Below are 56632 nucleotides of genomic sequence, written 5' to 3'. Positions count from 1 at the left end.
GTTCCGGCGCATCTACCTGATCCTGAAGGAGCTGGAGATGCCGCGCTGGACCGAGCGCGAGCGCCAGGCCCTGATGGACGACCTGCGCGACGAGGTCGAGCTGGTCTGGATGACCGGCGAACTGCACCTGGAGAAGCCGACCGTCGACCGCGAGGTGGCCTGGGGCCTGCACTTCTTCGACGAAACGTTGTTCGAGATGCTGCCGGAGACCCTCGGCTCGCTGGAGGAAGCGCTGGCGAGCGCCTATCCGGGCACCCGGTTCGAGGTGCCGGCCTTCTTCCAGTTCGGCTCGTGGATCGGCGGCGACCGCGACGGCAATCCCTTCGTCACCGCCGAGGTGACGCGGCGCACCCTGCGGCACAACGCGCGCGCGAGCCTGCGGCGCTACCGCGACGGCGTGGCCGGGCTCGCCCGCACCCTCTCGATCAGCGCCCGTGCCCTGCCGGTGCCGGAGACCTTCGCGGCCGCGCTGGCCGACCAGCTCGCGCTTCAGCCGGACGGGGAGGAGATCGCGCGGCGCAACCCGGGCGAGCCCTACCGCCAGTTCCTGACCTGCGTGAGCCGGCGCCTCGACGCGACGGTCGCCGGGCTGGAGGAGGAACCGGGATCCGAGCCGGTCGGCCCCGGCTACGGCGATGCCGACCTGCTGATCGCCGACCTGCGCGCCCTCGAACAGGGCCTGTCCGAGGCCGGGTGCCCGTCGCTCGCCGCCAACCGGGTGCGGCCGGTGCGCCGGATGGTCGAGATCTTCCGCTTCTCGACCGTGCGACTCGACATCCGTGAGAACACCACCCGCACCACCCGGGCGCTCCAGGCCCTGTGGCACCGCGCCCATGACGGCGAGCCGCCGGACGTCGATTCCCCGGCCTGGACCGCCTGGCTCGAAGCCGAGCTGGCGCGCCCGCTCGACGGCCCGACCGATGTCGCCGGCCTGCCGGAGGAGGTGCAGGAGACGCTGTCGACCTTCCGGCTGGTGGCGGAGATGCGCGGCAGCCTCGACCGCGAGGCCTTCGGGTCCTTCGTGTTGTCGATGACCCATTCGGTCCCCGACATCCTGGGCGTCTACCTGCTGGCCAAGACCGCCGGCGTCTTCCTCGACGCGTCCGGCATCGAGATCTGCCCACTGCCGATCGTGCCCCTGTTCGAGACGATCGACGACCTGCGCGCCGCCCCCGCGATCATGCGGGCGCTGCTCAAGGTCCCGGTGGTGCGCCGCTCCGCCCGCCAGCAGGGCGGGGTGCAGGAGGTGATGATCGGCTACTCGGATTCGAACAAGGACGGCGGCTTCGTCGCCTCGAACTGGGAACTGGCGAAGGCGCAGCGGCTGCTGACCCAGGTCGGCGAGCAGGCGGGCATCGGCATCGCGTTCTTCCACGGCCGCGGCGGCTCGGTCAGCCGCGGCGGCGCGCCGACGGCCCGGGCCATCGCCGCCCAGCCGCCGGGCTCGATCCGGGGCCGGTTCCGCACCACCGAGCAGGGCGAGGTCGTCTCGTTCAAATACGCCAATCGCGGCACCGCCGCCTACCAGATGGAGCTGCTCGCCTCCGCGGTGCTGGCCCACGCCATCGACGGGGCGGCCGGCGGGGCCCCGGCGGCGAACCCGGAATTCGACGACGTGATGGAGGCCCTGTCCGGCGCCTCGCGGGCGGCCTACGTGCAGCTCCTGACGCATCCGGACCTCGTGACCTATTTCGGTGCGGCGAGCCCGCTCGACGAGATCGCGCTCCTCAACATCGGCTCGCGCCCGGCCCGCCGCTTCGGCGCCCGGAGCCTCGCCGACCTGCGGGCGATCCCCTGGGTCTTCGCCTGGAGCCAGAACCGGCACGGCATCACCGGCTGGTACGGGGTCGGCAGCGGGTTGAAGAGCCTCCTCGACGTGCGCGGGGAGGGCGGCCGGGCGCTGCTGCGGCGGATGTTCGAGCAGTCGCCGCTCTTCCGCCTAGTCATCGACGAGGTCGAGAAGACCCTGCTGACGGTCGATCTCGACATCGCCCGGGACTTCGCCGGCTTGTGCCCGCACGAGGGTGCGCGCGAGGCGGTTTTCGCGATGATCGAGGCCGAGTACCGGCTGACCTGCGCCATGGTGCTGGAGGTGAGCGGCGCGCGCAATCTGGCCGAGCGGTTCCCGCTCTATCGCGGCCGGCTCGCCGAGCGGTTGCCGGTGCTCAACCAGGTCAGCCGCGAGCAGGTGAACCTCCTGCGCCGCTTCCGCGCCGAGACCGACGAGGCGCAGCGCGAGACGCTGAAATCGGCCCTGCTCCTGTCGATCAACTGCGTCGCGACGGGGTTCGGGGCGACGGGCTGAGCGACGCACGTCCAGTTGCCGGATGAGGCGCCGGTTTCCCCTCTCCCCGCCCGCGGGGAGAGGAGATGGCCCGTGCCTCTCTTCTTCCCCGCATAGCCCCGCGCCCCGCCGGGCCCGTGCCCCCCACCTTCCGCCACGTTGCGTCCGTCCCGGACGCAATGCCAGACAATCACCACGGAGGAATTCCCGAATGAGCTTCACCCTCGTCCAGCAAGCCACGCCCCGCCTGCACCGGTCCGAGCTGGCGGTGCCGGGCTCGAACCCGACCTTCATGGAGAAGTCGGCCAAGTCGACCGCCGACGTGATCTTCCTCGATCTCGAGGACGCGGTCGCGCCCGACGACAAGGAGCAGGCGCGCAAGAACATCGTCCAGGCCCTCAACGAGATCGATTGGGGTACGAAGACGATGATGATCCGCATCAACGGCCTCGACACCCACTACATGTACCGGGACGTGGTCGATATCGTCGAGGCCTGCCCGCGCCTCGACATGATCCTGATCCCGAAGGTCGGCGTGCCGCAGGACGTCTACGCGATCGACGTGCTGGTGACGCAGATCGAGCAGGCCAAGCGGCGCGAGAAGAAGATCGGCTTCGAGGTGCTGATCGAGACGGCGCTGGGCATGGCCAATGTCGAGGCGATCGCCCAGTCCTCGAAGCGCCTGGAGGCGATGTCGTTCGGCGTCGCCGACTACGCCGCGTCGCTGCGCGCCCGCTCGACCGTGATCGGCGGCGTGAACCCGGATTACTCGGTGCTCACCGACAAGGACGAGGCGGGTGCACGCCAGACCCACTGGCAGGATCCGTGGCTGTTCGCCCAGAACCGCATGCTGGTCGCCTGCCGCGCCTACGGCCTGCGCCCGATCGACGGCCCGTTCGGCGACTTCTCCGATCCGGACGGCTACACCTCGGCGGCCCGGCGCTGCGCGGCGCTCGGCTTCGAGGGCAAATGGGCGATCCACCCGTCGCAGATCGACCTCGCCAACGAGGTCTTCACCCCGAGCGAGGCCGAGGTGACCAAGGCCCGCCGCATCCTGGCGGCGATGGAAGAGGCGGCCAAGGCCGGCCGCGGCGCCGTCTCGCTGGACGGGCGGCTCATCGACATCGCGTCGATCCGCATGGCCGAGGCGCTGATCGGCAAGGCCGACGCCATGGCGAAGGCGTAAGGGAGACCACGAGAGCCGGCCCGCAGGCCGGCTCTTCCATGAGGAGGGCCCACCGCCCTGCATGGGCGATGGATCAGGTTTGTTCACCGCGCGGACGCGCCGCACGGATCTCGCACACGCTAGAAACAGTCGACTGGCATACGTTCGACAGATACCGGTTCGCGCGGCCGCTGAGCGGCCGTTCACGTGTGTCTCGTACAATTCCCGCTGCGCCGATACTGCCGGAATGAACGGCCTGGGCGATCGGGAGTTGTGTGGGAGACACGGAGACGCCTCGCGACCCGGCCCCGGACTGGATCGGCTGCGGTCGCCCGACCACCCTTCGCCGCTCCCGGTCTTCGACGTTGCCGCATCGTCCGACGGTGCTACTTTCGCAGCGTCGGACGATGCCCCAGTGGAAGCGTGCAACCGATGAGATCAGAACAGGGCGCTGACGCAACGAGACGCCGGCGCGGCGGGTGGCTCCTGGCCCTCGCGATCCTGGCGGGCGCCGGGGGCGCCTATGCGTGGTACGGCCGCGAGCATGCGGCCCCGAAGCCCGCCGCCCGCGCCCCGGCTCCCGTGCCGGTGACCCTGGCACGTGTCGAGCAGGGTCCGCTCCCGGTGGTGCTCGGCGGCCTCGGCACGGTGCAGGCCTACAATACCGTGCAGGTGCGCACCCGGGTCGACGGCGAGATCCTGAAGATCGGCTTTCGCGAAGGCCAGGTCGTCAAGAAGGGCGATCTCCTCGCCCAGGTCGATCCGCGTCCCTATCAGGCCGCCCTCGACCAGGCCAAGGCGAAGAAGGCCCAGGACGAGGCCAACGTGAAGAACGCCAGGGCCGACCTGGAGCGCTACACCAAGCTCGGCGACTACGCCTCGCGCCAGCAGACCGACACCCAGAGCGCCACGGTCAACCAGCTCACCGCCCAGATCGCCGGTGACCAGGCGGCGATCGACAACGCGGCGACGCAGCTCTCCTACGCGACGATCCAGGCGCCGATCGACGGCGTCACCGGCTTCCGGCTGATCGATGTCGGCAACATCGTCAACGCCGCGCAACAGACCGCGATCGTCACCATCACCCAGGTCGAGCCGATCTTCGTGGTCTACACCGCACCCGAGGATCAGCTCGGCGAGGTGATGCGGGCGCTCGCCGCCGGCCCGGTGCCGGTCGAGGCCTGGAGCAGCGACGGGATGGCCAAGCTCTCCGAGGGACGCCTCGACCTCATCAACAACCAGGTCGACGTCGCCACCGGGACGATCCGGCTGAAAGCCTCCTTCACCAACAAGGACCACGCCCTGTGGCCGGGCGTGTCGGTCTCTACGAAGACGCGCACCGGCACGATCCCCGGCGCGGTCACGATCCCGGACGACGCGGTGCAGCACGGGCCGAACGGCCTCTACGCCTTCGTGGTCGACGACAAGAGCCGCGCCCACATGCAACCGATCACCGTCGGCCGCGCCACCGACGGCCGCACCCAGGTGACCAAGGGACTGTCGCCCGGCCAGACCGTGGTCTGGCGCGGCCAGTCCAGGGTGCAGGAGGGAGCGCTGGTCGCCGAGGCGAAGCCCGCGGCCACGGCCCATCAGGCGGACAACGCCGCCCTGGCCTCGAGCGAGGCGCGCTGACATGCAGACCGGTACCGGGCAGGAGGAGGCCGTGCGCGGCGGCATCTCCGGCTATTTCATCCGCTTCCCCGTCGCGACCTCGCTGATCATGGCCGGGATCCTGTTCATCGGGATCGTGGCCTACCCCCTGCTCGGCGTGGCCCCCCTGCCGCAGGTCGACTTCCCGACGATCCAGGTCACCGCGCAGCTGCCCGGCGGCAGCCCGGAGACGATGGCCTCGACGGTGGCCCAGCCGCTGGAGCGCCAGTTCGCCCAGATCCCGGGCGTCAGCCAGATGACCTCGACGAGTGCGCTGGGCATCTCGTCGATCACCGTGCAGTTCGACCTCGGCCGCAACATCGACGGGGCGGCGAACGACCTCCAGGCGGCGATCAACGCCGCCGGCGGCCAGCTTCCCAAGAACCTGCCGAGCCCGCCGACCTATCGCAAGGTCAACCCGGCGGATTCACCGATCCTGCTGCTCTCGGCCACCTCCGACACCCTGCCGCTGACCGAGGTCGACGACGCCGCCGACGTGCAGCTCGCGCAGCGCATCAGCCAGATTTCCGGCGTCGGCCAGGTGCTGATCGGCGGCCAGCAGAAGCCGGCGGTGCGGGTGCAGATCGATCCGGCCAAGCTCGTCGCCAAGGACCTGTCGCTGGAGGACGTCCGCACCCAGCTCTCGATCACCACGGTCAACAGCCCGAAGGGCAGCTTCGACGGCAAGACCCGCAGTTACACGGTCTATGCGAACGACCAGCTCACCCGCGCCAAGGACTGGAACGACGTCATCATCGCCTACCGCAACGGCGCGCCGTTGCGGGTGCGCGACATCGGCGAGGCGGTGGCGGGACCGGAGGACACCAAGCAGGCGGCGTGGGCCGACGGTCAGCGCGGCGTGTTCCTGGTCATCTTCAAGCAGCCCGGCGCCAACGTCATCGACACCGTCGACCGGATCAAGGCCGAGCTGCCGCGCATCACCGCCTCGCTGCCGGCGGGCGTGAAGGTCCAGACGCTGAGCGACCGCACCCAGACCATCCGCGCCTCGGTCGAGGACGTCCAGTTCACGCTGCTCATCACCATCGCGCTCGTGGTGGCGGTGATCTTCGTCTTCCTGCGCTCGGTCTGGGCCACCATCATCCCGAGCGTGACGGTGCCGCTGGCGCTGCTCGGCGCCTGCGCGCTGATGTGGATGGCGGGCTACACCCTCGACAACCTGTCGCTGATGGCGCTCACCATCGCGGTCGGCTTCGTGGTCGACGACGCGATCGTGGTGCTGGAGAACATCGCCCGCTACGTCGAGGAGGGGATGAAGCCGATGCAGGCCGCGCTCAAGGGCGCCGGCGAGATCGGCTTCACCATCGTGTCGATCTCGGTCTCGCTGATCGCGGTGCTGATTCCGCTCCTGCTGATGGGCGGTATCATCGGCCGGCTGTTTCGCGAATTCGCCGTCGTGCTCTCGATGACGATCGGCGTCTCGGCCTTCGTCTCGCTGTCGCTGACCCCGATGATGGCCTCGCGCTTCCTCAAGGAGCACAAGGCCGAGTCGCATGGAAAACTCTACCGCTGGAGCGAGCGCGTCTTCGACCGCATGCTCCACGCCTACGAAGCCGCCCTCGACGTGGCGCTCCGCCACCACGTCGTCACGTTCCTCACCTTCCTGGGCACGGTGGCGCTCACCGGCTACCTGTTCGTGGTGATCCCGAAGGGCTTCTTCCCGCAGCAGGATACGGGCCTGATCGTCGGCATCACCGAGGGCGGGCAGGACATCTCGTTTTCCGCCATGGAGGACCGGCAGCGCGCCGTCGGGGCGGTGATCCAGGCCGATCCGGACGTGGCGAGCATCGCGATGTCGATCGGCGGAAGCGGCCAGGCGCTCAATTCCGGCCGGATGTTCATCACCCTCAAGCCCCGGGACGATCGCGAGGCGAACGCCTTCCAGATCATCGACCGCCTGCGGCCGAAGCTCGCCAAGCTCGAGGGCGTGAAGGTCTTCCTCCAGGCCTCGCAGGACGTGCGCACCGGCGGGCGGGCCTCGCGCACCCAGTTCGAGTACACGTTGCAGGACCCGAACCTCGACGAGCTCAATACCTGGTCGCCGCGCCTCTTGGAGAAGCTGAAGACCCTGCCGGAGCTGCGCGACGTCGCCACCGACCAGCAGACCGACGGCACCACCCTGACCCTGACGATCAACCGCGACGCGGCCTCGCGCTACGGGATCACCCCGCAAGCCATCGACGACACGCTCTACGACGCGATCGGCCAACGGCAGGTGGCGCAGTACTTCACCCAGCTGAACAGCTACCACGTCATCATGGAGATCCTGCCGGCACTCCAGGGCAACCCGGATTCGTTGCGCAACATCTACGTGAAGTCGCCGTCGACCGGCGGGCAGGTGCCGCTCGCCGCCTTCGCGACCTGGACGACCGTGCCGGTACGCCCGCTCTCGATCAGCCACCAGGGCCAGTTCCCCGCAGTGACGATCAGCTTCAACCTCGCGCCCAACGTCGCGCTGGGCCAGGCGACGGCGGCGATCGACAAGGCCGCCCGGGAACTCGGCATTCCCGCGACCCTGGCGACCGGCTTCCAGGGCACCGCGCAAGCCTTCCAGCAATCGCTCTCGACCGTGCCGCTCCTGATCGTCGCCGCCCTGGTGGTGGTCTACCTGATCCTCGGTATCCTCTACGAGAGCTACATCCACCCGCTGACCATCCTGTCGACCCTGCCCTCGGCCGGCGTCGGGGCGTTGGCGATGCTGCTGTGGTTCGGCTACGATTTCAGCCTGATCGCGCTGATCGGCATCATCCTGCTGATCGGCATCGTGAAGAAGAACGGCATCATGCTGGTCGACTTCGCGATCGTCGCCGAGCGCCAGGAGGGGATCGGCCCCGAGGAGGCGATCCGCAAGGCGGCGCTCCTGCGCTTCCGCCCGATCCTGATGACCACGATGGCGGCCTTGCTCGGCGGCATCCCGCTGATGTTCGGCACCGGCACCGGCTCGGAGATCCGCCAGCCGCTCGGCTACGCCATGGTCGGCGGCCTCGCGGTGAGCCAGGTGCTGACGCTGTTCACCACGCCGGTGATCTACATCTACCTCGACAAGCTCGCGACCTTCCTGTCCGGCCGCTCGCACGGGCCGGAGGACGAGGGCGAGACGCCGGCAGAGGCCAAGGAGGCGACGCCGCGGCTGCGGGAGGCGGCGGAGTAGGGGGCAGTCTCTCGCCTGCGCCGGTCACGGGGCGCAGGCCCGCCTGAGGGCGGCCTGGGCGAGGAGCCGGGTCGAGTCCAGGGTGGGCAGGGGCGAGTTACGGTCGTCGAGGAGCAGCGGCAATTCGGTGCAGCCCAGGATCACGGCGTCACAGCCCGCTTCGGCCAAGCGGGTGATGACGCCACGGCAAGAGGCCAGCGCCTCCGGCGTGACGAGGCCGCGAACCAGTTCGTCCATGATGAGGCGGCCGATCTCGGCCTGCTCCGCCTCGCTCGGCCGGCGATGATCGAGCCCGCGCGCCGCCAGAGCCTGCGGGTAGATCTCGCTGGCGGTCAGCCAGCGCGTGCCGGTGATGCCCAGGCATCGATAGCCGCGCCGCTCGGCTTCCGCGGCCACGACCTCGGCGATGGAGAGCCAGGGCAGCGGCGAGCGCGGCTGAACCCACGGCATCGCCTGGTGGATCGTGTTGTCCGGGCAGATCAGGAACGCCGCGCCGGCCGCGGCTAGCTTCTCGGCCGACGACAGCATCAGGGCGCCGATTCCTGCCCAATCCCCTGCATTCAGGCACGCGACGTAATCCGCCGGGGAATGCCCGTGCAGCATCACCTCGGGGTGCCCGTGCGGACCGAACGCGGCCTCTCCCTCGGCGCAGATGGTGCGATAGCAGAGGGCCGCTCCCTCCGCCGAGCAGCCGACGATGCCGATGGACTGCGACGCGACCCTGCGGGACATGCCTGAGACTCCGTGACGGTGAACGGCCGGGCCGCGCGGATATCGACCACCGGCGAGTGCAGGTCATCGGTATCCGGATACGGTCGGCTTACACGGCCTGGATGAAGTCGCGCAGGACGGCGAAGGCCTGATCGGGCGCGTCGCCGAAGACGCCGTGGCCGCACTCCGCGAAACGCTCGAAGCGCACGCGATCGGGCGGCAAGGATGCCGCGAGCGTCTCGCTGAAGGCGACCGGCGAGACCGGGTCCTGATCGCCCGCCATGACGAGGACGGGGCAAGGCAGGCCGGCGAGGGCGTTCCGGAAGTCCATGCCCCCTGTTCGTTGTCCGGTCCGTAGAAGTGCAGTGCGGTATCGTGGCGTATCAATGCGCGCTGTATCGCCTCCGGGTCCGGAGGGGTCCGGCGATAAAGCGGCCCGCAGATGCGGATGACGTCCGCCCGCCTCTCGGCGGTGGGCGCCATCCAGTAGGCCTCGGCCACCCTGGCGGCCTCAGGCCCGCCCAGCCGAGCGAAGCTGTCGAGGATCGCTGGAAACTCGAACTTGGCGGCGGTGCTGACCAGGAAGAGCTTGCCCGGATGGTCCGGGTACCGCGTCGCGTAGGACTGCGCGACGTATCCGCCCCACGACATCCCGAGCGCGATCGGCCGGACGAGGCCGAGCGCGTCGCACAGGCCCTTCACGTCGTCGCCCCATTGCGCCAGCGTCCAGGCGGAGCGGTCGCCGTCCTCGCTGCGCCCGTTGCCGCGATGGTCGTAGTACACGACCTGCGCTACGTCGCTCAGCCCGGAGAACCAGGGCTTGAAGCCGCTATGGTCGAAGCCCGGTCCGCCATGCAGGAGCAGCAGGGTCGCCTTCTCGCGCATGGCGCCGCCGGCCGGCACCAGCCCCGCATTCTCGACATCGACGAACAGGCGGACGCCGTTGACGCTGACGAACATGGTGCGGCCCGCCCTCGATCCCGGTTGCGACGCGGTGAGGCCGGGCGGCGTCGACGTTCAGGCGACGGCCGCCTGCTTCTGCACGCTCAGCAGCATGTTGGCGATCTGGCGCACCTGAAGCTCGCTGTCCTGCAGCTCCTTCTTGCGGGCGCCGCCATAGGCGAACTCGTCGTGGTCGATCCCGGGGACCATCAGGCCCTCTTCCTCGAAGTGGCGCTCCAGACGGGCGTGGAGCTGTTCCCAGACGCCGAGGCGCGACCAGCGGATGAAGGTCTGGGCCGCCATCCACCACGGGCCGTATTGCGCCGGGACGGCACGCCAATTGGTATCGTGCCAGTGCCGCCAGAGGATTGCGTCGAGGGTTCGCTTAAGGTCGTGAGGCTGCGTCTTGCCACGAGGCCGGCAGCCTTCGAGCAACGGTGCGAGCACAGCCCACTGCGCCTCCGTCAACATAAACATCCCCTCGATCTCGTTTCCGCCGAGAATCATATTACCAAGGGTAATCTGCTTCTTCAATCGGGCCAACGACCATCGGTTGAAGTTTGTTGGATCTCGGCAACATCGTGGAAGGCGTGGGTCATTTGTGTTCGAACATGGATGAAGCAAAGAGATACCGGATATTACTTATAAGATTAGATGTTTCGGTTTGTAAATACTTTTATATATTCGTTTATCGATATCAAGTAAAATATGACGCATTCGGTGTCATTAGAGCAGATGCCGCGCCGCAGCGTCAGCGATGAGCTCGCAAAATTTCGACATCGCCCCGGACCCAAGGGAATCGTTTATTGTTCCAGACCGCGGAGACGACGAAAGATGCCGCGAAGGGCGGCGCTGCACTTGATCCCGATTGTCGTTGTGTCGCAGCAACGCGCAGGCGCTGCGTGGCCCCGAGACATTTAGGGCACCCCCGACACGGCCGACGCGTCGAGCCCGCGACGAACCACTCCAGCGGCGGGCCATCGCTTCGTCGTCACCAGGGGGCGAGATGGGAAACGGACGGACGCAGCGCCGCACGCGGGACCGCCCCAGGTTGCCGCGGTCCCGAGCTGCCACGGCCCTGAAGTTGCCGCGGTCCGAAAAGGCCATGGCTTCGCGCGGCCCTTGGCCGGGCTATCCGCCGCGCAGGGGAGAGGTCGCGCCCCATTCACGGGAGCCGACGGGCATATCGCAGAACGGCCGCAAACGCGGCCCGTCCGATCCGGTTGTCAGAAGGAGGGTGATGGTGGAGCTAAGCGGGATCGAACCGCTGACCTCTTGAATGCCATTCAAGCGCTCTCCCAGCTGAGCTATAGCCCCATCCGTCAACCGCGGCACTGGGATGCCGGCGGGTCTCGTCAATATCGATCGCATCAGGCGATCGGATCGCGGCGCGCGATCGAGTCACGTCAGATTGCCTGCAAAGCGGCCCTGAAGTGATGTGGTGGAGCTAAGCGGGATCGAACCGCTGACCTCTTGAATGCCATTCAAGCGCTCTCCCAGCTGAGCTATAGCCCCATCCATCAACCGCGGCGCTGGGAACGCCGGCGGGTCTCGTCAGTATCGATCGCGACAAGCGATCGGATCACGCCAGATGGCCCCGAAAGCGGCCCTGAGGTGATTTGGTGGAGCTAAGCGGGATCGAACCGCTGACCTCTTGAATGCCATTCAAGCGCTCTCCCAGCTGAGCTATAGCCCCACTCCACAGGACGTTTGGGGTCCGTCCCGGAACCGGAACGGCGTCCTCTGGGAGGGCGCCGCCGGTGAGCGGCGGTATATGAGGGTGCGGCGCCGGACACAAGCCCCCGGGGCGGCTCTTCGCGAAGTTTTCGTGACTGCCGCGAATTGCGCTGCCCGGTCAAAGGTTTGGTGCGACGGTCGGGCGCCGCGGACCGTCATCCTGCCCGAGGGATCAGGATTCCTCGTCGCTCTCGATGTCGCCGTCGATGAAGTCGGAGACGTCGTCGCCGCTCTCCTCGTCCTCCTCCAGGAAGGTGTCGTCGTCGCCGCCGGCATCGGCCACGTCGGTATCGTCGTCGACCGAGACGTCGTCACCGCCCTCGGCGGCCTCGACCTCGTCGAGGGAGACCATCTCGGGGGCGCCGGCCTCTTCCTCGGTCTCCTCTTCGCGCGGAGCGCGGTTGGCGACGACCGGGGCGGGGACGCGGGTCGTGGAGAGGGCGGCGACCTGGTAGACCGTGCCGCATTTCGGGCACACGGCGGGGTCCCTGCTCAGGTCGTAGAACTTCGCGCCGCAGCTCATGCACTGGCGCTTCAAGCCGAGTTCCGGTCTGGCCACGGTAGTTACATTCCTGTCGATGTCGGAGAGAGTGGGTCCGGTTAGTCGCGCCCGTCAGCCCTGTCAAATACCTGTCGGGCCGGCGGATGACGCGGCGGCGCCCGCATGCTAACGACCCGGCCGTTTTCCCGCGTCCGACCCCGCGATTCTCGAGAAACCAGGCCGCCTGCCCGTGTCGCACGATTCCACTCCGTCCCCGATCACCGCCCAGGCCGGAACGGCCCTGCGGGGCCGGCTGCGGCCGCCCGGCGATAAGTCGATCTCGCACCGGGCGATCATCCTCGGCCTGCTCAGCCTCGGCGAGACCCGCATCGAGGGCCTGCTCGAAGGCGACGACGTGCTGCGCACCGCCGCCGCCGCCAAGGCGCTCGGCGCCGGCATCGACCGCGACGGCGAGGGGCGCTGGCGGGTGCGCGGGGTCGGCGTCGGCGGCCTGTCCGATCCGGCGGGCGTGCTCGATTTCGGCAATGCCGGCACCGGCTCGCGGCTGATGATGGGCGTGGTCGGCGGCCACCCGGTCACGGCGACGTTCGACGGCGACGCCTCGCTGCGCAAGCGGCCGATGCGCCGGATCCTCGATCCGCTGGTGCAGATGGGCGTCACGGTGGTGGAGCAGGCCGAGGGCGGCCGGGTGCCGCTCACCCTGCGCGGTCCCCGCGAGGCGGTGCCGGTCACCTACGAGAGCCCGGTCGCCTCGGCGCAGGTGAAGTCGGCGGTGCTGCTCGCCGGCCTCAACGCGCCCGGGATCACCACGGTGGTCGAGGCGGCCGCGACCCGCGACCATACCGAGCGGATGCTGCGCCTGTTCGGCGCCACCGTCGAGGTCGAGGCGATCGGCCCCGGGGGCCACGGCCGGCGCATCGCGCTGACCGGCCAGCCGACCCTGAATGCCACCGACGTGGTGGTGCCGGCCGATCCGTCCTCGGCCGCCTTCGCCATGGTGGCGGCGCTCGTCGTGCCGGGCTCCGAGGTGGTGATCGAGGGGGTGATGATGAATCCCCTGCGCACCGGCCTCCTCGCCACGCTCCTCGAGATGGGCGGCGACATCGAGCGCCTGAACGAGCGCGAGGAGGGCGGCGAGACCGTGGCCGACCTGCGGGTGCGCCACAGCCGCCTGAAGGGCGTCGCGGTGCCGCCCGAGCGGGCGCCGGCGATGATCGACGAGTATCCGGTCCTGGCCGTGGCGGCGGCCTGCGCGCAAGGGACCACCCGGATGCAGGGCCTGCACGAGCTGCGGGTCAAGGAATCCGACCGCCTCGCCGCGGTGGCGGCCGGCCTGAAGGCCAACGGCGTGCCGCACACCGTCGAGGGCGACGACCTGATCGTCCACGGCGACGGTTCGGCGCCGCAGGGCGGCGGCACGGTCGAGACCTATCTCGACCACCGCATCGCCATGGCGTTCCTGGTGCTCGGCATGGTCGCCCGGCATCCGGTGACGGTCGATGACGGCGCGATGATCGCGACGAGCTACCCCGCCTTCCTCGCCGACATGCGGACGCTCGGCGCCGCGCTCGACGCATGAGGGCCGCGATGGTGATCGCGATCGACGGGCCGGCGGCCTCCGGCAAGGGCACGCTGGCCAAGCGCCTGGCGGCGCATTACCGCCTGCCGCACCTCGATACCGGCCTGCTCTACCGCGCCGTGGCGCTGACGCTCCTCGATGCCGGCCGGGACCTCGCCGACGAGGCCGCGGCGGCGGCCGCGGCACGGGACCTCGCCCCCGCCTTCCTCACCGATCCGCGCCTGCGCGGCAGCGCCATGGGCGAGGCGGCCTCGATCGTCTCGGCGCAGAATCAGGTCCGCGGCGCGCTCCTCGACTGGCAGCGACGCTTCGCCGGTGCGCCTTCGGGTGCGGTGCTCGACGGGCGCGACATCGGCACCGTGGTCTGCCCGGACGCCGCCGTGAAGCTGTTCGTGACCGCCTCCGCCGAGGAACGCGCCCGCCGCCGCCACCGCGAGCTCGACGGGCGGGGCGAGGCGGTTCCCTACGAGGCGGTGCTCTCCGACATCCTGCGCCGCGACGCCCGCGACGCCGACCGCAGCGCGGCGCCGTTGCGGGTGGCCGAGGACGCGGTGGTGATCGACACCACGGCGCTCGACGCCGACGCCGCCTTCAAGGCCGCGACCGACGTGGTCGACGGGCGGGGCGGCGCGCCGGGCTGAGCGCGCCTAAGAGCGTCCCATCAACCACCTCATCCTGGGCTGCTGCCGCGGCAGCAGCCCAGGATGAGGTGACGGGTAGGATGTGGCGGGTGACGGCCTCCCCGGACGTCCGCCCGACACCGCGCCGCCACGAAGCCGTGGCAAGACGCACCGACATCCCCACGACACCGCGCGCGTTCCGGCGCGCCCTTCACTTCGGACCTCCGCCTCCCATGATCCGCCTCGACAAGATCGGCAAGCAGAACGGCAACCAGATCCTCTTCATCGAGGCGTCCGCCGCGCTCCAGCGCGGCGAGAAGATCGGTCTCGTCGGCCCCAACGGCGCCGGCAAGACGACCCTGTTCCGGATGATCACCGGCGAGGAGCAGCCCGACGAGGGCCAGGTCTCGACCGACCGCGGCATCACCATCGGGTATTTCAGCCAGGACGTCGGCGAGATGGCCGGCCGCTCCGTGCTGTCCGAGGTGATGGACGGCGCCGGCCCCGTGAGCGAGATCGCGGCGGAGCTGCGCGAGATCGAGACCGGGCTCGCCGATCCCGACCGGGCCGACGAGATGGAGGCGCTGGTCGAGCGCTACGGCGAGGTGCAGGGGCGGTTCGAGGAGCTCGGCGGCTACGCGCTGGAGGGACGGGCGCACGAGGTCCTGGCAGGCCTCAGCTTCTCGCCCGAGATGGTCGAGGGCGATGTCGGCGCCCTGTCGGGCGGCTGGAAGATGCGCGTCGCGCTCGCCCGCATCCTCCTGATGAACCCCGACGTGATGCTCCTCGACGAGCCGAGCAACCACCTCGACCTCGAGAGCCTGATCTGGCTCGAGAGCTTCCTCAAGGGCTTCGACGGCGCGCTCCTGATGACGTCGCACGACCGGGCCTTCATGAACCGGATCGTCGGCAAGATCATCGAGATCGATGCGGGTTCGCTCACGACGTATTCGGGCGACTACGCCTTCTACGAGCAGCAGCGGGCCTTGAGCGAGGCGCAGCAGCAGGCGCAGTTCGAGCGCCAGCAGGCGATGTTGGCCAAGGAGATCAAGTTCATCGAGCGCTTCAAGGCGCGCGCCTCGCACGCCGCCCAGGTGCAGAGCCGGGTGAAGAAGCTCGACAAGATCGAGCGCGTCGAGCCGCCTCGGCGACGCCAGAGCGTAGCCTTCGACTTCCCCGCCGCCCCGCGCTCGGGCGACGACGTGATCAGCCTAAAATCGGTGCGCAAGAGCTACGGCAGCCGCACGATCTATGACGGGCTCGATTTCGGCATCCGCCGCAGGGAGCGCTGGTGCGTGATGGGCGTCAACGGCGCCGGCAAGTCGACGCTCCTGAAGCTCGCCACCGGCACCACCGCGCCGGATGCCGGCTCCGTCACGATCGGGGCCAGCGTCAAGCTCGGCTACTTCGCCCAGCACGCGATGGACACGCTGGACGGCGAGCGTACGGTGTTCGAGTTCCTGGAGGAATCCTTCCCGCAGGCCGGGCAGGGCTCATTGCGCACGCTCGCCGGCTGCTTCGGCTTCTCGGGCGACGACGTGGAGAAGCGCTGCCGGGTGCTGTCGGGCGGCGAGAAGGCGCGTCTCGCCATGGCGCGGATGCTCTACGACCCGCCGAACTTCCTCGTCCTCGACGAGCCGACCAACCACCTCGACGTCGGCACCAAGGACATGCTGATCGCCGCGCTCGCCCAGTACGAGGGCACGATGCTGTTCGTCTCGCACGACCGGCACTTCCTGGCTGCCCTGTCGAACCGGGTGCTGGAGCTGACGCCGGACGGCATCCATCAATATGGTGGGGGATATTCGGAATACGTGGAGAAGACCGGGCGGGAGGCGCCGGGCTTGCGGCATTGAGGGGCTGAGGCGGCTCGCCTGCCTCGCGACGAACCGGACATCCGCCGGGGCATCCCGGGACCGCGGAAGCGGAGCCCGGGATGCCCCGGAGGAGGTCAGAAACGTCGGGGCGATCCACCGACGGCGTCACCCCCCAGCATCGGCGCCACCGCGTCGGCCGGCACCGGGCGGCTGACGAGGTAGCCCTGCACCTCGGTGCAGCCAGCCTGACGCAGGTGGGCGAGCTGCTCCTCGGTCTCGACGCCCTCGGCGGTGGTGGTCATGCCGAGGCTGTCGGCGAGCGTCGTCACGGCGCGCACGATGGCGAGGGCGTCGGGGCGCACCGAGAGGTCGGCCACGAAGGCGCGGTCGATCTTGATCTTGTCGAACGGGAAGGCCCGCAGGTAGCCGAGCGACGAGTAGCCGGTGCCGAAATCGTCCATGGCGATCCGGACCCCGAGGCGCTTCAGCCGGTGCAGGATGGCCAGGGTCGATTCGCTGTCCTGCAGCAGCACGCCCTCGGTGATCTCGAGTTCGAGCCGGTGCGGGTCGAGGCCCGCCTCACGCAAGGCTGCGATCACCGTGGCGTCGATGTCGCCGCCGCGGAACTGCACCGGCGAGAGGTTGACCGAGACGCGGACGGGTTCGGGCCAGCGCGCCGCCTCGCGGCAGGCCCGGCGCAGGACCCACTCGCCCAGCGGCACGATCATGCCGGTCTCCTCGGCGATCGGCACGAAGGCGGCCGGGCTCACCACGCCCCGGACCGGGTGGTGCCAGCGCAGCAGCGCCTCGAACCCGGCGATCCGGTTGTGGTCGAGACCGAGGAACGGCTGGAACGCCAGGGCGAAATGCTGCTCGGCCAGCGCCGTCCGCAGGTCGAGCTCGACGCCGCGGCGGGCCTGGATCGCCACGTCCATAGCGGGCTCGAAGAAGCGGTGGATGCCGCGCCCCTCGGCCTTGGCGCGGTAGAGCGCCATGTCGGCGGCCCGCAGCAGGCCCTCCGGATCGGTCCCGTCCCTCGGCGTCAGTGCCAGGCCGACGCTGAGGCCGACCGTGACGCGCGTGCCGTCGATGTCGTAGTCGCGCCCGACCGCCTCGATCAGCCGGCCGGCGAGGCGCCCGGCCCGGAAGCGCGTGGTCGGGCGCAGCACCAGGGCGAACTCGTCGCCGCCGAGTCGCGCCAGGGTGGCGGTTCCCATTGCGGCCTCGTCGCGGATCGCGGCGGCGAGCCGGGCGGTCACCTGGCACAGGAGCTTGTCGCCGACGGCGTGGCCGAGGGTGTCGTTGACGGTCTTGAAGCGGTCGAGGTCGAGGCACAGGACCGCCGTGACGCCGCTGCCCCGCGCCAGGGCCTCGGCCAGGCCCTCGTGCAGCAGGGTGCGGTTCGGCAGGCCGGTCAGCGCATCGTGCCGGGCCATGTGGACGATCTGGGCCTCGGCGCGCTTGGCCGCGGTGACGTCCTCATGCACCGTCACGAAGCCGCCCTCCGGCGTCGGCGCGTAGGTCACCGCGATGACCCGGCCGTCGACCAGGGTCTGGTCGAGGCGGTAGCGGGTGCGGGTGGCGAGGCGCTGGCGCACCTGGCCCCAGGCCTCCTCCGGCGTGAGGCCGGGGAAGTTGCCGGCCTCGGTGCGGCGGTGGATCAGTTCCTCGGCGGTGATGCCCGCATGCACCGTCTCGGGCGACAGGCCGTAGAGGTCGAGGAACTGGCGGTTGACGACCGTGACCCGGTGCGCCGCGTCGAACAGGACGAGCCCGTGCGACATGTGGGTGAGCGCGTGGTCGAGCCGGCGGTTCTGCTCCGCCAGCCGGGCATCGGCCCGCGCCCGGTCGGTGGCGTCCTCGTGTACCACCAGGGTGCTGCCATCGGGCAGCGGCGTGACGATGGTCTTGAGCAGGAGGCCGTTCGGCAGCGGCCGCTCGCGCTCCAGCCGGACCCGCCGGCCAACGCGCCCGGCGACGAAGGCCCAGGCTTCGTCGGGATCCATGCCGGGATAATGGCCGAGGCGGGCATTGGCGCGGATGATGTCCTCGAGGGGCGTGCCGGGGCGCGTGAGCGCGGCGGGCAGGTCGTAGAGGTCGCGCAGGCGGTCATTGGCAACGACGAGCCGCAGTTCCGGATCGAACAGGCTGACGCCGATCGGCATCGCGTCGAGCGCCGCCACGAGGCGGCCGGTCTCCGGGCCGGGCGCCGCCGGCGGCCCGGCCACCTCGGCGCCGATGCCGCGCCAGCCCCCGACGCTCCCGTCGGGCAGCCAGAACGGCGCTCCGCCGAAGCGGAACCAGCGCGTCCGCCCGTCGCGGTGGCGATGCGGCAGGACGAGATCCCGGAACGGCACCCGCTCCCGCAGCGGCCAGGGCTCACGGTCACGGGCGCCTGTGCCATCGCCAGCCCCGTTGAGACCCGGCCAGGGACGTCCGAGAGGCGGCGCCTCGCCGGTCAGCGCCTCGAAGCGTCCACGCAACGCCGTGAGCCGTAATTCCGCGTCCGTCCGCCAGGACCAGTCGGCGGCGATGGTGTCGAGTTCGTCGGGCAGCATCGAGCGGTCTTCTGCGAGAGGACGGATACTCCCGCGAATTCGCTGCGAATTCCTTTCGTGCCTCGAAGAGCCGACGGATTCATCGTCGGCGGCCCGGACCCGCGGGCCGCCGCCTCTGGTGGCCTCACGTCCCCCGCGGCTTCGCCCGGCGGGTCGGCGGGGCCGTGGTCGGATCCTCGGGCCAGGGATGGCGGGGGTATTGGCCGCGCATGTCGGCGCGCACCGCGGCCCAGGAGCCGCGCCAGAAGCCCGGCAGGTCGCGGGTGATCTGGATCGGGCGCTGGGCCGGGGAGAGGAGGTGGAGCACCAGCGGCACCCGGCCGCCGCCGATGGTCGGGTGGCGGGAGAGGCCGAACAGCTCCTGCACCCGCACGGCCAGCGCCGGGCCGCCCTCGGCGGCGTAGTCGACCGGGATGCGCGAACCGGTCGGCACCTCGATATGGGTCGGCGCCTCGGCGTCGAGGCGGGCCCGCAGGCTCCACGGCACGAGGTCGTGCAGGGCCTCCGAGAGCCGGTCGGCGCCGATCTCGTCGAGGCGGGTGATCCCGGAAAGATGCGGCCCGAGCCAGTCGGGCAGGGTCTCGGCGAGGTGGGCATCCGACAGGTCGGGCCAGGGCTCGCCCTCGGCGTTCCGCAGGAACATCACCCGCTCGCGCCATTGCTGCGCCGCCTTCGACCAGGGCAGGGCGCTCACACCGAGGGAGGCGAGGCCGCGGGCGAGGATCGCGGCGCTGTCGGCGTCGGGCGGCACCGGCAGGATGCGCTCGGCGAGCGACACGGCGCCGAGGCGGCGCTGGGCGCGGGCGCGCAAGGCGCCCGCCTCGGGGTCGAACTCGACCCGGGTGCGGGCCTCGATCCGGTCCGAGAACAGCGCCTCGATGGCGGGAAGCGTGATCGGCGCCGCCGCCAGGATGCGCGAGGCCGAGGCCTTGCCGACGATCTCGGCCACGGCCAGGAACGGCTCGCGGGCGAGGCTCGCGGCCGGGTCGAGGGCGGCGCCGCGGCCATTGGCCAGGACGTACTCGCCGGGCCTGCCGCGGGCCCGGGCGATCCGGTCGGGATAGGCGAGGGCCAGGAGGAAGCCGATATCGGGCGTCCCGGCGTCGCCGGCCCGCTCGGCCATGCCGACCGACGACATGCCAACCGACGACATGCCGACCGACGACATGCCGACCGCCATCCTGGCCCAGCCGGCAGCGAGGCGGCGCATGTCCTCGGCCCGGCCGGAGCGGTCGCGGCGGTAGCGCTCGACCCGCTCGGTGAGATCGACGGCGTCGCCGCCAAGGCCGCGCTCGACCAGCACGGCCGCGACGTCCGCGGCCCCGCGCGCCGCCTCGCGGCCCTGCGCGGCGGCGCTCGCCACCATGCGGGCGAGGCGCGGCGGCAGGGGCAGGGCGCGCAAGGCCCGGCCCGCCGGGGTCAGGCGGCCATCCGCGTCGAGGGCGTCGAGGCCGGTCAGCAGCGCCCGCGCCTCGGCGAGCGCCGGGGCCGGCGGAGGGTCGAGGAACGGCAGGGTCGTCGGGTCGGCGACGCCCCAGGCGGCGCAATCGAGCACCAGCCCGGCGAGGTCGGCGGCGAGGATCTCCGGCCGGGTGAACGGTTCGAGGGCGCCGGTCGCCGCCTCGGACCACAGCCGGTAGCACACGCCGGCCTGGGTGCGCCCGGCGCGGCCCCGGCGCTGGTCGACGGAGGCGCGCGAGGCGCGCTGGGTGACGAGACGGGTGAGCCCGAGATCCGGCTCGTAGACCGGGACCCGGGCAAGGCCGGAATCGACCACCACCCGCACGCCCTCGATGGTCAGCGAGGTCTCGGCGATCGCGGTGGCGAGCACCACCTTGCGGCGCTGAGGCGGGCTCGGCCGCACCGCCCGGTCCTGCTCGGCGCGGTCGAGGGCGCCGTAGAGCGGGGCGAGATCGACATCGGGCAGATCGGCGAGGCGGGCGCGCAGGCGCTCCTCGGTGCGGCGGATCTCGGCCTGGCCGGGCAGGAAGGCCAGGACCGAGCCCGGCTCGGCCCGGAGCGCCCGCATCACCGCGTCGGCCACGGCGTCCTCGATGCGCTCTCGCGCGTCGCGCTCGAGGTGGCGGGTCTCGACCGGGAAGGCGCGGCCCTCCGAGACGATGACGGGAGCCTCTCCCATCAGGGCGGCGACCCGGGCGCCGTCGATCGTCGCCGACATCGCCACGAGGCGCAGGTCTTCCCGCAGGGCTCCCTGCGCGTCGAGGGCGAGGGCGAGGCCGAGATCGGCGTCGAGCGAACGCTCATGGAACTCGTCGAACAGGACCGCGGCAATGCCGTCGAGTTCGGGATCGTCGAGGATCATGCGGGCGAAGACGCCCTCGGTGACGACCTCGATCCGGGTGCGGGCCGAGATCTTCGAGCCGAGGCGCACCCTGAGGCCCACCGTCTCGCCGACCGCCTCGCCCAAGGTGGCCGCCATGCGCTCGGCCGCCGCCCGCGCGGCGAGGCGGCGCGGCTCCAGAAGGATTATCTTCTTATCTTCGCGCCAGGGTGACTCCAGCAGCGCCAGCGGCACCCGGGTGGTCTTGCCGGCGCCCGGCGGTGCCACGAGCACCGCGTTGAAGGGACCTTGGGTGCGCCCACTCGCCGCGGGGCCGGCGAGGGAGGCCGCGAGGTCGCCGAGGACGGCGTCGATCGGCAGGGAAGGGAGGGAGCGCATGGGCGCCGGGATGGCGGAGGCGGTCGCGCCGCGCAAGCCCGGACGGGGTGCGTCCGCGATCACGCCGCCCGCAGCCCGCGCCGGTTCGGCCAAGGACATCACCCGATCGATTTTTCTCGATGATTTCCCGTACCGCAGCGGAACCGCCGGCGGGGCGAAAGATTGACGCACAGGTTGGCCGAGGGGGCCACCGTTCGGAGATGATCGCGATGAAGTCCCTGACCCTGGCACTGGCGGCGAGCGTGCTGCTGGGCGGTCTCGCCATGACCCCGGCCTCTGCCGCCGTGACCGGCCCCGCCCCGGCCGTCGCCGGGCCCGAGTCGACGGTCGAGCACGTCGCCATGCGCCGCCACTACCATCACCGCCACATGCGGGCCCACGACCGCCACATGCGCCGGCACATGCGCCGCAACACCATGATGCACGGCAACCCGAATGCCCGGAACCCGTCGCGGCCGGGCTACAAGCAGCAGCTCGGCAACACCACCGGCGGCCCGCGCTACTGATGTGACGTCCGCTCGCCCCGTTCCCGGGGGATAGGCGCAGGATCCCCTCTCCCGTCCGGGAGGGGGGAGACACCGTCAATCTTCCAGAGCGGTGCGGTCGGACTCGATCGCGCGTCTCGCTTGCCTGCTCGACGGGCTTGCGCGATCCACTCCGACGGGCGAGGGGAGCCGGACCGGCATGTTTCCGGCATCCTTTCCGGCATACCTGGAGCCCGTCATGATCCGCCTTCCCCCGCCGCGCGGGGCCGCTCCCCGATGAGCCTCGCCTCCGTCAAGGCCGATCTGGCCACGCGCGCGCCCGACCTCGCCGTGCTCGAGACCGAGGCGAGCTCCGCCACAGTGGTGCTGGCGGCCGCAGCCCACGGCGTCGAGCCGGCCCGCATCGCCAAGACCCTGTCGCTGCGCCTCGGCGATCGCATCGTGCTCTTGGTCGCCCGCGGCGACGCGCGGCTCGACAACCGCAAGGCCAAGGCCGCCTTCGGGGTCAAGCCCCGGATGCTCGGCGCGGAGGAGGTCGAGGCGATCACCGGCCATCCGGTCGGCGGGGTGTGCCCGTTCGGCCTCGCCACGCCGCTCCCCGTCTATTGCGACGTCAGCCTGCAGGCCTTCGACGAGGTGGTGCCGGCGGCGGGATCGCCGAACAGCGCCGTACGGCTGTCGCCCGACCGCATGGCGGCGCTGACCGGGGCGGAGTGGGTCGACGTCTGCCAGCCGGTCGAGGCCTGAGGCCCGAGCCCCGGGCAAAAACAAATCCGGCTGTGGGCGCGGCGTCATCGACAATTCGGGCCTCGGCGCCCACGCTGTCACGGAGCCTTCAAGGCGGCCGGGCCACAAGGCTCCTTCCGTCGCGCCCTCTCGCCGCCGCGCTCTCTCGCCGCCGCGTCACGCCTGTCCGAGACCGCCCTTGATCTTCGTCCATCAGCCGAATGCCTGCGCCAGCACCGGTCAGCCGCTCCTCGAGCGGCGCCTGCTTGAGATGTCCGAGCCGATCCCGCCGGACGCGCTCTGGATCGACCTGATCGAGCCGACCCGCCAGGAAGACCACAAGGTCGAGGCGTTCCTCGGCATCTCGATCCCGACCCGGGAGGAGATGGAGGACATCGAGCCGTCGGAACTCCTCTACGTCGAGAACGGCGCCCGCTACATGACCGGCCGGCTGCTGTGCCGGGTCGATACCGACGATGCCCGCCTCACCGGCGTCACCTTCATCCTGCGCGACAACAAGCTCGCCACGGTGCGCTACGACGATCCCCAGGCGTTCCGGATGTTCGTCCACCGGGCGGCGCGGCCGGCCGGCGTGCTGCTCACCGGGGAGGCGATCCTGGCCGGCCTGATCGAGACCGTGATCGACCGCGCCGCCGACGTGCTGCAGGCGCAGGGCGAGCGGATCGACCGGCTCTCGCGCCGGATCTTCGCCGAGCATTCCGACCCGAGCGCCCGCAACGCCGAATTGCAGGACACCCTGCGGGCGCTGGGGCGACACAACGAGCTCCTGTCGCAGCAGCGCGAGAGCCTGGTCTCCGTCGAGCGCATCCTGCTCTCGCTCTCGGCGAGCTACCGGGTCAGCAAGGCGCCGCGCGAGATCCGCGAGGAGGTCCGCTCGACCCTGCGCGACCTGCAGTCGCTGGAGGAGCACGCGAGCTTCCTCTCGGGCAAGATCCAGTTCCTGCTCGACGCCACGCTCGGCCTCGTCAACCTCGAGCAGAACAACATCATCAAGCTGTTCTCGGTCATGGCGGTGGTGTTCATGCCGCCGACGCTGATCGCCTCGATGTACGGCATGAACTTCAAGGTGATGCCGGAACTCGACTGGGGCTTCGGCTACCCGATGGCGGTGGTGATGATGGTGGTGGCGGCGATCCTGCCCTACGCCTTCTTCCGCTGGAAGCGCTGGCTGTGAGAGACTGAGCGTCATGTGCGGCCGATTCTTCGTCACCTCCTCTCCGGAGACCTTTCGCGAGGCCTACGGCTACGACGACCGGCCGAACTTCCCGGCCCGCCACAACGTGGCGCCGACCCAGCCGGTCGCCGTCGTGACGTCCGAGCACGGGCGGCGGCGCTTCGTCCTGATGCGCTGGGGTTTCTTGCCGGCCTGGGTCAAGGACCCGGACGAATTCCCCCTCGTCATCAACGCCCGGATCGAGACCGCGGCCGAGAAGCCGAGCTTTCGCAATGCGCTCCGCTACCGGCGCTGCATCTTTCTCGCCGACGGCTTCTACGAGTGGCGCCGCGGCGGCCCCCGCGGGCAGGCGCCTTTCGCGATCCGCCGTACCGACGGCCGCCCGATGGCGCTTGCCGGCCTGTGGGAGACCTGGAGCAGCCGCGACGGCTCGGAGGTCGACACCGCGGCGATCGTCACCTGCGGCGCCAACGGCCTCTTGGCCGCCATCCACGAGCGCATGCCGGCAATCCTGTCGCCGGAGGGCGTCGACAAGTGGCTCGACATGCGCGACGTCGAGGCCGGGCAGGCGGCGGCTTTGTGCCGGCCGGCGCCGGAGGAATGGCTGGACGTGGGCCCTGCGAGCCGGCGGGTGAACGACGTGCGCCACGACGAGGCGGGATTGTTGCGCCCGGACGAGGATGTGCCGGCGCCGGAGCGGACGGGGGAGGCGCAGGGGTCGCTGTTTTAGGATGATCGGTGTTCGGGTGCGATCATACCGCTCGCCGCATCGCTCGGGATCATCCTACCCGCCCCCTCACCCCGAGGCGGAGGCGTGAATGCGCCTCGAACCCGGGGCGGCCCGCAAGGCCGAAAGGCCTCACTCCGCCGGCGGCCGTGCGCTCTCCCGGAACGGATGCGCCGGATAGGTTCCGATGATCCGGATCGCGCTCGAGAAATACGCCAGCTCGTCGAGCGCACGGCGCAAGCCCGGCTCCTCCGGGTGGCCGTCGACCTCGGCGTAGAACTGGGTCGCGGTGAACTGGCCCTCGACCATGTAGCTCTCGAGCTTGGTCATGTTGACGCCGTTGGTGGCGAACCCCCCGAGCGCCTTGTAGAGCGCGGCCGGGATGTTGCGGACCCGGAACATGAAGCTCGTCACCGTCGGGCCGGCGCCCGCCGGCGGCACCGCCGGCTCGCGCGAGAGCACGACGAAGCGGGTGGTGTTGTGCTCCTCGTCCTCGACGTTCTCGGCCAGGATGGTGAGGCCGTAGATCTCGGCGGCGAGGCGCGGCGAGAGCGAGGCGCGGGTGCGGTCGCCGGCCTCCGCGACCTGGCGGGCGGCGCCGGCGGTGTCGGGGGCGACCACCGCCTTGAGGCCGAGGCGGCGGATGATCTTGCGGCACTGGCCGAGCGCGTGGACGTGGCTATGCACGGTGCGGATCTCCTCGAGCCGCACGCCCGGCAGGGCCATCAGCTGGAAGCGGATCGGCAGGAACTGCTCGCCGATGATGTGGAGGCCCGAGGCCGGCAGCATGTGGTGGATGTCGGCGACGCGGCCGGCGATCGAGTTCTCGATCGGGATCATGCCGAGGGCCGCCGAGCCGTCCTGCACCGCCGTCAGCGCGTCCTCGAAGGTGGCGCAGGGGAGCGGCGTCCAGTCCGGATAGGCCTCGTTGATGATGATGTGCGAGTTGGCGCCGGGCTCGCCCTGGTAGGAGATCGTCTGGTTCATCGTCGGATCGAGGCTTTCGAAAAAGGTCAGTTCAGGCGCCGGGCGGCCAGGATGGCGCGGGCGCGCTCCAGGTCGTGGGGCGTGTCGACGCCGAGCGGCACGTCGTCGACCACCACCGCGTCGATCCGCATTCCGGCCTCGAGCGCGCGCAGCTGCTCCAGCTTCTCGCGCAGCTCCAGCGGGCTCGGCGGCAGCGACACGAAGCGGTCGAGCGCCCGGCGACGATAGGCGTAGAGCCCGATGTGGTGGAAGAGGGGCCCGTCGCCGTACGGCGCCGTGGCGCGGGTGAAGTAGAGCGCCCGCAGCCGGCCGGGCGCCACCTCGGAACCGACCACCTTGACGACGCTCGGCTCGGTGCGCTCCTCCGGCCGGGTGATGACCGCGCAGAGCGTCGCGATGTCGACCGCCTTGTCGGCGAGCGGCACCACCGCGGCGGCGATCGCCGCGGGATCGATGGTCGGCAGGTCGCCCTGCACGTTCACCACGACGTCGTGGCGCCCCTCGGGGTCGATCACCTCCAGCGCCTCGGCCAGGCGGTCGGAGCCCGACGGATGGTCGGGCCGGGTCATCACCGCAAGGCCGCCCGCCGCCTCCACCGCCTGCACGATGGCGGGCGTGTCGGTGCAGACCACCACCGGCCCGATGCCGGCCTCGATCGCCCGGCGCCAGACATGCACGATCATCGGCGCGCCGGCGATGTCGGCCAGCGGCTTCTCGGGCAGGCGGGTGGCGGCGAGGCGGGCGGGGATCAGGACGAGGGGATCGGACATCGTGATTCGACGAAGAGGGGACGGTGCGGTGACCGGGGAAGCCGCGGGTCTCGTGCGAGCCGCGGGTCTTAGCAGCGCCGGCCGGGCTTGTCATGGCAGGCCGCCTCGTCATGGCCGCCTCGTCATGGCGGGGGGCCGCACCGTGGCGCCGTCCACACGCTCGGGCTCTGCGACGAACCGACGAGGTTTAGAGCCATTGTCAACGGCGTCGCAGAACGGCTAAGCACCGGCGGACTGTCAGAGCGGCGTGGCGCCGGGCCGCGCCTCGACCTCGCCCCTGCTCACCGGAGCATCGGAGCTGCCGAGAATGGATTCCTTCGAGCTTAACAAGATCGCCGGCGCAGTGCTCGGCGCCCTGCTCCTCGCGATGGGGACGGGGTTCCTGGCCGAGCTGATCTACAAGCCGAAGCCGGCGGGTGATCGCGGCTACGCTCTGCCGGCCGCCGAGGAGACTGCCGGCGCCGCGGCGCCGGAAGCCGCCAAGGAGGAGCCGCTGCCCGTGCGCCTCGCCAGCGCCGACGCCACCAAGGGTCAGGCCGCCGCCAAGAAGTGCATGGCCTGCCACAGCTTCGAGAAGGGCGGCCCGAACAAGGTCGGCCCCGACCTCTACGGCGTCGTCGGCCGCCCGAAGGGCAGCCACGAGGGCTTCAACTACTCCGCCGCCATGAAGGCCAAGGGCGGCGACTGGACCTACGACGACCTGGACCACTTCATCCACGCCCCGAAGCAGTACGTGTCGGGCACCATCATGGCCTTCGCGGGCGTGCCCTCGGGTGCCGAGCGGGCCGACATCCTGGCCTATCTGCGCACCCTCTCCGACAAGCCGGTCGATTTCCCGAAGCCCTGACTCCTTGGCCCCGAGGGGCCGACGACGACGCGATCGAGGACCGCATGAACACGAGGCCGGGCGAAAGCCCGGCCTTTTCGCGTGGCGTGGACGCCCTGTCCCCATGCGCCGCACGCCCCGACGCAGGCGCAGGCGCAGATGCCGGTCGGCGGAGCGCGACCGGCACGCGTGGATCGGGCAGGCGTCGCCAAGTCGTTCCCGCGGATCGGTGCGCACGGCCAAAGACGCGCCGACGACCGGCGCCGTCGCACCGTGGCGACCCGAGTCGTGCATTTCCCGCCACATGTTGCAGAGACACACTGGACAAAATCGCAAATCTGTCCGTGAGTCACTGCCCGCTCAGGGTGGAGTCGAGCATGGCGACCGTCAACGTCGGATTCAGCTTTCGCGATGCCGGCGGCACGTCGGACTTCGCGAACGGAACCTTCACGCTGGACGATCAGTCCGGCGTCGTCTCGGGAATGTCCGGGATGATCGGCGGGGTTTTCATCCAAGGTCTCTCGACCTATAGGGATGCCAGCAACACCTTACAGAAAGAAACTACGTTCGGCGTTGCCGGCGGCGCGTATTACTATCATTGGAGCGCCGATTATCGCGGCGTGTCGTTCACGGCCGGCTCGCTCCAGTACAACCTGAACGGCTCCGGCGGAACGGGCTTCGGCCGGTCCGGACAGCTCGGCGACACGCTCTATGCGAGCGACGGATCGAGTCGAAAGGTCGATTTCTTCACCGACACCGGGTTCCAGAGCGGCAATCTGGTCCCGGTCGTGTGTTTCACCACCGGCACGCGCATCCGTACGGCCCGCGGGGAGATCGCCGTCGAAGCGCTCCGGGTCGGGGACGAGGCGGTGACCGCCTCCGGCGCCCTTCGACCGGTCACCTGGATCGGACATCGCGACCTCGACGGCGCCAGCAGGACCCTGCCCGGCGACCAGCAGCCGGTTCGGATCCGCGCCGGCGCCTTCGGGCCCGGCCTGCCCGCCCGCGACCTGCGCCTGTCCCCCGGGCACCCGGTCCTCGTCGGCGCCGATGCGGATGGGGAGGGCGGCGACCTCGTCCCGGTGATGTGCCTCGTCAACGGCACCAGCATCGCCCGCGAGCCGGTCTCGTCGGTCACCTACTGGCACGTCGAGCTGGACAGCCACGACATCCTGCTCGCCGAGGGGCTTCCCGCCGAGAGCTACCTCGACTGGGGCGACCGGCCGTTCTTCACGGAAGGATCCGACCACGCCCTGCACAACCCCGACTTCGTCGTGCCGGGCCTCGCCGCCCGCTGCCGGCCGGTGGCGGTGGACGGGCCGGTGGTCGAGGCCGAGCGGGCGCGCCTGTCGGCCGTGTTCGCCGCGTCCCTGGGCGAGGCCTGCGCCTGGGACGAGGCTGGGCGCTTCGGCTGGCTCGCCGCCTGACCGGAGACGCTCCGGCGCGCTCGTCGACAACGGTTGGCTGGCCGCCCGACGCGGATCGGCGGAATCGCCCCGTCGCGATTCCGCCCCCCCCTGCGCCGACGCGCCCGGGTTGGCGGAGCCGCACCCGGCGACCTAGAACGGGGGGAGACCTGTCCCCACCGGAGGATCGCCCCGCGTGATCGCACGCCCCCTCACTCGCCGCGCCGCCCTCGCCCTCCTGAGCTCCGCCGCGTTGCCGGTCCGGCTCCACGCGCAAGGAGCGCCCTCGGGCAGCGGGCCTGCCTCCGCCGGTGACGGCTGGCGCCACGGCCTGTCGCTCCTCGGCGAGCCGAAATACCCGGTGGGCTTCACGCATTTCGACTACGCCGACCCGCGGGCGCCGAAGGGCGGGCTGGTGCGGTTCGGCTCGCAAGGGTCGTTCGACAACTTCAACCTGATCGTCGCCGGGGTGAAGGGCGACCTCGAGAGCCAGATCCCACTGATCTACGACACCCTGCTGGCCCAGGCGCAGGACGAGGCCTCGACCTATTACGGCCTGCTGGCCGACGGCGTGAAGCCGGCGGACGACCTCGGCAGCGTGCTCTACCGCCTGCGGCCCGAGGCCCGCTGGCACGACGGCCAGCCGGTGACGGCCGACGACGTGGTGTTCTCCTTCGACGTGCTGAAGGAGAACAGCCCGCAATATTCCGCCTATTACCACAACGTGACGAAGGCCGAGGCGACCGGCCCGCACGAGGTGCGCTTCACCTTCTCCGAGACGGGAAACCGCGAGCTGCCCCAGATCGTCGGCCAGTTGCCGGTGCTGCCCAGGCATTGGTGGCAGGGCAAGGACGCCGCGGGCAAGACCCGCAACCCGACCGAGACGACGCTGGAGATCCCGCTCGGCTCCGGCCCCTACCGGCTCGCCCGGTTCGAGGCCGGCCGCACCGCCGTCTACGAGCGGGTGCCGGATTACTGGGGCCGCGACCTGGCCGTGAACCGGGGGGCCCACAACTTCGACACCCAGCGCGCCGAGTATTTTCGCGATGCGACCGTGATGATCGAGGCGTTCAAGGCCGACCAGTTCGACTGGCGCACCGAGAACATCGCCCGCAACTGGGCCACCGCCTATGACGGCTTCCCGGCCGTGCGCGAGGGGCGGATCCTCAAGGAGGAGTTCCCGCAGGCCGGCATGGGCATGATGCAGGCCTTCACCTTCAACCTGCGGCGAAGAAAGTTCGCCGACGAGCGGGTCCGCCGGGCCTTCAACCTCGCCTTCGACTTCGAGGAGATGAACCGCACCCTGTTCTACGGGCTCTACAAGCGGGTCGATTCGTATTTCTTCGGCACCGAGCTGGCCTCGTCCGGCCTGCCTGAGGGCCGCGAGCGGGCGATCCTGGAGAGCGTCAAGGACAAGGTGCCGGCCTCGGTTTTCACCACGCCCTACAAGAACCCGGTCAACGGCTCGCCTGAGGCGGTGCGCACCAACCTGCGGGAGGCGGTGCGGCTGTTCCAGGAGGCGGGCTACGAGATCCGCGGCAACCAGATGGTCGAGAAGGCCTCCGGCCAGCCCTTCACGGTCGAGTTCCTCGGCTACGACAACTCGGCCGAGCGGATCGTGCTGCCCTACCGCGCCGCGCTGGAGCGGGTCGGCCTCAAGGTGTCGTTGCGGGTCGTCGATCCGGCCCAGTACCAGAACCTGGTGCGCAGCTTCGACTTCGAGGCCCTGGCGCTGAGCTCCTGGCCCGAATCGCTCTCGCCCGGCAACGAGCAGCGCGACTTCTGGGGCTCGGCCGCCGCCGACCGGCCCGGCTCGCGCAACCTCGCGGGGATCAAGGATGCGGGCATCGACGCGCTCATCGACAAGGTGATCTATGCCGGCGACCGCGAGGAGCTGGTGGCGGCGACCCACGCCCTCGACCGGGTGCTGCTCGCCCACAACTACGTCGTACCGCAATGGTCCTCCGACGTGAGCCGGACCCTGCGCTGGAACCGCTTCGCCCACCCGACGGTGCTGCCGAAATACGGCGCCTCGGGCTTCCCGACGACCTGGTGGTACGACCAGGCGCTCGCCGCCAGGACCGGGGTGGCGCGGTGATGCGCCGGCGCAGCTTCCTGGCCGGGAGCGGGGCGGCGCTCGTCGCCTCCCGCCTCCCGGCCTTCGCGGACACGCCCGAGCGTCACGGCCTGTCGAGCTTCGGCGACCTGAAATACCCGCCCGACTTCCCGCGCTTCGACTACGTCGACCCCCTGGCGCCGAAGGGCGGAACCTTCGCGGCACAGCTCTCGAGCACCACCGGCAACCAGGCCTTCGAGACCTTCAACACCCTCAACATCTATGTGCTGAAGGGCGACGGCGCCGCCGGCATGGACCTGACCTTCGACAGCCTGATGGTCCGGGCCCTCGACGAGCCGGACGCGCTCTACGGCCTCGTCGCCCGCGGCGTGACGGTGAGCGAGGATGGGCAGGCCTACCGGTTCTCACTCCGGCCTCAAGCCCGGTTCCACGACGGCTCGCGGCTGACTGCCCGCGACGTCGCCTTCTCGATCCTGACGCTGAAGGAGAAGGGCCATCCGCGGATCGCCGCGGTTCTGCGCGACGTCGCCGGGGTGAGCCCGGAGGGCGACGACGCGGTCACGGTGCGCTTCGCCCCCGACCGCAGCCGCGACCTGCCGCTGATCGTCGCCGAACTGCCGATCTTCTCCGAGGCCTATTACCGCGGCCGCGACTTCGAGGCCTCGACGCTCGAGCCGCCGCTCGCCTCCGGGCCCTATCGGGTGGCGCGCTTCGAGGTCGGGCGCTTCATCGCCTTCGAGCGCGTCGCCGATTACTGGGGCGCCGACCTGCCGGTGACGGTCGGCCAGAACAATTTCGGCGAGATCCGCTACGAGTATTTTCGCGATCGCGACGTGGCGTTCGAGGCGTTCAAGGCCGGCACCTTCACCTGGCGCGAGGAATTCACCGCCCGGGTCTGGGCCACCGGCTACGACTTCCCGGCCGCGCAGGAAGGCCGCGTCAAGCGCGAGACCGTGCCCGATGCCACACCGTCGGGCACGCAAGGCTGGTTCCTCAACGCCCGCCGACCCGTCTTCCGCGATCCCCGCATCCGTGAGGCGATCGGGCTCGCCTTCGACTTCGAGTGGTCGAACCAGAACCTGATGTACGGCGCCTACAAGCGCACCGCCTCGTTCTTCGAGAATTCCGACCTGAAGGCGGAAGGCCTGCCCTCACCGGGCGAGCTGGCGCTCCTCGAACCGTTCCGGGGAAAAGTGCCCGACGAGGTGTTCGGCGAGCCGTGGTCGCCGCCGCGCTCGGACGGGTCGGGCCAGGACCGGGCGCTGCTGCGCCGGGCCGACACGCTCTTGCGCCAGGCCGGCTGCACCCGCGACGGCGGGGTGATGAAGCTGCCGGACGGCCAGCCGATCGCCTTCGAGTTCCTGGATTCCTCGCCGGTGTTCCAGCCGTTGCTGCAATCCTACATCAAGAACCTGAGCCTGCTCGGCATCCGGGCGAGTTCGCGCCTCGTCGATGCGGCGCAGTACCAGGCGCGGCTCAAGGATTTCGACTTCGACGTGGTCTCCGCGCGCTTCGGCGGTTCGGTCACCCCGGGCGCGGCCCTGCGCGAGGTCTATGGCAGCCGTGCCGCCACGCTGGCGGGCTCGCAGAACCTCGCGGGCATCGAGAACCCGGCCGCCGACGCGATGCTCGACCGCATCGCCGACGCCGCCTCGCGGGCGGACCTCACCACCGCCTGCCGGGCGCTCGACCGGGTGCTGCGGGCCGGGCGCTACTGGGTGCCGATGTGGTACGGCGCCACCCACCGCCTCGCCCTCTGGGACCTCTACGGCCGGCCGCGCGACTTGCCGAAATACGGCCTCGGCGTTCCGGCCCTGTGGTGGCACGACGCCGCGAAGGCGCGAAAGATCGGACGGACCTGAGGCAATGGCCGGGAGCCCGCTCCCGGCCATTGCCGCACGAGCCCGCGGCACCTGAGCGAAACCGGGTCCCGCCTGGAGCCCCGCCCGATTGCCAAGCGATCGGGCGGGGCTCCAGGCATTTGATTTTGCCGCATCTTCCGAGACGAACCGGTATCCGCGTCGTCGGAAGATGCTCTCGCGAAGCACTCCACTGGAAGCCCGCCCCGATGGCTGCCTACCTCATCCGCCGCCTCCTCCTGATGATCCCGACCATTTTCGGGATCATGCTGATCTCCTTCGTGATCGTGCAGTTCGCCCCCGGCGGGCCGGTCGAGCGGGTGCTCGCCCAGCTCCAGGGCCAGAACACCACGATGTCCCGGGTCACCGGCGGCGGCGGCGACCTCGCCGGGCGCGGCGGCACGGCGCAGGCCGGGGGAGGGGAATCGAATTCGCGCTACCGCGGCGCGCAGGGGCTCGACCCGGCCTTCATCAAGCGGCTGGAGCAGCAATTCGGCTTCGACAAGCCGGCGCCCGAGCGCTTCCTGAAGATGCTGTGGGACTATGCCCGCTTCGATTTCGGTAAGAGTTACTTCCGCGATGTCTCTGTGCTGCAGCTGATCCGCGAGAAGCTGCCGGTCTCGATCAGCTTGGGCCTCTGGATGACGCTGATCTCCTACGCGATCTCGATCCCGCTCGGCATCCGCAAGGCGGTGCGCGACGGCTCGCCCTTCGACGTCTGGACGTCGGGCGTCGTCATCGTCGGCTACGCGATTCCGGGCTTCCTGTTCGCGATCCTGCTGATCGTGCTGTTTGCCGGCGGCTCGTTCTGGCAGATCTTTCCCTTGCGCGGCCTGACCAGCGAGGGCTGGTCGACCTTCCCGCTCTGGCACAAGGTGACGGATTACCTCTGGCACATCACCCTGCCGATCATCGCCATGGCGATCGGGGCCTTCGCCACCTCGACCTTGCTCACCAAGAACTCGTTCCTCGACGAGATCCGCAAGCAATACGTGCTGACGGCGCGGATGAAGGGACTGTCCGAGCGCCAGGTGCTCTACGGCCACGTCTTCCGCAACGCGATGCTGATCGTGGTGGCGGGCTTTCCCGGCGCGTTCATCTCGGCCTTCTTCGCCGGCTCGCTCCTGATCGAGACCATCTTCAGCCTCGACGGGCTCGGGCTGCTGTCGTTCGAATCGATCGTGAACCGAGACTACCCGGTGGTGTTCGCGAACCTCTACATCTTCTCGCTCCTGGGGCTGGTGGTGAACCTGATCTCCGACCTGACCTATAGCTGGATCGACCCGCGGATCGACTTCGAGGCGCGGGCGGCGTGAGGCGTTCCGTCCCGCTCCCGCGGGACGGCGGCCCGGGCTTGGTGGATTGGGCCGGCGATCTCGATCGTCGAGCCCACCGCATCGGTGCATCCGCAAATCCGATCAAGGCGGAAAATTTCCAACAATAACTTATGTTGTCGCAGCCGAATTCCGGATGTCTTTAAACCACAGCGTGTCGATAATTAAAAGATAGCCGGCACGTCGATAAATAAATCAAAAAATATCGGAGCGAATACCGTCCCAGGGAGAGCAGGGGCCGAAGGAGATCGTCAGACGGACGACGAGGAGTATCCACATGGCTGCGACCCAGCATTCCGAACAGGCCAGGAAGACCGAGACCACGAAGGCCGAGGCGACGAAGGGCGTTCAGGACGGGGCGTCCGGCGGGCTCGACACCGCCGCCGAGCAGGCTTCCCGGATGGCCGACCTCGCCAAGGACACCATGGATCAGGCGGGCGCGCTGCAAGGACGCACCGCGGATACGACGCAGCAGATCGTACAGATGGGCGTCGAGACGGTCTCGCGGACGGCGCGCGAGTTCAACGAGCGACTGTCGCGGACGATGGGCGTCGGCAGCGAGGACGGCGAGCGGTTCGCCGCGCAGGCGCGGAAGAACTCGGACGCCGTCGGCCGCTGCGGCACGGTGATGACGCATGCGATGCAGGATGCCTGGCGCAGCTCGGTCGAACTCGGCCAGAAGCGCTGGCAGCGCAACCTGGAGGACCTGAAGCGGCTCGCAGGCGCCCGCACGATGCAGGAATTCTCGATGATCCAGAGCGAGATGATGCGCGAGACCGTGCAGAGCCTGGTCGAGGATGCCCGCACCGTCGCCGAGACGTCGCTGCGCGCCTTCGAGGAGGTCGGGCAGATCTGCGCCAGCGTGAAGCCGCTGCCGGCCTCGCGCTGACGCGCGGGCCCGCATCCCCGGACCGGGGGATGCGGGCCCGTTGCCGGGATCAGACCGTCCGGCCGCCGTCGATCGGCATCTCGACGCCGGTGATGAACTCGGCCTCGTCGGAGGCGAGGAAGAGCGCCACGTTGGCGATGTCGGAGGCCCGGGACATCCGGCCGAGCGGGATCGTGGCGACGAACTTCGCACGGTTCTCCGGCGTATCCGGCACGCCCATGAAGGCTTCGAGCAGGCCGGTCTCCCCCATCACCGGGCAGAGCGCGTTGACGCGGATCTTCCACGGCGCCAGTTCGACGGCCAGCGACTTCGACATCAGGTTCACCGCGCCCTTCGAGGCGTTGTACCAGGTCAGGCCCGGCCGCGGCCGGATGCCGGCGGTCGAGCCGACATTCAGGATCACGCCGCCGCCATTGTCGCGCATCGCCGGGGCGAGCGCCCGGACGAAGTGGAAGATCGACTTCACGTTGACCCGAAAGACCCGGTCGAAGGCCTCCTCGTCGACCTCCATCAACGGCTGGTTGCGGTGGGTGGTGCCGGCATTGTTGACGAGGATGTGGGGCGTGCCGAAGGCCTCGGTGGTGCGCGCGACCGCTGCCTGCACGTCCTCGGCGCTGCCGACATCCGCCGCGATGGCGATCGCCGACGCGCCGATGTCCTTGGCCACCCGCTCGGCGGCGTCGCCGCGCAGATCGAGCACCGCGACCTTGGCGCCTTCCTCGGCGTAGCGCCGGGCGATGCCCTCGCCGAAGCCGCCGCCGGCGCCGGTGACGATCGCGACCTTGCCGTTCAGCCTCATGGAATCACTCCTTCTACGTCAGGCGGCCGAGATCTCGCCGCGCTCGATCTGGATGGTGGTGTCGACGAGCGCCCGCAGCAGGTCCGGGCTGCTCTCGGTGATGAGGATCGCGACGTCGGGGAGGGCTGCCCGCAGGCGTGCCAGGGCCTCGGCGTAGCGGAGCGCCAGGGCCGGGGCGAGGCCCTGGAACGGCTCGTCGAGGAGCACCGCGCGGGTGCCGACCATCAGGGCGCGACCGAGCGCCACCATCTTGCCCTGGCCGCCCGACAGGCCCGCCGCCTTGCGGGGGGCGAAATCCTTGAGCTCCGGCAACAGGGTGTAGACGGCGTCGAGCCGCCGGGAGACCTCGGCCTTGGGCAGGCTCAGCACCTGGGCCGGCAGCAGCAGGTTGTCCTGCACCGTGAAGCTGCCGAACAGCTTGCGCTCCTCCGGGGCATAGCCGATGCCGAGACGGGCGCGGTGATGCGCCGGCACGGTGCCGGCCTCCTGCCCGTCGAGGACGAGCCGGCCGGCCTGCAAGGGGAGGAGTCCCATCAGGGCGCGGAGCGTCGTGGTCTTGCCGGCGCCGTTGCGGCCGATCAGGGCCACGCGCCCGCCCGGCGGCACCTGGAGCGAGACCCCGCGCAGGACCGGCGCCCCGGCGATCTCGACCGCCGCCCCCTCAAGCCGCAGCATGGGCGCCTCCCGCGGGTGCGATGCCGATCACCGTGCGCTGCACCTCCGGATCGTTGAGGATCTGGGACGGCGGGCCGAGCGCCGCGATGCGGCCCTGGCCCCAGACCGCGACCCGGTCGGCGAAGCGCCCGACCACCTCCATGTCGTGCTCCACGAACACCGCCGTCACGCCCGCCTCGCGCAGGACCCGGACCAGGGTCTCGACGATGCCCATCTTCTCGGCCGCCGCGACGCCGCTCGTCGGCTCGTCCATCAGGAGGAGACGGGGGCGGAGCGCCACCGCCATGGCGATGTCGACGAGCTTGCGGGCGCCCTCGTTGAGGGCGTCGGCCCGCACCTCGGCGATGCGGGTGAGGCCGAAGCGCCCGATCAGCTCCGCCGCCTCGTCGCGGAAGCGCGGGCGCAGCAACGGGTTCAGCACCGACCACACGCCCTCGCGGGCCGCGACCGCCAGAGCCACGTTCTGCAGCACCGTGTGCTCGGTGAAGAGCTGCGGCAGCTGGAAGCTGCGCGCGACGCCGAGTCCGACGATGCGCCGCGGCGACAGGCCGAGGATCGGCTTGCCCTCGAAGGCGATCGAGCCGCCCTGCGGCTTGAGATAGCCGGTCGTCATGTTGATGAAGGTGGTCTTGCCGGCGCCGTTCGGGCCGATGATGGCCAGGAACTCGCCCGCCTCGACGTCGAGGTCGATCCCGTCGGCGGCCTTGAGGCCGCCGAAGGCGAGGCGCAGACCCCTAGCCTGGAGCAGAGCGGTCATGCGGCCCTCCTGCGGCTCGTGATCATCCCCCAGATCCCGCCCGGCGCGAACACGATGACACCGAGCAGCACGAGGCCGAGAACCAGCTGCCAGGCATTGGCGAAGGTGGCCGCGGCATAGACCCGGGTCAGCTCGTAGGCCGCCGCCCCGAGAAACGGCCCGATCACGCTGCCGGCGCCGCCGAGGATCGCGATGAAGACCAGTTCGCCGGAGGTGGTCCAGTAGCTGAGCGCCGGGGTGACGTGCCGGGTGGTCAGCGCGATGATCGCGCCGGCCAATCCCGCCATCACGGCCGAAGCGACGTAAGCCGCGAGCAGCACGCGCTTGGGCGATACGCCCATGAAGTCGAGCCGGGTCTCGCGGGTCTTGATGCCGGCGAGCGCCTCGCCGAGCGGCGAGGCCAGGGCCACCCGCACCAGGGCGCCGCAGACGAGGGCCAGGACGAGGGCCATGCCCAGCACCGTCCACTCGCCCGATTCTCCGGCGAGCGGCCGGCCGAGGACGGTGACGGGCGGGAGCCGGATGCCGTCGGCGCCGTGGGTGAGCGCGTAGAATTTTTCCAGCACCGAGTAGAACACCATGCTGAGGGCGAGATTCAGCATGCCGAAGAAGATCTCGCGGTAGCGCACCACGAACAGGCCGATCAGCAGGCCGACCACGCCCGCGAGCAGGGCCGCGGCGGGCAGGAGCAACAGGGCTTCCGGCACCACGACCGCCCCGAACGCCACCGTATAGGCGGCGAGGGCCAGGTAGAGCGCGTGGCCGAAGCTGACCTGGCCGGCCCGCAGCAGGAGCAGGATGCCCAGCACCGCCAGCCCCTTGGCGAGCGCGATGGTGAGCACGAAGCGCAGCCACGGCACCGCATAGGCGAGGACGAGGATCAGCACGGCGCCGGCGAGCGCCAGCAGGGTCTCGGAGCGGCGGGTCATCGCGCAGCCCCTCCTCGAATGAGAGCGCAGGTCATATCCGCCGGGTCTCCGCCACGCCGAACAGCCCCTGCGGCCGGAACAGCAGAACCGCCACCATGATGGCGTAGGGCACCACCACCTCGAATTCGGGAGCCACGTAGACCGCGAAGGAGCGGCCGAGCCCGATGAGGAGGGCCGCCACCGCCGCCCCCTCGATCTGGCCGAGGCCCGCGGTCGCCACCACGGCGAAGGAGAGCACGATGGTCGAGGCGCCGACCCCAGGCACCAGCGAGACGGTGGGGGCGGCGAGCGCACCGCCGAGGGCCGCGAGGGCCGCGCCGACCGTGAAGGTGAGCATCGTCACCTTGGCGGCGTCGATGCCCATGGCACGCGCCGCCTCGCGGTCGACCGTCACCGCCACGACCATGCGGCCGGTGAGCGTGTAGCGAAGCACGTAGGCGAGAACGCCCAAGGTGGCGAGCGCCACCCCCGGCAGCACGTAGAGCTGGTAGGCGGTGAACGGGATGACATCCGTCCCGAAGGGCACGTCGACGGTGCCGAGCCACTTCAGCGGCGCGTCGAACACCACCGGCTGCACGCCCCAGACCAGCTTCTGCAGGTCCTCGAGGATCATGAACAGCGCGAAGGTGACGAGGAGCTGCAGCACCGGCTCGCGGTCCTGCATCCGGCGCAGCAGCAGCCGCTCGATCACCGGCCCGAACACCACGCCGACCAGCACCGAAGCGGCGAGCAGGATCGGCAGGCCGAGCCAGGGCGGTGCGCCGAGCGAGGCGGCGAACAGCCCGATCGACGCGGCCGTATAGCCGCCGATGGCGTAAAGGCTGCCATGGGCGACGTTGAGCACCCGCAGCACGCCGAACACCAGGTTCAGCCCCACCGCCACCATGAAGACGGCGGCGGCGTAGGACAGCCCGTCGAGCAGGGCGAGCCCGACGAGGATCCCGTTCTCCGATAGCCAGGTCATCAGCTCTTGAAGGCCTGCGCCTGCGGGAGGTTCGCCACCATGTCGGGGGTCAGCGTCTTGAGCCAATCGGCGCTCTTCTGGCCGACCGGCGTCGTCACGGACTCGGCCGGGAAGACGATCATGTCGGTGAGCACCGGGAACGGGTACTTCTCGGAATGCAGCGTCGTGCCGATCAGCTGGTTCTCGAGGCCCTGGCCGTCCTCCCGGATGCGCACGCTGGCGGTGGGCGAGGGGAATTCGAGGCCCTTGAAGGCGGCCGCCAGCTCCGCATCGGTCGGCCAGCCGCCGCTTTTCGCCGCCACCGCCTTCTCGATGCCGGCCTTCATCGCCGAGACGGCCTGCGCCATGTGGAAGCACGGATAGATCGGCCAGGCATTGTACTTGGCCTTGTAGGTGTCGCTGAAGCGCTTCAGCCGCTCCGGATCGGCCGGCGAGGGGTGCAGGAACCAGTGGTCGCCGCGCGCCCCGACGATGTGGCCGGCGGGCAGCGCCTTGCCGACGCGCTGGAGCGAGGATTCGGCGAGCGGCATCACGAAGGTCGCGCGCTCGAACAGCTTGCGGTCCGAGGCCTGGCGGATCAGCGCGTCGAGGTCGCCGCCCCAGGAGGTCGAGAGGACTACGTCGGGCCGCAGGGCCAGGACGCGGGTGATCTCGGTCGAGAAATCGGTGGCGCCGAAGCGCGGGAACAGCTCGGCCGAGACCTTCACCCCGGGCTTCAGGGTGTTCATCGCGGTCCGGAAAATGTCCCAGGAGTCGCGGCCCCAGGCGTAATCCTGGTTGATCACCGCGATCGACTTGAAGTCGGGCTTGACCTTCAGCAGGTAGAGGAGCGCGGAGAGAATCTCCGGCGTGGCGTTGGCCTGGGTGCGGAAGGCGTAACCGTAGCGGTTGTCCTCGAAGATGCGCTGGGTGCCGCAATCCCACAAAAGGGTCGGGCGCTTCAGCTCGTCGGCGAGCGGCGCGCAGGCGATGCAATCGGCCGAGGAGATCGCCGCGAAGATCAGGTGCACGCCCTCCGACTGCACCAGGCGGCGGTACTCGCCGACCACGTGGTCGACGCCCGGCCCCTCGTCGACGAAGATCGGCCGCACCTTGATCCCGGCGATCCCGCCGGCGGCGTTGATCTCGTCGAACAGCATCTCGGCGGTCTGTCGGCCGGGCACGCCGAACACGCTGGCCGGGCCCGACAGGTAGGTGGCGATGCCGACCTTCAGCTCGGCGGGTTTCGCCCCCTGTGCCCAGGCGTGCCCGCCCGGCAGCATCAGGCTCCCCGCGGCGGCACTCGCGCCGATCAGCGCCTCGCGCCGCGTGACGTTCCCGGCACGACCCGTCCCTGCCATCGGTGTCCTCCCTGACTTCCCACGCAGGCGGACCCCTCTGGAGATAGGCGTCGGGGGCCTCGCCGCGGGCGGGATCATGGGGGTGTGGTGGCGTCCTGTCCAATAGCTTGTTCGGGCGCCTGCCAGAGGTTCGGGATATGGGATGGGCGGGGGTGGGACGATCGTGGGCCAGGGCCTGGAGACGCCCATCCTGTCCCATGGCCGGCCTTGATGAAGCGGCGAGCCTGACCTTTCTCGTCGGGGCATGGCGTGGGAGAAGCGGCGCCATGCCGACTTTCCTCCTCTACGCCGCCGCCGCGCTCGCCGAGATCGCCGGATGCTTCTCGGTCTGGGCCTGGTGGCGGCTCGGCGCCTCGGCCTTCTGGCTGGTGCCGGGCATCCTGGCGCTCGGTGCCTTCGCGTTCCTGCTGGCCCTCGTCGAATCGGACGCCGCCGGCCGCGCCTTCGCGGCCTATGGCGGCATCTACATCGCGGCCTCGCTGCTCTGGCTGTGGGGCGCGGAAGGGCAGCGGCCGGACCGGTTCGATTGCGCCGGGGCGGTGCTGTGCCTTGCCGGGGCGGCCGTGATCGTGCTGGCGCCGCGTGGGTGAGCCCGGCATCGTCGGGGGCGAAACCGGATCACGTCGAGCACAGGGTCGGAATGGAAGGCCATGCGAGACGAGGCCGGACCGCGGACGCGCGACCGTGCCGGCCGAAAAACCGGACTGATCATGCCAGGACGGGATGCCGGACGCGACCGCGCGCCGACCGCACAATCTTCTCCGTCACGCCGTGATAGAAGAATATTTTGCTATCACACGGGTATATGAAAGATCGTTTTTCTTATATCCGCGCCATTCTTGCACCGCGGCAGGAGAATGCCCTAAGCGGACGCGACTTCTCCCGACGAACGGCCGGCCATGACCATCACGCGACGCAGCATCCTCGGGGCAGCCCCGGTCCTGGCGGCCAGCGCCGCTCTGGGTGGCGGCCGGGCTCTGGCACAGGGGCGCTCCGCGCCGCTGCGGGTCGGCGTCATCCCGATCCTCGCCGCCGCGCCGATCTATGTGGCCGAGAAGGAAGGCTGGCTGAAACAGGCCGGGCTGTCGCTCGGCATCACCACCTTCGAGTCCGGCCCGAACATGATCCAGGCGCTCGCCTCGGGCACGCTCGACGTCTACGTCGCCGGCGTCGCGCCGCTCGGCGTCGCGCGCTCCAAGGGGATCGACGTGAAGGTGGTGGCCGCCACCTCGGTCGAGGAGAACGTCGTCGTCGCCGGCCCCAAGCTCGCCCGCTTCGCCGAGAAGGGCGTCGCCCCGGCCGAGATATTCATGCGCTACCGCGAGTCCACCGGCACCCCGGCGCGGCTCGCGACCCAGCCCCTCGGCTCGGTGCCCAACACCACCCTGCAGCACTGGCTGTGGGAGGTGACGAAGGTCGACCCGAAGGACGTGACGATCGTCTCGATGGGGATCGACGCGACCCAGCAGGCGATCCTCGCCGGCGCGGTCGAGGGCGGCATCCTGCGCGAGCCCGCGGTCTCGATCGTCACCGGCCGCAACCCGGCGATCCGCCTGATGGCGCTCGGCGGCGAGATGTTCCCCAACCAGCCCGGCACCGTCGTGGCCGTCACGCGCGCTCTCCTCGACAAGGAGCCCGAGGCCGTGCAGGCGATCGTGACCGGGATCGTGCGGGCGGTCGCCCTGATCGGCCGCGAGCCGGACCGCGCCGCGCCGATCATCGAGGCGGCGCTCGGCAAGGGCCTCGTCGACACCGCCACCATCCGCCGGTCGCTGGCCTCGCCGGCGACGCACTTCACCGCCGATCCGCGCCCGATCGTCGAGCCGACGGCGGCGATGCAGCGCTACCAGGTGAAGATCGGCGCGCTCGACCGCGAGGTGCCCCTCGATGGGCTGTTCGAGCCGCGCTTCTACGAGCGCGCGGTCGCCGGCAAATAGAACGAAGCCCACCGATGCGATCCCGCCCCGCGGCGGCCTTGCTCCCGCTCGTGGGGCTTGCCGCCTTCTTCGCCCTGTGGGAGGCCGTGCCGCGGCTCGGCCTCGTCAACCCGGCCTTCCTGCCGCCGCCCTCGGTGCTGCCGGAGGCCTTCCTGCGCGAGCTGCGCTCCGGCCAGTGGCTGGCGGCGGTGACGGGGAGCCTCGGGCATTATCTGGCGGGCCTCGCCCTCGGCGTCGGGCTCGGCATCGCGGCCGGGACGCTGACGGGGATGTCGCGCACCGCGGAAGGGCTGACCGCCTGGGTGGTGCGGGTGTTGCGCCCGGTGCCGGGCCTCGCCTGGGTGCCGTTCGCGATCATCTGGTTCGGGGTCAGCCCGGAGGCGGCCCTGTTCATCGTCGCGATCGGGGTGTTCTGGATCGTCTATTTCGCGAGCCACGGGGCGATCCGCGGCGTCGACCGCGACCTGATCGAGCTCGCCGCCGCCTTCGGCTTCCGCTCGGCGCCCGAGCGGCTGGTCACGGTGGTGTGGCCGGCGGCGATGCCGGGGATTCTCGTGGGCGTGCGCACCGCCATCGGGCAGGCCTGGATGGCGGTGGTGGCCGCCGAGATCTTCGGCGTTGCGGGGCTCGGCCAGCGGATGATGCAGGCCTCGACGCTGCTCGCGACCGACATCGTGGTCGTCTACATGCTCACCATGGCGCTGCTCTACGGCGTGTTCGATGCCGGCTTCACCGCCCTCCAACGCTGGATCCTCCGATGGCGGGCCTGATCGCGATCCAGGGCCTCGCCCTCACCTTCACCCGCGACGGCAGCCGCACCACGGTGCTGTCGGGTCTCGACCTCGACATCGAGCCCGGCGAGTTCCTGGCGATCGTCGGCGCTTCGGGCGTCGGAAAGTCGACGCTCTTGCGCGTCATCGCCGATCTGGTGCGGCCGAGCGCCGGCACGGTCTCGGTCAGCGAGCCCGAGGCGGGCCGCCGGGCGGTCGCCCTGGTGTTCCAGGATTCGCGCCTGCTGCCCTGGCGCAGGGTCCTCGACAACGTCGCCTTCGGGCTCGAGAAGCTGCGTCTGCCCCGGGCCGAGCGGCGCCGGCGGGCGCTCGCGGCGCTGGAGCGGGTCGGCCTCGCGGATCTCGCCGGGCGCTGGCCGTTCCAGCTCTCCGGCGGCCAGCGGCAGCGGGTGTCGCTCGCCCGCGCGCTCGCGGTCGAACCGCACGTGCTCCTGATGGACGAGCCGTTCTCGGCCCTCGACGCGCTGACTCGTGAAAGCCTCCAGGACGCGCTCGCCGGGCTCTGCCGCGCCTCGGGCCAGACGGTCCTGTTCGTCACCCACGACATCGAGGAGGCGGTCTACCTCGCCGACCGGGTCGTGGTGCTGGCCGGCAGCCCGGGCCGGATCGTCGCCGCCCACCGGATCGCGGCGGCCCAGCCGCGCGACCGGGCGGCGCCGGAGCTGAAGGCGATGACGCAGGTGATCCGGGAGGAGCTGGTGGGGGCAGGAGTAAGTCCCACGGGTCACAAAGCCGCGTCCTGAAGAGGACCGAACTCGCCATCTCCCGACGTCGTCCCGAGGCTCGCCGCAGGCGAGGACCCGGGATGACGTGGAGGGTGGCAGGACTGTTCGGTTGAACAATCCTGATCGCTATCGCCGCAACCGGTTCCCCAGTACGAACCCGAACAGCCCCATCAGCACGATCCCAGTCCCCCCCTGGACCCCGACGAGCAGGTTGGTGACCCGGCCGACCGGCTTGATGCCGATCTCCGGCGGGTTCGCCGTCATCATGTTGAGGGCGCTGTAGCTCATGAGATCGAGGAGGTTGTAGGTCGCCGCCGTGCCGCCCTCCGGGATCAGCCCGCCGGTCAGGCCGTAGAGCCCGCCGAACACCACGATCAGGATCGCGAAGGCGCGAAACAGCCGCGACAGGCTCTCGCCGTAATCGCACAGCCATTCGACGAAATGGTCGGCGAGCCAGCGGTAGCCGTGGCGAAGGATGCCCTTGCGGTCGCGGTCGCCCCAGGCGGCGCGGAACAGGGCGCCGGCATGGAGGCGGCCCATCCGCCTCCGGCGGCGATAGGCCCAGCCGGCCTCGTCGTGGCTGCCGATGCTCTGGAAGTTCTGCTCCAGCGCGAGATAGCTCGCCTTCGCGGCCTCGTACTCGCCGGCCACCTCCTCGCCCACCGCCTCGCCGATCTGGGCGGCGCGAAACCGGGTGCCGTTGAGCCAGGCGCCGGCAAAGCGCGCGTGGCGCAGGCCGCAGGAGGAGAGGTCGAGCCGCACCAGGGTCGCGGCCGAGAGGTCGGCGCCCGACAAGTCCGCCCCGTCGAGCTTGGCCCCGGTGAGCACGGCGCTGCGCAGGCGCGAGCCGGTGAGCCGCGCCTTGGCCAGGCTCGCGCCCTCGAAATCGGCGTGGGTGAGGTTGGTGTCCGACAGGTTCACCTCGTCGAGGCGGGCGCCGCGGAACGTGGTGTAGTCGGCATCCGCCCCGGTGAAGTCGGCGCCCCACAGGTCGGCGCCGGAGAAGTCGGCGCCGTCGAGCAGGCTGCGGGGCAGGCGGGCGAAGCGTAAGGAGCCGTCGCGAAAATTCGCATCCTCCAGCATCGCCTCGGTGAAGTCGGCCTGGCCGCCGGCGACGCCGACGAAGCGGGCGCCGCTGAGATCGGCCTTGCCGAAATCCGCCTCCTCGATCAGCGCCCCGGTGAAGTCGGCCGAGCGGGCGAGCGCGCCCGAGAGCCGCGCCCGCTTCAGGATGGCGCCGGTGAGGTCGGCCTGTTCGAGGTCGCTGCCCGGGATCTCGGCCCCGGCCAGGTTCAGGCCCTGCCGCTCCGCGTCCCACCAGCCGGCGCCGCCGGCGAGCGGTGCGAGGTGGTCGCGGCTCAAGACTGCCCCGCGCAAGGAGAGGGGCCGGCCGTCGCGCCGCAAGGGGGCGCCGTCCTGGTCCGCGATCTCGGCGAGGAGCGCGCCGATGCGCGGGTCGAGCGGGGTTTGCGGCCGGGTGTTCACGGCCGAGTTGCGCCGATCGCGCGTGACGGGCCCGTCCATGCCATGGCGCACGCGTGTTCCTGAGGTTCGAGAGCGAGGCGGACCCAGCCACGATCCGACCGGGAATGCAACGGCGGGGCCAGGACCGGACCCTCGCCGGGACCGATCTCACATCTCCTGATGCAGCCGGATCCGCGCCTTGAAGGCCGCCCGGATATGGGTGCGCGCCGCCGCCTCGGCGCCGGCGCCGTCATGGGCGCGGATGCGGGCCACGATCGCCGCGTGCTCGTCGATCGAGGCCTCGGCCCGGTCGGCTTGCGCCAGGGTGGTGCCGGAGAGGAGCACCAGGGAGAGCCGCATCGTCTCCAGCGTGCCCTGCAGGAAGCGGTTATGGGCGCAGGCATGGATCTGGCGGTGAAACAGGCGGTTGGTGCGCGCGAGCGCCGCGGCGTCGCCGACGAGCCCGCGGTCGCGCTCGATCATCTCCTCCAGGATCTCGACCTCGATCGCGCTGGCATGGATCGCCGCGAGGCGGGCCGCCGTGCCCTCCAGCACCTCGCGCAGGTCGTAGAGCTCGGTGACCTGGGCATAGTCGAGCCGCGCCACGCTGGCGCCGCGATGCGGCTCGTGGCGCACCAGCCCCTGGGCCTCCAGCCGCGCCAGGGCCTCCCGCACCGGCGTGCGGCTGATCGCGAAGCGCTCGGCCAGCTCCGCCTCGCGCAGGCGGCTGCCGGGGGGCAATTCACCTTCCTCGATGGCGCCGAGCAGCCGGTCATAGGCGCTCTGGCCGCCACGCTGCTCCCCCGAACCCCGCTCCGTCATCCCGCCCGCATCCTTCCGGCCCGCCCGGGATGTGCGCGAGGGCGCTCGTCACGACAAGCCGGCAATCTTGCATACAATCGCATACAGTGGCATATCAGCGCCGGGGGGAACCGCCATGCAGACCGAATGGGACATCGTTGTCGTCGGATCCGGCAATGCCGCGATGAGCGCCGCCATCGCCGGACGCGAGCGGGGAAGCCGGGTCCTGGTGATCGAGAAGGCCGGGCCGGACCTCGCCGGCGGCAACACCGCCTACACGGCGGGGGCGATGCGCTTCGTCTATGACGGCGCCGACGACCTGCTGCCGCTGCTCGAAGACCCGAACGACCCGCGGCTGCCCGACACCGATTTCGGCGCCTATCCGGCCGAGCGCTTCGCCGCGGACCTCCTCGGCTTCAACGACGGCCGGCCCTTGAGCCGCGAGCAGCAGGCGTTGATCGCCGAGAGCTACGACGCCGTGCGCTGGCTCGCCTCGCGCGGGGTGAAGTTCGAGCCGATCTATTCCCGCCAATCCTTCGAGAAGGACGGGCGCCACGTCTTCTGGGGCGGCCTGACGCTGGCGACCCGGGGCGAGGGCCACGGCCTCGCCGAGGCCGAGCGCGCCGCCTTCGCGGCGCTTGGCGGCGAGATCCGCTACGATTGCGCCGCCGAGGCGCTGATCGTCGAAGCCGGCCGGGTCTGCGGCGTGCGTACGAGCGCGGGGGAGATCCGGGCGCGGGCGGTGGTGCTCGGCTGCGGCGGCTTCGAGGCCAATGCGGCGATGCGCGCCGAGTTCATCGGCTCGGGCTGGGACGAGGCCAAGGTGCGCGGCACGCCGCACAACCAGGGCGACGGGCTCGCCATGGCGTTCCGCCTCGGCGCGCGGCGCCACGGCTTCTACGGCGGCTGCCACGCCACGCCGATGGACCTGTTCACCCCGCCCTACGGCAACCTCGAGCTGCCGCATCTCGAGCGCAAGCATTACCGCAAGATCTGCTACTTCCTCGGCGTGATGCTCAACGCCAACGGCGAGCGTTTCGTCGACGAGGGCAAGGATTTTCGCAATTACACCTACGCCCAGTTCGGGCGCGCCATCATGGAGCAGCCCGGCCATGTCGCATGGCAGATCTTCGATGCCGCGGTCGATCCGCTGCTCTACAGCGAGTACCGGTTCAAGGACGCCCATTTCGTCGAGGCCGACACCCTGGACGCGCTGATCGACCGCCTCGACGGCCTGGAGGACAAGGCGCAGGCGCGGGCGACGATCGCGGCCTTCAACGAGGCGGTGGACGAGAGCGTCCCCTTCGATCCCACCGTGAAGGACGGGCGCGGCACGACGGGCCTCGCGCTGCCGAAATCGAACTGGGCGCGCCGGATCGAGGCCGGCCCGTTCAAGGCCTATCCGGTCACCGGCGGCATCACCTTCACGTATGGCGGCGTCGAGGTCGACGAGAACGGGGCGGTGCTGCACGAGAGCGGCGCCCCGATCCCCGGCCTCTACGCCTGCGGCGAGATGGTCGGCGGGGTGTTCTTCAACGGCTATCCGGGCGGCTCGGGCCTCACCTCCGGCGTGGTGTTCGGCAGGCGGGCCGGGAACGGGGCGGCGCGGGCGGCTTGAGCCGGCGCGGAGCAGGTCGACCTGACGGTCGTCACCCTCGCCGACGGCCGTGTCCTCACGCGCCTCATCGAGGACGCGGTCGGCAGCGTCGAGAACCCGATCCCGATGCCGATCTCGGGCGCAAGTTCGTCGACCTCGCCGAGGGCATCCGGCCGGCCGCGCAGAGCCGCCGGGTGATGGCGCCGGCCTGGAACGTCGGCCGGCTCACGGATGCGGGGGAGGTGGCCCGGGCGGCCGTGGTGCAAGGGCAGGCGGATCGGCGCTCACGCGCGAAGACGGGGACCGGTGTCGCCGTGCCCGCGCCTACGGGGTGCCGCGCCGAACGCGGGCCCAGCCGCCCAGCGCGGACCCGAGCAGGAATGCCGCGTAGTTCAGCGAGACGCCGACGACGATCACCACGAATACGTCGAGGTCGTTCCACGACAGGATGAGGGGACCGAGGAACGCGACGAACAGCCATGCGGCCCCCTTCAGGCTCGGTCGCGGCCGTTGAAACCCCAGCCTCCAACCCAGGAACGACCCGATCAGAGCCGCCATGACGGCCGAAACGAGCAGCAACTCTTCCTCCGCGGCACGATACCCGTCATGCAGGGCAGGGACGATCCCTTACGTCAACCCCGCCGCCGGCTCAAATCGCGGCAGCGAAGCTGTCACGCCTGGATGCCGGCCTCGGCCGCCCGATCGTCACTTCGCGCCGCCCGCACCTCGTCGAGGAAGGCCCGCGCCAGGCGCGACAGCGGCTCGGCCTCCGACCACAGCATGAAGGCCTCGACCGGCGTCGTCGGCACGAAGCGCCGCACCACCACCGGATGCGCGCCGCCCTGGGCGGGCGAGAACGGATCGACCACCGCGACGCCGACCCCGGCCCCGGCGAGCACGCAGGCGGTGTTGCAGTAGCGGACCTCCACGGCGGCGGCGAACGGCACGCCCGCCCGCGCGAAGGCGTCGCGCAATGCCTCGCCGAGGCGCGTGCCGCGCTCGAGCCCGATGAAGGGATGACGCGACAGGTCGGCCGGCGTGACCGAATCCCGCCCGCTCAGGGGATGGTCGGGCGCCATGACGCAGACCATCTCGCCCCGGTGCACGACCTCGTGGGCGATGCCGACATGGTTCGACAGGCCGAGCGCGAAGCCGAGCTCGGCGACCCGGCTGGTCACGCCCTCGATCACGCCCTCGTAGCGGCGCACGTCGAAGAACAGCCGGGTCTGCGGCCGCTGCCGCACGAAGGCGGCGAGCGCCCGGGGCAGGAGGCCGTAGGCCAGCGGCGGCGTCGCCATCAGGGCGAGGTGGCCGTGGCGGTTCTCGCGCAGGTCGCGCAGGCGGCCCTCGAGCTTGGCGTGGAGCGCGAAGATCGCCTCGCTCTCCTTGTAGAGCGTCATCGCCTCGGCGGTCGGAAACAACCGGTTGTTGATGCGGTCGAAGAGCGGGAAGCCGACCTGCGCCTCCATCGCCTTGAGGGCGTTGCTCACCGCCGGCTGCGACACCGCCAGCTCCTCGGCCGCCGCCAGGGTGGTGCGGTGCCGGACCACCGCCCGCAGGATCTCCAGCTGTCGCAGGTTCATCATCACTCCAGATTATAGTCCGGCGGAATTTATCATAATCTCCCAGATTGTGGAGGCGTAAGGAATGTGCATGATCGGGTATAGACCCCATCAACTCTCGCACAATGCTTGTAAATGCAGCATCGTGCCTGTTTCGAGGTCATGATGTCCCGTATCGTCACCGTCGCGGCCGCGCAGATGGGGCCGACCCAGCGCGCCGATTCCCGCGAGCACACCCTCGGCCGGCTGCTCCGCCTGCTCGACGAGGCGGCGGGACGCGGCGCCACGCTGGTGGTGTTCCCCGAACTCGCCTTCACGACCTTCTTCCCGCGCTGGCTGCTCGACGGCGACGACCTCGACGGATACTTCGAGCGCGCGATGCCGAATCCCGCCGTCCAGCCGCTCTTCGACCGCGCCCGGGAGCTCGGGGTCGGGTTCAACATCGGCTATGCCGAGCTGACGCCGGAGGGACAGCGCTTCAACAGCGCGATCCTGGTCCAGCCGGACGGGTCGATCCTCGGGCGCTACCGCAAGGTCCACCTGCCGGGCTCGGTCGAGCCGCGGGAAGGCGCGCGCTTCCAGCAGCTCGAGAAGCGCTACTTCTCCTACGGCGATACCGGCTTCCCGGCCTTCCGGGCCGGCGAGGCCTGGTCCGGCGCGATTCTGGGCATGATGATCTGCAACGACCGGCGCTGGCCCGAGGCCTGGCGGGTGCTGGGGCTGCAGGGCGTCGAGCTCGTCTGCGTCGGCTACAACTCGGCCGCCTACGACCCGAACGGCGGTACGAGCGAGGACGCGTCCTTGCGCACCTTCCACTCGACCCTGGTCGCCCAGGCCAACGCCTACATGAATGCCACCTGGGCGGTGACGGTGGCCAAAGCCGGCAACGAGGACGGCTCAGGGTTGATCGGCGGCTCCTGCATCGTCGATCCCGACGGGCGGATCGTGGCGCAGACCAGGACCCTCGGCGACGAGGTGGTGGTGGCCGAATGCGACCTCGATCGCTGCCGGCAGGGCAAGGACAAGATGTTCAATTTCGGCCAGCACCGGCAGCCGGCCCAGTACGGGCCGATCACCGAGCGGGCCGGCGTGATCGAGCCGCCGCACCCGGCGCCCTCCGCGGCGGCCTGACCCCGCAGCCTCCCCGGCCACCGACGAGGGATCCATGACGAGCGGACGCGCCCTCGCGGAGGGCTTTCCCGATCTCACCGGCCTGCCGACCGCCCGGCGGACGCATTGGGGCCGCTGGATCGCCGCAGGCCTGATCCTGGCCGTGCTGGCGCTGATCGGGCGCGCCTTCGCGGAAGGACAGATCGAGTGGGCCTATGTCGGCCGCTTCCTCACCGTGCCGGTGATCCTGCGGGGCATCGCCAATACCCTGGTGATGGCCGTCCTGGCGATGAGCCTCGGCATCGCGCTCGGCCTCGTCGTCGCGGTGATGCGGCTCTCGCCCAACCCGGTGCTGAAGGGGGTGGCCGCCGGCTACACCTGGCTGTTTCGCGGCACGCCGCTGATCCTGCAGCTGCTGCTGTGGTTCAACCTGGCGCTGGTGTTTCCCGTCATCGGCATCCCGGGCCTGTGGTCGGTGAAGTCGGTCGAGGTGATGACGCCGTTCCTGGCGGCTTTGCTGGGCTTGGGGATCAACCAGGGCGCCTATACCTCGGAGGTGATGCGTGCCGGCCTGCTCTCGGTCGATGCCGGGCAGTCGGAGGCCGCGCAGGCGATCGGCATGGGCCGGATGAAGGCCCTCCGTCGCATCATCCTGCCCCAGGCGATGCGGGTGGTGCTGCCGCCTCTCGGCAACGAGTTCATCGGCCTCGTCAAGGCGACCTCGCTGGCCAGCGTGATCCAGTACCCGGAAGTGCTGCACGCCGCCGAGAACATCTACTACGCCAATTCCCGGGTGATCGAACTGCTGATCGTCGCCGGCCTCTGGTACCTGCTGGTCGTGTCGGCCCTGACGCCGCTGCAGATGCTGCTGGAGCGCCGCTTCGCCCGTGGCACCGCGAGGCCCGGCCGATGACCGACCGTCCGCTCGTCGCCTTCCGCCGCGTCTCGAAGAGCTTCGGCACCTTCAAGGCGCTCGACGACGTCTCGCTCGACGTGCGCGCCGGCGAGGTGATGTGCCTGATCGGCGCCTCGGGCTCGGGCAAGACCACGCTCCTGCGCTGCGTCAACCAGCTCACCCGGATCGATTCCGGCGGCATCTGGCTCGACGGCGAGTTGCTGGGCCTGCGCGAATCCGGCGGCCGGCTCCACGCCTTGAGCGAGCGCGAGGTGGCGCGCCAGCGCCTCAGGACCGGCATGGTGTTCCAGCGCTTCAACCTCTTCCCGCACAAGACGGCGCTCGAGAATGTCACCGAGGGGCCGATCCAGGTCCAGGGCCGCCGGCCGGCGGAGGTGCGGGACGAGGCGGTGGCGCTGCTCGCCCGGGTCGGCCTCGCCGCCAAGGCCGGCAGCTACCCGTCCCAGCTCTCGGGCGGCCAGCAGCAGCGCGTCGCGATCGCCCGTGCGCTCGCCATGAAGCCGCAGCTGATGCTGTTCGACGAGCCGACCTCGGCCCTCGACCCCGAACTCGTCGGCGAGGTGCTGGCGGTGATGCGCGAGCTTGCCCGCTCCGGCATGACCATGATGGTCGTCACCCACGAGCTGGGCTTTGCCCGCGAGGTCGCCGACACGGTCGTCTACATGGACCAGGGCGCGATCGTCGAGACGGGCACGCCCGCCGAGGTTCTGGGCGTGCCGCGCGAGGCGCGCACCCGCAGCTTCCTCTCGGCAGTGATCGGATGAGTTTTCTCGAAGGTTCACGAGGAGGTTTTCGGTGAAGCGCCTGATCGCGATCGGTCTCATCAGCCTGTCGACCGCCGCTGCGGCGGCGCAGGACGCGCCAAGGGCGGCCCTGCCGCCGGACGTGGTCAAGAGCGGCACGCTCAAGGTCGCGATCGTGCCGAACTACCCGCCGATGGAGTTCAAGGACCCGGCGACCGGCCAGCTCACCGGCTTCGACGTCGATCTCGGCGACGCGCTGGCCAAGAAGCTCGGGGTCAAGCTCGCCTGGCAGGAGACGAGCTTCGACCAGATGATGCCGGCGCTCAGCACGGGACGGGTCGACATGATCCTCTCCGGCATGACCGACCTCGCGACACGCCACGAGACCGCGACCTTCGTCGATTACCTGCGCAGCGGCCCGCAATTCTTCGTCCGCAAGGCCCGCGAGGGGGAGTTCAAGGACATGAGGTCCTTGTGCGGCAAGAAGGCCGGGGCGAGCCGGCGCACCTCGTTCCCGCGGGAGATCGCCGCCTGGAGCGAGCAGAACTGCAAGGACGACCCGGTTGTGTTCGTCGGCACCGAGGGCTCGGCCGACGCCCGCACCCAGCTCAAGCAGGGCCGCATCGACGCCGCCGTCCAGGGCAACGAGACGCTGCCCTACGTGATGGGGCTGGAGCCCGACACCTACCTCTCCGTCGGCACCCCGATCGCCCTGCAATATACCGGCATCGCGATTCCCGTGAAGGAGACCGGCCTGCAGCGGGCCATGGCCGGCGCCCTCGACGCGCTGATCGCCGACGGAACCTACAAGGCGCTCCTGGAGAAGTGGAAGCTCACCGAGAACGGCGTCGACAAGGCGGCGATCAATGGCGGGAAGTAGTCCGGAATCGCAGGAATTCCCGACGACGGCAGAACCATTCCGCCGTGTTCTGCACCGCCTGCGCGTCTGGATTCCGGATTCCTGCCTGCGGCGAGCCCCGGGATGACGGAGAGATCCTCTGAATGATGGATGTTCACCCGATCGGCCGCGCGATCGGGCCTCATAACGACCGACACCGATGAGTCCGCCATGAACCGCGCCGCCCTCGACAGCATCCCGCTCACCCCCGCCAATCTCGCCCCGCCGGCCCCCGATTATCCCTGGCCCGCGCCCTACCGCTCGGCGATGTTCCTCTCCTTCGACGTCGATGCCGAGAGCGCCTGGACCAGCAAGGACGCGGCCCATGCCGAGCGTCTGGTCACCATGAGCTACGGCGCCTACGAGGCGCGGGTCGGGACGCCGAAGCTCCTCGAACTCCTCGACCGGCTCGACCTCAAGGGGACGTTCTTCATCACCGGCTGGGCCGTCGACGCCTATCCGGCGATGGCCGAGGCGATCATGCGGGCCGGCCACGAGATCGGCCATCACGGCTACCACCACCTCATGCCGGATCCGGGCGCGCCCTTCATCGAGGAAGAGGTGGAGCGCGGCTTCGAGACCCTGAAGCGCCGCCTCGGCGTGGTGCCGACGGGCTACCGCGCCCCCTACGGCGAGTTCACCGAGGGCCTGCGCCAGATCCTGGTGAAGCACGGCATCGTCTACACCTCGTCGTTCCGCGACGACGTGCGGCCCTATCGCCACGTCCTCACGGATGGCCGCCCCGGCCCGATCGAGCTGCCGGTGACGGCGAGCTACGACGACTGGATGCACGGCCTCTCGACCCGCTTCAGCCCGCGCTCGATCTTCCCGAAGGAACACGTCCTGTCGCTGTGGAAGGACGAGCTCGACGAGGTCCGCGACTGGGGCGCGATGGTGACGACGGTGCTGCACCCGCAATGCAGCGGCCGGCCGATGCGCCTGCGCCTTTTGCGCGAGTTCCTGACCTACGCGAAAGGCTGCCCCGACCTCTGGATCACCACCGGCGCGGCGATCGCCGAGAACTTCTTGAAGTACGAGCGGGCGGCGTGACCACGGTTGCCCTCTTCGGCTCCTGGATCCTCACCCGCCGGGACGGTTCGCCCCGCATCGAGCGCGACCGCTGGGTGCTGATCGAGGGCACCCGCATCGCCGCGATCACGCCGGACCGGCCGGCGGCCGACACGATCGACGACCGGCCGGGCCGCCTCGTGCTGCCGGGCCTGATGAACCTGCACAACCATTGCTTCAGCGAGGCGATCGCCCGATCGCATACCGAGGACGGGCGGGGGCGGACAGGGGGCAAGAGCATCGTCTACACGGTGCTGCTGCCGCTCTCGAAGATCGCGCTGACCGTCCTCACGCCGCAGGAGCGCCGGGCGGTCGCCCGGCTCGGCATCCTGCAGCTCCTGAAGGGCGGCGCCACCACGGTGATGGAGCCGTTCCGGAACGGCATCCCCGAGATGTTCGAGGCGGCCGAGGAGATGGGCCTGCGTTTCTACGGCGCGCCCTACCTGTTCTCGACCGCCGACGCCAGGGCCGGCCCGGACGGGCGCGTGTCCTATGCCGGCGACGACGGCGCCGCCGACCTCGCGGCGTGGAACGCGCTCCATGCCCGCTGGGAGGGCAGGGCGGAAGGGCGCATCCGCCTCGCCATGAGCCCGCACGCCACCGACACCTGCGGCCCCGATCTCCTGCGCGCCTGCGCCGCCCGGGCGCGGGAACTCGGCGTCCCGATCACCACCCATCTCGCCCAGAGCGACGACGAGGTCGCGACCATCCGGGCCCGGCACGACGGGCGCAGCCCGGCGGAATACCTCGACTGGCTCGGCCTGCTGGCGCCGGACCTGCTGGCCGCCCACTGCATCGCCAGCAGCGACGACGACCTGCGCCTGATGGCGGCGCGGGGCGCCACGGTGCTGAACTGCCCGCGAGTCTTCGCCCGGGCTGGGCGCACCGCCGCCTTCGGGCGCTTCGCCGGCCACGGGATCCGCACGCTGGTCGGCACCGACGGCTACAACATGGACCTGCTCGGCGAACTCAACGCCGCCTCGCTGATCTCGAAGATCGCCGCCGGCCGGGCCGAGGCGGCGGAGTCCGCCGCCCTCGTCGACGCGGTGACGGGCGAGGCCGCCGCGGCGATCGGGCGGCCCGATCTCGGCGTGCTGGCGCCGGGCGCCAAAGCCGACCTGACGGTGGTGGACATGACCCACCCCCACCTGCAACCCTTGCACGATCCGTTGCGGGCCCTGATCGCGCTCGCCAACCGCGCCAACATCGCCCAGGTGATCGTCGACGGCCGGGTCCTCGTCGATGACGGCCGCTACCTCGCCGGCGACGAGGCGGCGATCACCCGCGAGGGCGCCGCCGCGATCGAGCGGATCTGGGACCTGCCGGAGGCCCGCGCCGCCTTCGCAGAGGCCTGACCTCACGCAAGATCGAGTGCCCGCATCGCCTCCGCCACCCTGGTCCGGGCCTCCGCGCCGAGCGGCAGGATCGGCCGCGGCGGCGCGGCCTGGGTCAGGTCGAGGAGGTTGGCGCAGGCGTAAGTGACCCGCAGGCTGGAGAACTCGCGGAACAAGGCCCAGAGCGGTTCGAGCCGGGCATCGAGCCGGCGCGCCTCCGTCACATCCCCGGCCCGCAGGGCGCGGACGATCGCGACGGCCACCTCGGGAAACAGCCCGGCGACTACGCTGTACCAAGCCTCCGCGCCGGCGATCAGCGCCTCGGTCGCGAGCCAGTCGCCGCTCGTGCCGATGGAGAAGTCCGGCGGCACGGCGGCGCGCAGCTCGGCGAGGTGCCCGGCCACCGCCTCCGGCGCTTGGCCCGGGCTCTTCACCGCGACGATCCCCGGTACCCGGCTCAGCCGGCCGACCAGGGCCGGACTGAACCGGAAATGCGTGGTCGAGGGATTGTCGTAGAGGCAGAGCGGCAGGCCGCTCTCGCGGGCGACGGCGGCGCAATGCTCGAACACCTCGTCGTCGGTGAGGGGCGTATAGGACATCGCGGCGAGCAGCCCGGCCGCGGCCCCCTCCGCCCGCGCATCCTGTGCCAGCCGCACCGCCGCGTCGGTCCGCAGCGCGCCGATGCCGACGAGGATCGGTATGCGGCCCGCCGCCTCGTCGAGGGCGGCCCGAAGCGCCCGGCGGCGCTCCTCCCGGGAGAGGTAGGGGTAGGATCCCGTGCTGCCGAGGAGACCGATCGAATCGACGCCGGCCGCGCAGAGGCGGGCGACGAGGCGGCGCAGGGCCGGCAGGTCGACTCGGCCGCCCTCGTCCATGGGCGTGATGGGAAAGGCGGACAGGCCGGAGAAGCACATGGGATCTGATTGTCCTGCCGGTTCAGGCGGCGGCGCCGACCGCCTCGGTCAGGGTGGCCAATACCGGCAAACCGGCTCAGCTCCTACGACCAGTTCCTCGCGATCACGCTGGGCCAGTCAGGGCGATGGCCCCGGATTCGGCTCGCGGGGAGGGCAGATGGTCCTAACACGAAAAACCCCGCCGGGCAGACCCGGCGGGGTTTTTCGTATGGTTGGTTGCGGGGACAGGATTTGAACCTGTGACCTTCAGGTTATGAGCCTGACGAGCTACCGGGCTGCTCCACCCCGCGCCAGGGTGCGATCTGCCTCGTGTTGAGGGAACGTGACGTGCTTGGCAGGTCTGGCGGTGACCGACTCTCCCGTGTCTTGAGACACAGTACCATGGGCGCTGGGGCGGTTAACGGCCGAGTTCGAGATGGGATCGGGTTCTGATCACCCCGCTCAGACCACCAGACCGGCCAAGCACGTTCGTCCAGCAAGCATTCGTTCTGTGGCAGCCGCTCGGCTGCGTCAGGCGTCTTCATCGTGTCGTGGTGTCGGGGTTGATCCGGACACGGATCATGAGAGCGATCAAGCCGATCGAGCGATTAGTACTGGTCAGCTCAGCGCGTTA

At 70.5% G+C, this 56632-nt stretch carries 48 protein-coding genes, 4 tRNA genes, 1 rRNA gene and 1 pseudogene (1 of these 54 cut by a window edge); 29 read left to right on the top strand and 25 right to left on the bottom strand.

The features are described 5' to 3' along the window. From G4G93_RS23145 to G4G93_RS23130, 4 genes are all read left to right on the top strand, one after another. A protein-coding gene (locus G4G93_RS23145) for a phosphoenolpyruvate carboxylase (RefSeq protein ID WP_165087576.1) crosses the window boundary here: on the top strand, positions 1 to 2305 show its 3' portion. 443 nt of this gene lie to the left of the window's left edge; the window shows 2305 of its 2748 coding nt (coding positions 444-2748); its start codon lies off the left edge, out of view; it ends in the stop codon at positions 2303 to 2305. A 190-nt stretch (positions 2306 to 2495) separates the two neighbouring features. After that, a complete protein-coding gene (locus tag G4G93_RS23140; protein WP_165087573.1) occupies positions 2496 to 3470 on the top strand; it encodes an HpcH/HpaI aldolase/citrate lyase family protein in 975 nt (324 codons plus the stop codon). 411 nt (positions 3471 to 3881) lie between these two features. Continuing rightward, the gene (locus G4G93_RS23135; protein ID WP_165087571.1) at positions 3882 to 5081 is read left to right on the top strand and encodes an efflux RND transporter periplasmic adaptor subunit; all 1200 of its coding nucleotides are present in this window, start codon (positions 3882 to 3884) and stop codon (positions 5079 to 5081) included. A 1-nt stretch (position 5082) separates the two neighbouring features. Next, positions 5083 to 8268 carry a multidrug efflux RND transporter permease subunit gene (locus tag G4G93_RS23130; RefSeq protein WP_165087568.1) on the top strand — a complete coding sequence of 1062 codons (3186 nt, stop codon included), beginning with the start codon at positions 5083 to 5085 and terminating at the stop codon, positions 8266 to 8268. A gap of 24 nt (positions 8269 to 8292) precedes the next feature. Here the strand turns inward: G4G93_RS23130 and G4G93_RS23125 are convergent, their stop codons facing one another. The 8 genes and pseudogenes from G4G93_RS23125 to G4G93_RS23095 form a co-directional block, all read right to left on the bottom strand. Then, the gene (locus G4G93_RS23125) at positions 8293 to 9000 is read right to left on the bottom strand and encodes an aspartate/glutamate racemase family protein (RefSeq protein WP_165087565.1); all 708 of its coding nucleotides are present in this window, start codon (positions 8998 to 9000) and stop codon (positions 8293 to 8295) included. A gap of 88 nt (positions 9001 to 9088) precedes the next feature. Next, entirely contained in the window at positions 9089 to 9421 is a 333-nt protein-coding gene (locus G4G93_RS36790; RefSeq protein ID WP_409513827.1) for an alpha/beta fold hydrolase, read from the bottom strand. A 68-nt stretch (positions 9422 to 9489) separates the two neighbouring features. Next, positions 9490 to 9864: pseudogene (locus G4G93_RS36785) on the bottom strand (alpha/beta fold hydrolase); the annotation flags it as partial. Positions 9865 to 9996: 132 nt separating this feature from the next. Next, on the bottom strand, positions 9997 to 10464 hold the full coding sequence (locus G4G93_RS23115; RefSeq protein ID WP_165087562.1) for a transposase: 468 nt from the start codon (positions 10462 to 10464) through the stop codon (positions 9997 to 9999). A gap of 698 nt (positions 10465 to 11162) precedes the next feature. Next, positions 11163 to 11238, bottom strand: a tRNA-Ala gene (locus G4G93_RS23110). Between the two features lie 122 nt (positions 11239 to 11360). After that, positions 11361 to 11436 (bottom strand) — tRNA-Ala (locus tag G4G93_RS23105). A 105-nt stretch (positions 11437 to 11541) separates the two neighbouring features. Beyond that, positions 11542 to 11617: transfer RNA gene (locus G4G93_RS23100), tRNA-Ala, on the bottom strand. A 213-nt stretch (positions 11618 to 11830) separates the two neighbouring features. Then, complete coding sequence (locus tag G4G93_RS23095; protein WP_165087559.1) at positions 11831 to 12217, bottom strand: TIGR02300 family protein; 387 nt, start codon at positions 12215 to 12217, stop codon at positions 11831 to 11833. Between the two features lie 172 nt (positions 12218 to 12389). Here G4G93_RS23095 and aroA point away from each other — a divergent pair, with 172 nt between their 5' ends. The 3 genes from aroA (at position 12390) to G4G93_RS23080 (ending at position 16215) form a co-directional block, all read left to right on the top strand. After that, positions 12390 to 13739 carry a 3-phosphoshikimate 1-carboxyvinyltransferase gene (aroA, locus tag G4G93_RS23090; RefSeq protein ID WP_165087556.1) on the top strand — a complete coding sequence of 450 codons (1350 nt, stop codon included), beginning with the start codon at positions 12390 to 12392 and terminating at the stop codon, positions 13737 to 13739. 8 nt (positions 13740 to 13747) lie between these two features. Beyond that, a complete protein-coding gene (cmk, locus tag G4G93_RS23085; RefSeq protein WP_165087554.1) occupies positions 13748 to 14380 on the top strand; it encodes a (d)CMP kinase in 633 nt (210 codons plus the stop codon). A 212-nt stretch (positions 14381 to 14592) separates the two neighbouring features. Further along, positions 14593 to 16215: an ABC-F family ATP-binding cassette domain-containing protein gene (locus G4G93_RS23080; protein WP_165087551.1), complete on the top strand. Its 1623-nt coding sequence runs from the start codon at positions 14593 to 14595 to the stop codon at positions 16213 to 16215. Positions 16216 to 16310: 95 nt separating this feature from the next. Here G4G93_RS23080 and G4G93_RS23075 read toward each other — a convergent pair whose 3' ends face one another. Both G4G93_RS23075 and hrpB read right to left on the bottom strand, forming a co-directional pair. After that, complete coding sequence (locus tag G4G93_RS23075; protein WP_165087548.1) at positions 16311 to 18734, bottom strand: bifunctional diguanylate cyclase/phosphodiesterase; 2424 nt, start codon at positions 18732 to 18734, stop codon at positions 16311 to 16313. 124 nt (positions 18735 to 18858) lie between these two features. Beyond that, complete coding sequence (gene hrpB, locus G4G93_RS23070) at positions 18859 to 21414, bottom strand: ATP-dependent helicase HrpB (protein WP_165087545.1); 2556 nt, start codon at positions 21412 to 21414, stop codon at positions 18859 to 18861. Between hrpB and G4G93_RS23065 the strand changes: the two genes are divergently transcribed. The 5 genes from G4G93_RS23065 to G4G93_RS23045 all read left to right on the top strand — a co-directional run bounded on the left by G4G93_RS23065 (position 21413) and on the right by G4G93_RS23045 (position 24550). After that, entirely contained in the window at positions 21413 to 21580 is a 168-nt protein-coding gene (locus G4G93_RS23065) for a hypothetical protein (RefSeq protein ID WP_165087542.1), read from the top strand. The two genes, hrpB and G4G93_RS23065, sit on opposite strands and share 2 nt — an antisense overlap. Before the next feature lie 34 nt (positions 21581 to 21614). After that, the gene (locus tag G4G93_RS23060; protein ID WP_206289966.1) at positions 21615 to 21920 is read left to right on the top strand and encodes a hypothetical protein; all 306 of its coding nucleotides are present in this window, start codon (positions 21615 to 21617) and stop codon (positions 21918 to 21920) included. Positions 21921 to 22175: 255 nt separating this feature from the next. Next, entirely contained in the window at positions 22176 to 22646 is a 471-nt protein-coding gene (locus G4G93_RS23055; RefSeq protein ID WP_165087537.1) for a YbaK/EbsC family protein, read from the top strand. 178 nt (positions 22647 to 22824) lie between these two features. Further along, positions 22825 to 23820, top strand: coding sequence for a magnesium transporter CorA family protein (locus G4G93_RS23050; protein ID WP_165087535.1), 996 nt, complete (start codon positions 22825 to 22827; stop codon positions 23818 to 23820). Between the two features lie 13 nt (positions 23821 to 23833). Then, positions 23834 to 24550, top strand: coding sequence for an SOS response-associated peptidase (locus G4G93_RS23045; RefSeq protein WP_165087532.1), 717 nt, complete (start codon positions 23834 to 23836; stop codon positions 24548 to 24550). 129 nt (positions 24551 to 24679) lie between these two features. Here the strand turns inward: G4G93_RS23045 and G4G93_RS23040 are convergent, their stop codons facing one another. Together G4G93_RS23040 and G4G93_RS23035 are read right to left on the bottom strand one after the other, a co-directional pair. Further along, positions 24680 to 25534, bottom strand: a complete 855-nt coding sequence (locus G4G93_RS23040; protein ID WP_165087529.1) for a prephenate dehydratase — start codon at positions 25532 to 25534, stop codon at positions 24680 to 24682. 26 nt (positions 25535 to 25560) lie between these two features. Further along, positions 25561 to 26304, bottom strand: a complete 744-nt coding sequence (locus G4G93_RS23035) for a 3-deoxy-manno-octulosonate cytidylyltransferase (protein ID WP_165087526.1) — start codon at positions 26302 to 26304, stop codon at positions 25561 to 25563. Positions 26305 to 26611: 307 nt separating this feature from the next. Between G4G93_RS23035 and G4G93_RS23030 the strand changes: the two genes are divergently transcribed. The 6 genes from G4G93_RS23030 (at position 26612) to G4G93_RS23005 (ending at position 34695) form a co-directional block, all read left to right on the top strand. Further along, the gene (locus tag G4G93_RS23030; protein ID WP_165087523.1) at positions 26612 to 27151 is read left to right on the top strand and encodes a c-type cytochrome; all 540 of its coding nucleotides are present in this window, start codon (positions 26612 to 26614) and stop codon (positions 27149 to 27151) included. A gap of 356 nt (positions 27152 to 27507) precedes the next feature. Further along, positions 27508 to 28557: a Hint domain-containing protein gene (locus tag G4G93_RS23025; protein WP_246736962.1), complete on the top strand. Its 1050-nt coding sequence runs from the start codon at positions 27508 to 27510 to the stop codon at positions 28555 to 28557. Between the two features lie 175 nt (positions 28558 to 28732). Then, a complete protein-coding gene (locus tag G4G93_RS23020) occupies positions 28733 to 30634 on the top strand; it encodes an extracellular solute-binding protein (RefSeq protein WP_312892221.1) in 1902 nt (633 codons plus the stop codon). Beyond that, positions 30634 to 32475 (top strand): extracellular solute-binding protein, encoded by a 1842-nt coding sequence (locus G4G93_RS23015; protein WP_165087521.1) that lies wholly within the window; start codon positions 30634 to 30636, stop codon positions 32473 to 32475. Before G4G93_RS23020 ends, G4G93_RS23015 begins: the two co-directional genes overlap by 1 nt. A gap of 206 nt (positions 32476 to 32681) precedes the next feature. Beyond that, the gene (locus tag G4G93_RS23010; protein ID WP_165087518.1) at positions 32682 to 33788 is read left to right on the top strand and encodes a microcin C ABC transporter permease YejB; all 1107 of its coding nucleotides are present in this window, start codon (positions 32682 to 32684) and stop codon (positions 33786 to 33788) included. A 295-nt stretch (positions 33789 to 34083) separates the two neighbouring features. After that, positions 34084 to 34695 carry a phasin family protein gene (locus tag G4G93_RS23005; protein ID WP_165087515.1) on the top strand — a complete coding sequence of 204 codons (612 nt, stop codon included), beginning with the start codon at positions 34084 to 34086 and terminating at the stop codon, positions 34693 to 34695. A 49-nt stretch (positions 34696 to 34744) separates the two neighbouring features. On the opposite strand, the gene G4G93_RS23000 is transcribed toward G4G93_RS23005, so the two are convergent. The 6 genes from G4G93_RS23000 to G4G93_RS22975 are packed head-to-tail and all read right to left on the bottom strand — an operon-like array spanning position 34745 to position 40159. After that, complete coding sequence (locus tag G4G93_RS23000; protein WP_165087513.1) at positions 34745 to 35494, bottom strand: SDR family oxidoreductase; 750 nt, start codon at positions 35492 to 35494, stop codon at positions 34745 to 34747. An 18-nt stretch (positions 35495 to 35512) separates the two neighbouring features. Continuing rightward, a complete protein-coding gene (locus G4G93_RS22995) occupies positions 35513 to 36169 on the bottom strand; it encodes an ABC transporter ATP-binding protein (protein WP_165087510.1) in 657 nt (218 codons plus the stop codon). After that, entirely contained in the window at positions 36156 to 36926 is a 771-nt protein-coding gene (locus G4G93_RS22990) for an ABC transporter ATP-binding protein (protein WP_165087507.1), read from the bottom strand. Before G4G93_RS22990 ends, G4G93_RS22995 begins: the two co-directional genes overlap by 14 nt. Further along, positions 36923 to 37855, bottom strand: a complete 933-nt coding sequence (locus G4G93_RS22985) for a branched-chain amino acid ABC transporter permease (protein WP_165087505.1) — start codon at positions 37853 to 37855, stop codon at positions 36923 to 36925. The genes G4G93_RS22990 and G4G93_RS22985 overlap by 4 nt, the downstream gene beginning before the upstream one ends. Positions 37856 to 37886: 31 nt before the next feature. Continuing rightward, the gene (locus G4G93_RS22980) at positions 37887 to 38819 is read right to left on the bottom strand and encodes a branched-chain amino acid ABC transporter permease (RefSeq protein ID WP_165087502.1); all 933 of its coding nucleotides are present in this window, start codon (positions 38817 to 38819) and stop codon (positions 37887 to 37889) included. Then, positions 38819 to 40159 carry an ABC transporter substrate-binding protein gene (locus tag G4G93_RS22975; RefSeq protein WP_165087500.1) on the bottom strand — a complete coding sequence of 447 codons (1341 nt, stop codon included), beginning with the start codon at positions 40157 to 40159 and terminating at the stop codon, positions 38819 to 38821. Before G4G93_RS22975 ends, G4G93_RS22980 begins: the two co-directional genes overlap by 1 nt. Before the next feature lie 266 nt (positions 40160 to 40425). Here G4G93_RS22975 and G4G93_RS22970 point away from each other — a divergent pair, with 266 nt between their 5' ends. From G4G93_RS22970 to G4G93_RS22955, 4 genes are all read left to right on the top strand, one after another. Beyond that, complete coding sequence (locus G4G93_RS22970; protein ID WP_165087498.1) at positions 40426 to 40749, top strand: YnfA family protein; 324 nt, start codon at positions 40426 to 40428, stop codon at positions 40747 to 40749. A gap of 309 nt (positions 40750 to 41058) precedes the next feature. After that, positions 41059 to 42096: an ABC transporter substrate-binding protein gene (locus G4G93_RS22965; protein ID WP_165087496.1), complete on the top strand. Its 1038-nt coding sequence runs from the start codon at positions 41059 to 41061 to the stop codon at positions 42094 to 42096. Between the two features lie 14 nt (positions 42097 to 42110). Continuing rightward, positions 42111 to 42866 (top strand): ABC transporter permease, encoded by a 756-nt coding sequence (locus G4G93_RS22960; RefSeq protein WP_048435136.1) that lies wholly within the window; start codon positions 42111 to 42113, stop codon positions 42864 to 42866. Further along, the gene (locus tag G4G93_RS22955) at positions 42854 to 43630 is read left to right on the top strand and encodes an ABC transporter ATP-binding protein (RefSeq protein WP_165087494.1); all 777 of its coding nucleotides are present in this window, start codon (positions 42854 to 42856) and stop codon (positions 43628 to 43630) included. Before G4G93_RS22960 ends, G4G93_RS22955 begins: the two co-directional genes overlap by 13 nt. A 108-nt stretch (positions 43631 to 43738) precedes the next feature. Here G4G93_RS22955 and G4G93_RS22950 read toward each other — a convergent pair whose 3' ends face one another. Further along, positions 43739 to 45148, bottom strand: a complete 1410-nt coding sequence (locus tag G4G93_RS22950; protein WP_312892219.1) for a pentapeptide repeat-containing protein — start codon at positions 45146 to 45148, stop codon at positions 43739 to 43741. Between the two features lie 96 nt (positions 45149 to 45244). Beyond that, complete coding sequence (locus tag G4G93_RS22945; RefSeq protein WP_165087492.1) at positions 45245 to 45898, bottom strand: GntR family transcriptional regulator; 654 nt, start codon at positions 45896 to 45898, stop codon at positions 45245 to 45247. 115 nt (positions 45899 to 46013) lie between these two features. Here G4G93_RS22945 and tcuA point away from each other — a divergent pair, with 115 nt between their 5' ends. Continuing rightward, positions 46014 to 47495: an FAD-dependent tricarballylate dehydrogenase TcuA gene (tcuA, locus tag G4G93_RS22940; protein ID WP_165087491.1), complete on the top strand. Its 1482-nt coding sequence runs from the start codon at positions 46014 to 46016 to the stop codon at positions 47493 to 47495. A gap of 303 nt (positions 47496 to 47798) precedes the next feature. On the opposite strand, the gene G4G93_RS22930 is transcribed toward tcuA, so the two are convergent. Continuing rightward, on the bottom strand, positions 47799 to 48053 hold the full coding sequence (locus G4G93_RS22930; RefSeq protein ID WP_165087489.1) for a hypothetical protein: 255 nt from the start codon (positions 48051 to 48053) through the stop codon (positions 47799 to 47801). Positions 48054 to 48145: 92 nt separating this feature from the next. Further along, entirely contained in the window at positions 48146 to 49057 is a 912-nt protein-coding gene (locus G4G93_RS22925; RefSeq protein WP_165087488.1) for a LysR family transcriptional regulator, read from the bottom strand. Between the two features lie 144 nt (positions 49058 to 49201). Here G4G93_RS22925 and G4G93_RS22920 point away from each other — a divergent pair, with 144 nt between their 5' ends. From G4G93_RS22920 to G4G93_RS22895, 6 genes are all read left to right on the top strand, one after another. After that, positions 49202 to 50167 (top strand): N-carbamoyl-D-amino-acid hydrolase, encoded by a 966-nt coding sequence (locus G4G93_RS22920; RefSeq protein ID WP_165087486.1) that lies wholly within the window; start codon positions 49202 to 49204, stop codon positions 50165 to 50167. 34 nt (positions 50168 to 50201) lie between these two features. Further along, a complete protein-coding gene (locus tag G4G93_RS22915) occupies positions 50202 to 51059 on the top strand; it encodes an amino acid ABC transporter permease (protein WP_165087484.1) in 858 nt (285 codons plus the stop codon). Continuing rightward, positions 51056 to 51826 carry an amino acid ABC transporter ATP-binding protein gene (locus G4G93_RS22910; protein ID WP_165087483.1) on the top strand — a complete coding sequence of 257 codons (771 nt, stop codon included), beginning with the start codon at positions 51056 to 51058 and terminating at the stop codon, positions 51824 to 51826. The genes G4G93_RS22915 and G4G93_RS22910 overlap by 4 nt, the downstream gene beginning before the upstream one ends. A gap of 31 nt (positions 51827 to 51857) precedes the next feature. Further along, positions 51858 to 52685 carry an ABC transporter substrate-binding protein gene (locus tag G4G93_RS22905; protein ID WP_165087481.1) on the top strand — a complete coding sequence of 276 codons (828 nt, stop codon included), beginning with the start codon at positions 51858 to 51860 and terminating at the stop codon, positions 52683 to 52685. A 189-nt stretch (positions 52686 to 52874) separates the two neighbouring features. Next, on the top strand, positions 52875 to 53753 hold the full coding sequence (locus tag G4G93_RS22900; protein WP_165087479.1) for a polysaccharide deacetylase family protein: 879 nt from the start codon (positions 52875 to 52877) through the stop codon (positions 53751 to 53753). Beyond that, entirely contained in the window at positions 53750 to 55126 is a 1377-nt protein-coding gene (locus tag G4G93_RS22895; protein ID WP_165087478.1) for an amidohydrolase family protein, read from the top strand. Before G4G93_RS22900 ends, G4G93_RS22895 begins: the two co-directional genes overlap by 4 nt. A gap of 2 nt (positions 55127 to 55128) precedes the next feature. Here the strand turns inward: G4G93_RS22895 and G4G93_RS22890 are convergent, their stop codons facing one another. From G4G93_RS22890 to rrf, 3 genes are all read right to left on the bottom strand, one after another. Further along, positions 55129 to 56019 carry a dihydrodipicolinate synthase family protein gene (locus G4G93_RS22890; RefSeq protein WP_165087477.1) on the bottom strand — a complete coding sequence of 297 codons (891 nt, stop codon included), beginning with the start codon at positions 56017 to 56019 and terminating at the stop codon, positions 55129 to 55131. Between the two features lie 213 nt (positions 56020 to 56232). Beyond that, positions 56233 to 56309 (bottom strand) — tRNA-Met (locus G4G93_RS22885). A 48-nt stretch (positions 56310 to 56357) separates the two neighbouring features. Further along, a 5S ribosomal RNA gene (gene rrf / locus G4G93_RS22880) occupies positions 56358 to 56473 on the bottom strand. Positions 56474 to 56632: the final 159 nt, after the last annotated feature.

Origin of the sequence: Methylobacterium sp. DB0501 (assembly GCF_011043735.1) — a bacterium.
GTDB classification, from domain to species: Bacteria; Pseudomonadota; Alphaproteobacteria; order Rhizobiales; family Beijerinckiaceae; genus Methylobacterium; species Methylobacterium alsaeris.
Note: the sequence above shows the minus strand (reverse complement) of the source record. Positions and strands in the feature narration are given on the sequence as shown.

Excerpts from the sequence above, each read along its gene's own strand:
- G4G93_RS23075 (WP_165087548.1), bottom strand. The coding sequence starts at position 18,734 with ATGCTGCCCGACGAACTCGACACCATCGCCGCCGACTGGTCCTGGCGG.
- G4G93_RS23015 (WP_165087521.1), top strand. The coding sequence starts at position 30,634 with ATGCGCCGGCGCAGCTTCCTGGCCGGGAGCGGGGCGGCGCTCGTCGCC.
- G4G93_RS22990 (WP_165087507.1), bottom strand. The coding sequence starts at position 36,926 with ATGACCGCTCTGCTCCAGGCTAGGGGTCTGCGCCTCGCCTTCGGCGGC.
- G4G93_RS23125 (WP_165087565.1), bottom strand. The coding sequence starts at position 9,000 with ATGTCCCGCAGGGTCGCGTCGCAGTCCATCGGCATCGTCGGCTGCTCG.
- G4G93_RS22915 (WP_165087484.1), top strand. The coding sequence starts at position 50,202 with ATGACGAGCGGACGCGCCCTCGCGGAGGGCTTTCCCGATCTCACCGGC.
- G4G93_RS22925 (WP_165087488.1), bottom strand. The coding sequence starts at position 49,057 with ATGAACCTGCGACAGCTGGAGATCCTGCGGGCGGTGGTCCGGCACCGC.
- G4G93_RS22920 (WP_165087486.1), top strand. The coding sequence starts at position 49,202 with ATGTCCCGTATCGTCACCGTCGCGGCCGCGCAGATGGGGCCGACCCAG.
- G4G93_RS23010 (WP_165087518.1), top strand. The coding sequence starts at position 32,682 with ATGGCTGCCTACCTCATCCGCCGCCTCCTCCTGATGATCCCGACCATT.
- G4G93_RS23005 (WP_165087515.1), top strand. The coding sequence starts at position 34,084 with ATGGCTGCGACCCAGCATTCCGAACAGGCCAGGAAGACCGAGACCACG.
- G4G93_RS23060 (WP_206289966.1), top strand. The coding sequence starts at position 21,615 with ATGATCGCGATGAAGTCCCTGACCCTGGCACTGGCGGCGAGCGTGCTG.
- G4G93_RS22980 (WP_165087502.1), bottom strand. The coding sequence starts at position 38,819 with ATGACCTGGCTATCGGAGAACGGGATCCTCGTCGGGCTCGCCCTGCTC.
- G4G93_RS22910 (WP_165087483.1), top strand. The coding sequence starts at position 51,056 with ATGACCGACCGTCCGCTCGTCGCCTTCCGCCGCGTCTCGAAGAGCTTC.
- G4G93_RS22965 (WP_165087496.1), top strand. The coding sequence starts at position 41,059 with ATGACCATCACGCGACGCAGCATCCTCGGGGCAGCCCCGGTCCTGGCG.
- G4G93_RS23065 (WP_165087542.1), top strand. The coding sequence starts at position 21,413 with ATGGGCGCCGGGATGGCGGAGGCGGTCGCGCCGCGCAAGCCCGGACGG.
- G4G93_RS22985 (WP_165087505.1), bottom strand. The coding sequence starts at position 37,855 with ATGACCCGCCGCTCCGAGACCCTGCTGGCGCTCGCCGGCGCCGTGCTG.
- G4G93_RS23040 (WP_165087529.1), bottom strand. The coding sequence starts at position 25,534 with ATGAACCAGACGATCTCCTACCAGGGCGAGCCCGGCGCCAACTCGCAC.
- tcuA (WP_165087491.1), top strand. The coding sequence starts at position 46,014 with ATGCAGACCGAATGGGACATCGTTGTCGTCGGATCCGGCAATGCCGCG.
- G4G93_RS23055 (WP_165087537.1), top strand. The coding sequence starts at position 22,176 with ATGAGCCTCGCCTCCGTCAAGGCCGATCTGGCCACGCGCGCGCCCGAC.
- G4G93_RS22945 (WP_165087492.1), bottom strand. The coding sequence starts at position 45,898 with ATGACGGAGCGGGGTTCGGGGGAGCAGCGTGGCGGCCAGAGCGCCTAT.
- G4G93_RS23130 (WP_165087568.1), top strand. The coding sequence starts at position 5,083 with ATGCAGACCGGTACCGGGCAGGAGGAGGCCGTGCGCGGCGGCATCTCC.
- G4G93_RS23000 (WP_165087513.1), bottom strand. The coding sequence starts at position 35,494 with ATGAGGCTGAACGGCAAGGTCGCGATCGTCACCGGCGCCGGCGGCGGC.
- G4G93_RS23030 (WP_165087523.1), top strand. The coding sequence starts at position 26,612 with ATGGATTCCTTCGAGCTTAACAAGATCGCCGGCGCAGTGCTCGGCGCC.
- G4G93_RS23080 (WP_165087551.1), top strand. The coding sequence starts at position 14,593 with ATGATCCGCCTCGACAAGATCGGCAAGCAGAACGGCAACCAGATCCTC.
- hrpB (WP_165087545.1), bottom strand. The coding sequence starts at position 21,414 with ATGCGCTCCCTCCCTTCCCTGCCGATCGACGCCGTCCTCGGCGACCTC.
- G4G93_RS22955 (WP_165087494.1), top strand. The coding sequence starts at position 42,854 with ATGGCGGGCCTGATCGCGATCCAGGGCCTCGCCCTCACCTTCACCCGC.
- G4G93_RS22970 (WP_165087498.1), top strand. The coding sequence starts at position 40,426 with ATGCCGACTTTCCTCCTCTACGCCGCCGCCGCGCTCGCCGAGATCGCC.
- G4G93_RS23140 (WP_165087573.1), top strand. The coding sequence starts at position 2,496 with ATGAGCTTCACCCTCGTCCAGCAAGCCACGCCCCGCCTGCACCGGTCC.
- G4G93_RS22900 (WP_165087479.1), top strand. The coding sequence starts at position 52,875 with ATGAACCGCGCCGCCCTCGACAGCATCCCGCTCACCCCCGCCAATCTC.
- G4G93_RS23035 (WP_165087526.1), bottom strand. The coding sequence starts at position 26,304 with ATGTCCGATCCCCTCGTCCTGATCCCCGCCCGCCTCGCCGCCACCCGC.
- G4G93_RS22975 (WP_165087500.1), bottom strand. The coding sequence starts at position 40,159 with ATGGCAGGGACGGGTCGTGCCGGGAACGTCACGCGGCGCGAGGCGCTG.
- G4G93_RS22890 (WP_165087477.1), bottom strand. The coding sequence starts at position 56,019 with ATGTGCTTCTCCGGCCTGTCCGCCTTTCCCATCACGCCCATGGACGAG.
- G4G93_RS23045 (WP_165087532.1), top strand. The coding sequence starts at position 23,834 with ATGTGCGGCCGATTCTTCGTCACCTCCTCTCCGGAGACCTTTCGCGAG.
- G4G93_RS23135 (WP_165087571.1), top strand. The coding sequence starts at position 3,882 with ATGAGATCAGAACAGGGCGCTGACGCAACGAGACGCCGGCGCGGCGGG.
- G4G93_RS22960 (WP_048435136.1), top strand. The coding sequence starts at position 42,111 with ATGCGATCCCGCCCCGCGGCGGCCTTGCTCCCGCTCGTGGGGCTTGCC.
- G4G93_RS22995 (WP_165087510.1), bottom strand. The coding sequence starts at position 36,169 with ATGCTGCGGCTTGAGGGGGCGGCGGTCGAGATCGCCGGGGCGCCGGTC.
- cmk (WP_165087554.1), top strand. The coding sequence starts at position 13,748 with ATGGTGATCGCGATCGACGGGCCGGCGGCCTCCGGCAAGGGCACGCTG.
- G4G93_RS23025 (WP_246736962.1), top strand. The coding sequence starts at position 27,508 with ATGGCGACCGTCAACGTCGGATTCAGCTTTCGCGATGCCGGCGGCACG.